Genomic DNA, 56280 nt, shown 5'->3' with positions numbered 1-56280 from the left:
CATGGGGTCGTCCTTGCCGGGCTCCAGGGCGTTGTGCCACGGCTTCCAGCCCGCTGGAGTCGAGGAGGAGGACGAGGAGGACGAGGAGACCGCCGGAGCGTCCTTCGCGTCGGGTTCGTCGCTCGCTCCGGCCGGCATGAGGGTCACCACCGCCGTGCCCACGACGCCGAGAAGCGCCGCGGCGGCGAGGGCGGTCCACAGCCTCCTGCGGCGCCCCTTCCGCGCGCTTTTCGCGGGCGCCAGCATCGCCGTGTCGATCGCGTCGGTCACCTGGAGCCGGGCCGGTACGTCACCGGGTTCGTCGTCGGGTCGTTCCTCCGGCACTCCGGCCAGCGCCTTCAGCACCTCGCCCGAAGTGGGCCGCCCCTCCGGGTCCTTCGTCAGGCACAGGGACACCAACGCGCGCAGCGGGCGCGGCAGTTCGCCCAGATCGGGATCGCTGTGCACGGTGTTGTAGGCGGCGAGATAGGCGTTGTCCGCCTCGAAGGGACTGCGCCCGGTGGCCGCGTAGACCAGCACCGCGCCCAGCGAGAAGACGTCCACGGCGGGTCCGACCTCGCGTGGCCGGCTGAACTGCTCCGGTGCCATGAACGGGGGTGAGCCCATGACGATGCCGGTCTGCGTACGGACGTCACTGGTGGCCGCGCGCGAGATGCCGAAGTCGATGACACGGACCGCCCCGTCGTCGCCCTCGCCCTCCAGCAGCAGCACGTTGCTGGGTTTGAGGTCGCGGTGCACGACCCCCGCGCGGTGGATCTCCCGCAGCGCCTCGGCGAGTTCTGTGCCCAGGCGGCGCAGCGAGGGCCAGTCCAGCGGGCCCGACTCGTCGACCCGTTCGGAGAGGGTGCGGCCCGGCACGAACGCGGTGGCCATCCACGGTCGTTCGGCGTCCGGGTCGGCGTCCACGACCGGGGCGGTGAACGCGCCGCTGACCCGTCGGGCGGCCACCACCTCCTGCCGGAACCTGGCCCGGAACTCGGGGTCGTCGGCGTACTTCGTGTGCACGACCTTGACGGCCACGGCGCGTCCCGACACCGAGCGGCCCAGGTACACCACGCCCATGCCGCCGGTCCCGATCCGCGCTTCGAGCCGGTATCCGCCGACCGACCGAGGATCGTCCTCGCGCAGGGTCACCGTGTCTCCTTCACCGGGTCCGGCCTGGACGGATGCGTGCGGACTGCTGCCGCTGTGGCATGAACAGCACACTCTACCGATCCGTCCGGGGGCCCGTTCCGGCGTGGAGCAGGCAGACCGGGTCAGTGCCGGGCGAACTGGACCCCGGTGGCCTGGACGACATCGGGCCGTACCGCGAGGGCACCGACGGTCAGCCGCTCGCCGTAGATGTCGGTGATCCGCAGGGCGCCGCCGCAGCCGCTGCCGTTCTCGGAGAGGAAGTAGTTGTAGTCGGTGCGGGCCAGCTCACGCCAGCTGCCACCGGCCCGAACCTCCAGACGGGCCACGGGATTTCGGTGGCCGATGGGCTGGACGGCGCACCAGTACTGGCTGGAGCCGGTCTTGTACCGGACGGAGAGCGTGTCGCTCGTGGCGGGGCTCAACAGGCTCCAGGTGATGGATATCCGGCCCTTGGAGAGGGCGGCGAGCTTGCCGAACGCCTGCCGGCTGAGGTCGATCTGGCCCGGCGCGCACTCGGGGCACTCGTTGTTGATCAGCACGGTCACGGACGCGCCCCCGGACCGGACCTGCACGTATGCCCCGCAGGCCTTGGCGGTCTCGTAGTCGCTGTGGTTCATCGCCGCGGTCATGGTGTCGCCGCTCGGGCCGTACGAGCAGGCGCCGTCGCCGTTGCCGATGTCGTAGTTGGTGGCGAGCCCCTGGTAGGTGACTCCGGGCCGGATTCGCCCCGCGGAGGGCGCCGCGGCTGCCTGCGCGGTACGGGTGGCCGACGGTTTCCGCGGCGCCTTGGTGGTCGCGGGCGGGGACGACACAGGAGAGGAACCGGCCGCTCTGCTCGGGGACGCGGCGGACGAGGACGGCGTCGGCTCGGCGGACGCCGTCGGCGAGGTCGTCGCCCGGGTGCTCGCGGCGGGCGCCGCCGCGACCTGCCCGGAATCCGGCGCCCCGTCGCTGCGGAAGGCCATGACCAGGGACACGACCAGCGCGATGGCCGCCACGGCGACGGCCGAGACGAGTACCGCGCGCCGACTGCCGCCGGGACGGCGGTGCGATGAAGGTGTCACGACTGCATCCTTACGTGGTGCGGGGGACCGGCGGGCCGGAACGGACCACCCGTGGCAGGAGATTCCGACCACAGGTCGCCGCCGGGGCGGGAAAGGTTGCCGCGAATTCAGAAGCCGTGCGCGCCCCGTCCGCCCCCTTACCTCAGAGGTAATCGATCGCACCGCCCGGCCATGCCACGATCGGCGGTGTACGCAGCCGGACCGACCTGGAGGACGACATGACCGCCTACGCCATAGCCCACCTGCAGGAGTCCGCCCCGCACCCGGAGATCGCCGAGTACATCGAACGCATCCCGGCCACCTTCGAGCCGTACGGCGGCCGCTTCCTCGTCCACGCGGCCAAGCGCGAGGTGGTGGAGGGCAGTTGGCCCGGCCACGTCGTCGTGATCGCCTTCCCAGGAATGACCGAGGCGCGGACCTGGTGGGACTCACCGGAGTACCAGGAGATCGCGCCCCTGCGGACACGGCACATCGAGAGCGACATCGTGCTGGTGCCGGGCGTGCCCGAGGGCTACGACCCGACGACGACCGCGAAGGCGATGCGGGAGGCACTGTCCGGCGAGTAGAGCCACCGGCTGCCTTCCTTCGCGATGCGCGCAGGCCGTCCCGCAGTTGAAGAAGGCAAGCCGTACTACCGTCGAACGCCAGGCTGCCTGCGCATAGCGGAACGAAAGCCCCCGATTCACAGGACACGCACAACTCCCGTGCCGTGCTTCAGAGTTCAAGCGCTACGCTCACGGTCATCGAGTGGCCAACGGCGGCCCCTCCGCCACGGGCACTCGTTTCCCCCCACCTCCAGGCGCAGGAGACTCGGTGTGCATCACGGCGACGTAGTAGTGATAGGCGGCGGCTATGCGGGCGTCCGGCTGGCGAGGCGGCTGGACGGCGCGGCGCGGGTCACGCTGGTGGACCGCAAGGAGATGTTCTTCCACCGCATCGCCTCCCTGCGGGCAGGCGTGCGCCCCGAGTGGACGGCGACTCCCTTCATCCCCTACGACCGGCTGCTGCGCAACGGCCGGCTGGCCGTCGGCAAGGTGGTCCGCGTGGACACCGCCGAACGGCAGGTGGTGCTCGGCACGGGGGAGCGGATCCCGTACGACGTGGTCGTGATCGCCACCGGCGCCGACTACCCGGAACCGGCCCGCTTCACCGGCTCCACCGCCGAGGAGGCGGGCAAGGCCTTCGCCGAGCACCAGCGCAGCATCTCCCTCGCCGACCACATCCTCGTCGTGGGCGGCGGACCCTCCGGTGTGGAACTCAGCGCCGAGATCCGACTGGCCCGGCCCGACGCCCGGGTCACGCTCGCCCACTCCGGTCCGGCGCTGCTGCACTCCACCATCGGCGCCCGGGCGGGCAACAAGGCCCGCGCCTGGCTGGAGGACCACGACGTGGAGGTGCGGCTCGACGCCTTCATGTCGCCAGGCACCGAATTCGGCAGCTACCGCGACGCGTACGGCAACGTCATGACCGCGGACCTCTCCTTCTGGGCCACGGGCACCACCCCCAACACGCTCTGGCTGCGGCTGGCCGGTCACGGCGACTGGCTGAATCCGGCCGGACACGTCCGGGTCGACCGGACGCTGCGGGTCGCGGGCCATCCGGACGTGTTCGCCGTCGGCGACGTGAACGACGCCACCGAGCTCAAGATCACCCCGGCCGCGCTCGCCCAGGCCGACCTCGCCGCCTGGAACATCCGCGGCTACCTGAACAACCCCGGCAAGCATCGCAAGGGCCTGCGCCTGTACCGGCCGATCCACCGCACCCCGTTCATCGTGCCGTTCGGCCCGGCCGACGGCGTGACCGTGCTGCCCGTGCCGGGCGGCGAGACCGCGATCCTGGGCGGCCGCACCACCACCCTCGCCAAGGCGAAGACCCTCATGACCCCTTATATGAGGCGCCAGTTGGGCTACGCCTGAGGTGAGGGGCGGGCGCTCCGGGGTCCTGGCGCCTCGTCCTCCCGGGTGAAGCAGCCGCGATGGCCGTGAACAGCGTTGATGCCGGGACGGCCGGTGCGCCAGGGTGGTGCCATGGACCGCGACTGGAGCACCTCCTTCCGTCCGACCCGCCGTCAACTCCTCGCCGCCGCGAGCGCCGTGCCCCTCGTGGGCGCGACCGCGACGGCGGCAAGACCCGCCACCGGCACCGCGTCCCTCTCCTTCACCTCGGCCACCAACGGTTCGGCGACCCTCGCGCCCTCCGGCGACCACTTGGTCGCCGAGGTCCAGGGCATCCTGTGGTCGCTGCCCCGCGCGGGCGGTACGGCCCACCCGCTGACCCCCGCCGACCTGGAACCCAACCGCCCCACCCATGCCCCGGACGGCGCGCTCATCGCCTTCTGCGCCTACCGGGGCGGCGGATTCCACCTCTGGACCGTCCGCCCCGACGGCTCCGGCCTGCGCCGGCGCACCGACGGCCCCTGGGACGACCGCGGCCCGGCCTGGTCGCCCGACGGCACCCGTCTCGCCTTCGCCTCCGAACGCGGCGGCGACCCCGTCGACGGCAGCCCGTACCGCATCCACGTCCTCGACCTGCGCACCGGCGCGATCACCCGGGTCACCGGCCTCTCCGGTCAGCAGGGCCCCCTCCAGGACGCCCCGTGGGAGGACTTCGACCCCACCTGGTCTCCGGACGGCACCCACATCCTGTTCGTCCGCGCCAAGGTCGTCACCACCGCGCTGGGCGCTGCCCTGGAAGCCCGTACGATCGCCACCGTCGCGGCCGACGGCAGCGGTCCGGTCGCCGTGCACCACACCGAGACCGCGGCCGCGCAGGTCATGACCCCCGCCCTCGCCCCCGGCGGCCGCCTCGCCCACCTGCGCACCACGGCCGCCCCGAACGCCTCCTGCACCCTCGTCGTCGACGGCAGTCCCGTCCCGGTCACCGGCGACATCGCGCCCGTACCCCCGCGCTGGACGCCGACCGGAGAGCTGCTCCTGACCGTCGACGGCACCTTCACCCTCGTACGCCCGGACAGCCCCGCACACCCCGAGACCGTCCCCTTCGACGGTGAACTCCCGCTGCGCCGGCCGAAGTACAGGACCAAGGCGTACGACCTGGGAGAGGCCCGCACGCGTCCCGTCCGGGCTCTTCATCTCCCCGCGCTGTCGCCCGACGGCCGCCGGATCGCCTTCGCGGCCCTCAACTCGCTGTGGCTGGGACGGAGTTCCGGCGGACTCCGACCGCGCCGACTGCACGCCGCGTCCTCGACCCGCTATCTGCTCGGGCCCACGTGGGCGCGCGACGGGAAGTCCCTCGTCTACGTCGACGACCGCGACGGACTCCTCGGTGTGTACCGGCACGATCTCGCCACCGGAGCGGAGAGCGCGCTCGCGACCGGCGGCCGGACGTTCCCGGCCCTGTCGCCCGACGGACAGCGGCTGGCCTGTCTCGACCTGACCGGACGGCTGATCGTCCGCGACCTCGCCTCCGGGGTGGAGCGCGTCCTGGTCACCGCGCTCGGCGGGGGCGGGCAACCCGGTCGGCCCAGTTGGTCGCCCGACGGGCGGTATCTCGCCCTCTGCGACCGCAACCGCCTCAACTCCCGCTTCCGGGAGGGCTACAACGTCATCCGGGTCGTCGACACCACGACCGGCATCGACCGCCTCCACACGGTCGCACCGCATACGTCGATCGCCGACCGGTACGACTCCGGGCCTGTGTGGTCCCCGGACGGCCGCTGGATGGCGGTGATCGTCGAGTCGGCCCTGTGCCTGCTGCCCGTCACCCCCGACGGCACCCCGGACGGCGAACTGCGCACCCTCACCACCGAACCGGCCGACCATCCCTCCTGGTCCGGCGACTCCGCCACCCTCCTCTATCTCTCCGGCGGCCGACTGCGGTTGCTCGCCGTCAGCGGCGGTCCCGTCCGCACGGTCCGCATTCCGCTCGACACCACCAGACCCACCCCCGCCGACGTCGTCGTGCACGCCGGACGGCTGTGGGACGGCACGGGTGAGGGAACCCGGGACGACGTCGACATCCTGGTGCGCGGCGGACGCATCACTGCGGTGGAGCCGCACAGGGCGGGACGGCCGGCCGCCCTGCGCCGGATCGACGCCTCGACCGGGACGGTGATCCCGGGTCTGTGGGACACCCACACCCACCCCTGGCAGAGCACCTACGGCGGACGCCAGACCGTCGGCCAGCTCACCTACGGCATCACCACGGCCGTCTCCCTCGGCGGTTTCGCGTACGAACAGGCCCGCATCCGTGAGGCGGTGCTCGGCGGACAGCTCGCGGGGCCGCGGCTGCTGGCCACCGGGGAACTCCTCGACGGGGCACGGGTCGCGTACAGCATGGGCCGTGCCCACCGCACCCGGGAGGGACTGCGCCGGTCCCTGGAGAGGGGTGAGGCGTTGGACTGGGACTTCGTCAAGACCTATGTGCGGGCGCCGGGTTGGGTGATGGAGGAGGCGGCGCGATTCGCCCATGAACGCCTCGGGGTGCGGGCCGGCAGTCACCTGCTCTCGCCCGGCGTCCAGCTCGGCCAGGACGTGACGACCCATCTGCAGGCCACCCAGCGCGCCGAGTTCGGGCACGCCGTCACCGCGACGGGCCGTGTCTATCAGGATGTCGTGGAGATCTACAGCGCGCGTGGCGTGGGGTTCTCGCTGATCGCGACCCCGTTCACGGCCGCGCCCCTCCTCGGTGAGGAGCCCGCGCTCGCCGACGACCCGCGCGTGACCGTGGTGATGCCGCCATGGGACTCGGCGGCCGTGACCCAGGCGGCCGGCATCCCGCCCACGGCGGCCCAACTCGCCACCCTGCGCACCGAGACCGACATCTACCGCCGGGTCCTGGCCGCAGGCGGCCTCGTCGCCCTCGGCACGGACCAGCCGCTCGTTCCGGTCGGCCTCGCCCTCCACCTGGGCCTGCGCGCCCTGCACCGCGGTGGCTTGTCCCCGGCCCAGACCCTGCGCACCGCGACCGTCCTGCCCGCCCGCCTCTTCGGCCTCGACCGCGACCTGGGCACGGTCGAGGAGGGCCGGCTCGCCGACCTGACCGTCGTCGACGGGGATCCGTTCGCGGACTTCGCCGACCTCGTGCGCACGGTCTCCGTCCTGCGCGGCGGAGTGCCGTACACCACCGAGGAGTTGGTCGCCGCCTTCGAGCCGTCGGCCCGGCGCACCGCGGCCGCCGACGACGACTGGCTCACGGTGGGCCGGCTGATGCGCAGGGACGGGTGCTGCGACGGCCACTGAGGCCGCTGCCTCAGCAGGTGATCGTGCCTCGGCGCAATGCGTGGCCGCCGGTGTTGCTGTCGTCGGACCAGTACACCGGCTTGGTGCCGCCAGAGCAGGCGTCGGCGCCGGACACGGCGAAGCCCTCGTTGTTCAGGTCGGCCATGCCCGCGGGTCGGTTGTAGATCGCCGTGGTGGCGAAGGCACCGGAGGAGTTGATCCTCAGCGTCCGGTGCTGACCGTCGCAGGTGTCGTCGCACACGGCCCACAACCGGGAAGCCTGCGGCTCCCACTGCAGCTCCATGACGCCCGCCATGCCGCTGCTGATGCTCGCGACGCGGGTGAAGGAGCCCGAGTCCTGGAGGACGTAGCCGTAGATCGTGCCGGTGCCCTCGACGCCGACGAAGAACACCCCCGAGGTGTGGGCCCCGTAGCGAGCGGGGTCGTAGGCCGAGCCGGTCGAGGAGTCCTTGAAGCCGGCGGCGGTCAGGGTGGTGTCGGGGATCCAGGTGATGCCCTCAAGGCCGAGGTTGGAGCCGACCGACGGCAGGTCGGAGGTCAGGTTCCACTCCTTCGTCGCCGTGAGCGTGGTGCTCGTGGAGCCGACGTCGTAGCGCAGGACGGACAGCCGGCTCGTGCCGGACGAGTCCCCGCTGCGCTCGCTCGCCACGTACGCGCCGCCCGCGGCGCCGGCGCCGGTCAGCGTGACGCCCTCGCTGTCCGGCGTACCCGAACCACCGGGGAACCGCAGGGACTTGCCGGAGGTCCAGCCGCCGGTGGTGTCCGCCTTCCAGGCGGTCGAGCCGTTCGGTACCAGGCGCCAGAGCTTGCCGCTGTTCTGCGCCGCCCACATCACGTTCCCCTCCTGGTGGAGGCCGCTCAGATCCGAGCCGAACGCGTTGGCGGCGTCGGCGGTCGCGATCGAGCTGCCGCCGGGCCAGGTCGTGGGTGAAATGCCGCCGCTGCCGCAGTCGTTGGGGCCACCGAGGGTCAGGTCGGCGGAGCCGAAGGCACCGGTGCCGTCGGGGCAGCGCGACCACGACGGGCCGGAGTGCTCGGACCAGCTGAAGCTGTCGACCAGTGTGCTGCCGTCCGGGAGGTAGAGGCGGGCCTGATCGTCGGAGCCGAGGCCGAACGCGTTATGGACGTCGAAGGCGCGGAAGGCGCCGGGCGCGAGTGAAGTCCCGGACGCTATCGCGTACTTCGAGCCGTTGTTGTCGTCCTTGAGGATCCAGCCCGAGAGGTCGAGCGTGGCGATTCCCTTGTTGTACAGCTCGATCGAGTCGTTGACGTCCCCGGTGGTCACCACCTCGTTGATGCGGATGTCGTCGGCCGCCGCCGCGTGGGCCGGGGGTGCCGTGAGGGCGCCGACGGCCAGCGTCGGGGCGACGATCCCGGCGATCCCGACGAGGAAGAAGCGGAAGGTGCGGTGCCGGCGGCGAACACGCGATTCGGTCACGAAGATCCGTCCTGAGATCGTTTGACAGGCCGCCAGGACCCTTCCTGCCTGGTTCGAACGGATGCCTTCGTGCGAGTGAGTGCCGTATGAACGATGGACGGCCAGTGCGCGGAGTCCTCAGGCCGGCGGGTCGTCACTCGATCCCACGGACGGGCTCGCAGCGCATCGGCGACGACCGCTTCAATGCCGTCACTTCCGTCGGGACCGATCGGACAGGTCTCCGCGCCCACTCCGTGCTCCGCGAATTCAGCCAGTCCGGGAGATACGCGGAGCCTCCGGAAGGCCCGCGCGGGCCACGGCGTCTGTGACCGCGGCCCGCCCCCGCCTTTCCTGGCCACGGCGGGTCAGGGCTTGATGCCCACGCCGGTCCACAGGCTGACCACCGCGTCGGTCAGCGGCTCCGCGTCGTCCTCCGTGGCCGACGCCGCGTCCGGGCGCCAGCGGTGACCGACCGAGATGCCGGGCTCCAGGAGGTCGAGGCCCTCGAAGAAACGGGCCACGGCGCTCCGCGAACGGAACTGCACGGGCGTACCGGCATTGGTGTAGATGTCCGTCACCTTCTGCCACGTGTCCGGGTCGAAGTCGGGCGTGCAGTGGCTGAGCGCGAGGGCACTGCCGGAGGGCAGGAAGTCCAGCAGCCGGCTCACGATCCCGTACGGGTCCTGGGCGTCGGTGACGAAGTGCATGAGCGCGTTGAGGGAGAGCGCGATCGGCTGGTCGAGGTCCAGGACCTCGGACAGCGCCGACGAGTCGAGCAGTGCGCCCGGGTCGTTGACGTCCGCCTCGATGTACGTGGTGCGGCCCTGGGGCGTGCTGCGCATCAGCCGCTCGGCGTACTTGAGCACCAACGGGTCGTTGTCGGCGTAGACCACCCGGGCGTCGGGCACGACGGACTGCGCGACCTGGTGCAGGTTCGGCTCGGTGGGGATGCCGGTGCCGATGTCCAGCCACTGGCGGATGCCGTGCTCCCGGGCGAGGACCCGGGTGGCCCGGTGCATGAAGGCACGGTTCTCACGGGCGCAGACGAAGATGCCGGGGTAGACCCCGGCGACCGACTCGGCCGCCTGCTTGTCGATCTCGAAGTGGTCCTTGCCGCCCAGGTAGTAGTCGTACATGCGGGCGGAGTGCGGCCTGCTGGTGTCGATGTCCCGGGCTGCGTGGGGGGTGGTCATGCTGTCCCTTTCAACTGGTGTGCGCTGACGTGCCGGCCGGCGCGACCGACCGTCAGGTGATCGGCGAGGCCCTTTTTGACCCCTTCGACGAACGCGCTGATCTCCTGCGGCGTGTAGATCAGGGCGGGTCCTGCCGGATCCGTCGACTGCCGCATCGCGACCCGGCCGTCGGCCAGGCGCTTTGTCTCCACGCACTGGCCCCCGTTGGGGCCGCTCCAGGGGCATTCCCAGCCCTGCTCGCCGAGGTCGGAGGCGGGCATCCCGTTGTAGACGCTGCTGGTGGTGGTCATGAGTACTCCTTGCGCATACGGGTCAGGAGCGCCCTGCTGTCCGCCGACGAGGTGAGCAGCGACATCCGGTTGTGCGCCTCCAGATGGGCGGAGACGTCGGAACGCTGGTCCAGGTACATGGAGGCGGACAGGATCTCGCTGTAGACGACGTCCGGCAGCTCGGGCTCCTCGAACCGGAAGTAGGTGAAGGGGGCGCACGCGCCGACATGGGCGCCCGCGGTGAACGGGACGATGTCGAGGCTCACGTGCTCCAGCTCCGAGACCTCCAGGAGCTTGTCGATCTGCTCCCGCATCACCTCGGGGCCGCTCACCACGCGGTGCAGCACGGCCTCTTCCATCACGACCCAGAGCGTGGGCGCGTCCGCTCGGGTCAGCAGACTCTGGCGCCGTAACCGCAGGTCGACCCGTCTGCGCAGGTCCTCTTCGCTCTCGTTGGGGAAGCCGCCGCGCAGTACGCCACGGGCGTACCCCCACGTCTGCAGCAGGCCCGTGACGTAGTGCGGCTCGTAGGTGCGCAGCGTCTTGGCGCCGCTCTCCAGACTCACGTAGGCGGAGAACCAGGTGGGCAGGACGTCACGGTAGGCGTGCCACCAGCCCGGCTCGTTGGCCTGCTCGGCGAGGGCGACGAACTCGTCGATCTCCTGCCGGTCCGCGCCGTAGGTCTCGAGCAGTTTCTCCACGTACAGCGGCTTGAGGGCGACCTCCGCCTTCTCCAGCCGGCGGATCGTCAGCGTCTTCACCCGCAGTGCCGTCGCCGCGTCCTCCAGCGAGGCGCCCGCGTTCTGCCGCCGCTCCTGCAGCCGTCTGCCGAGGATCATGCGGAGGACGGTGGGCGCACTGGCGCCACTGCCCGAGCGAGCCTCGTTCACGCCCTACCTCCTGAAGGACAGTCACCAGTAGCAGTCCGACCGCGACTTGATGATGCCACCATACGGATAACCTCCCGGTGAAATTATCAGGGAGTCGGTTGCAGCATGAAGCGAACTACGAGCATGATTGGTTGAGTGAGCGATCAACCCGAGCGCGCCCACGCGTCAGTCAACATGCCGCCTACTCCGTGGAGTTGGCGTGGCAAGGCGTTCGGACCGTCCGGCCGTGCCTCGAACACCCCGTCCTGGGGCGGCCGTTCCCTGTCGTACGTCGCCTCGCTCGCCCCGCTGCGCCCGTCCTCCCACGGAAGGCGAACACCGTGTCCCCCCACACGACTTCCCTCTCCTCCTTGTTAGACACCCCCGGCCCCGACCGGTCCCACTGGCTCGAGCTGCCCGCCAGACGGGAGAGCGTCAGAGCCGCCCGCCACGGCGTGAGCGCCTGTCTGCGCTCCTGGCGGGCGCCGGCCGAACTGTGCGCCGACGCCGTCCTGTTGGTGTCCGAACTGGTGACCAACGCCGTCGTCCACACGCTCAGTTCGCGGGTCCTGTGCGGTGTCGCGCTCATCGGCGAGCAGCGCGTGCGGGTCGAGGTCCACGACTACGACAACGCCGCGCTCAGTCCGACCCGGGGCCGGCCGACCCTCGACTGCGAGACCGGCCGCGGACTGCTGATCGTGCAGGAGGTCGCCGACGCCTGGGGGGCCGAGCGCTCGACCCGCACGAAGGGCAACGTTGTCTGGGCGACATTGCGCGGCGCCTGCGTCTGAGGAGGCGGTCGGCGGGGCGCGCTGCTACGAGGGCGTCAGCTCGGCGAGCAGCACCGTCCGGTCGTCCGCGCCCGGCGCGGCGGCGACATCGTCCAGCAACTCCCCGCACAGCGACCGCAGATCGTCGTCACCGGGCGACCTGGTGACCGCGGAGTCGAGGGCGTGGGCGAGGCGGTCGATGCCCTCCTCGATGTCGCACTGGCGGGACTCGACGAGCCCGTCGCTGTAGAGGACGAGCAGGGTCGGCTCCGTCACTTTCAGGACGGTGGTCTCGTAGCGGCCCGCGCCGAGGCCCAGCGGCAGGCCCGCGTTGGCCAGCACGACCGGGGTGGCAGGTCCCTCCGCGGGACGGAGCAGTGGGGGAGGGTGGCCGGCGCCCACCAGCGTGCAGGTGCGCTGCCGGGGATCCCACTCGGCGTACATGCAGGTGGCGAAGGAGGCGCCGGGGACGGCGGCGGCGAGCGCGTCGAGACGGTTCATCAGGTCGGCGGGGGAGAGGTCGAGCCCCGCGAGGGTGCGGACGGCCGTGCTCAACTGGATCATGGCGACGGCCGATTCGGGACCGTGCCCCATCGCGTCCCCGACGATCAGACCCACGCGGCCCCCGGGCCGGGGCAGCGCGTCGAACCAGTCGCCGCCGATGATGTTGCCGTCGCCCGCCGGGAGATAGCCGTGGGCGATCCGGCAGCCCGGGAAGTCGTGGTCCGTCGTGGGCAGCAGACTGTTGCGGATGGCCAGCGCGGTGCGCCGCTCCCGCTCGTAGCGCCGGGCGTTGTCCAGCGCGACGCAGGCCCGCGCGGCCAACCGCTCCACACTGACGGCGTCCCCGCGCTCGAACGGCGGCTTGTCCGGACCACGGGTGCAGGCGATGAAACCGACCGCGACATCCCGCAGATGCAACGGCACGACGAGGAACGAGGCGCTCTCCAGAAGACTGCGGATGCCCTCGTCGTCGGGTCCGGTCGCGCTCAGCCGCTCGCTGGTGTGCGGGTCCACGGCGTCCAGCAACTGCGACCGCTTGTCGGCCAGCGCACGGGCGTACGGCGTCTCCCGCGGAAAGACGATCACCTGGTCGACGGGCAGCAGCGGCTCCCAGTCCTCGGCCGCCTCCGCCCCCACCCGCAGCGCGAGCCGGCGCGCCTCGACCTGCGGCGGATCCGAGCCCGCGTAGGCGTTCTCCTCCAGCAGCCACCGCTCCAGCAGATACACCGACGCCGCGTCGCAGAACGCCGGCGTCAGCGCGTGCACGACGTGACTTCCCGTCAGGTGCAGATCCAGTTCGGAGCCGATGACGTCGGCCGCGGGGGAGAAGAACAGACGACGGCGCTGTGACATGGGGGAGAGCGCACCGTCCGGTAGGTGGGGGGCTTCGTTGCGCAGGGTCTTGCCTTTCCGGGTGGGGCCGGGGGCGGCCGCGTGCCAGGCGCAGGCGCCGGGCCGCAACGGGGAGAACTATATGATGGGACGTCAAGCAACCCGAGACGCATGGGAGTTGTGGTGCAGCAGGGTCTCCCGGAGAACACGACGCCGAACAAGGCGAGTGTTGCCCGTATGTACGACGCCATGCTGGGCGGCGAGCACAACTTCGCCATAGACCGGGAGGCGCTCGCGGCGTTCACCGCCATCGACCCCCAGGTCCGCACCCTGGCACGGGCCAACCGCGCCTTCCTCGGCCGCGCCGTCCGCTTCCTCATCGCCTCCGGGGTACGGCAGTTCATCGACCTCGGCTCCGGCATCCCCACCCAGGGCAACGTGCACGAGGTGGCGCAGGCCGCCGACCCGGACAGCCGGGTGGTCTACGTCGACAACGACCCCGTGGCCGTCGCGCACAGCGCCGCCCTGCTGGCCGACAACCCGGGCGCGGACATCCTCGACGCCGACATCCGCCGGCCCGCCGACATCCTCGCCGCCCCGCAGGTACGGAAGCTGATCGACCTCGACCAGCCCGTCGCCGTACTGATGATCACGATCATGCACTTCATCTCGCCGGAGGAGAACCCGGCCGGCATCGTCGCCGCCTTCCGGGACGCGCTGCCCGAGCAGGGCTGGCTGGCGCTCACCCACGCCACCAACGAGGACCGCCCCGACACGGCCGCCGCCGTCGGACAGCTGTACAAGGCGAAGGCCACCTCCCCGGTGACCGCCCGCTCCCGCGACGAGATCCAGCACCTCTTCGACGGCTTCGACCTCGTCGAGCCGGGCCTGGTCCACGTACCGCTGTGGCGACCGGATCCCCAGGACGAGATCCCGGAGAACCCTTCGGAGTACTGGGTGTACGCGGGCGTCGGCCGTAAGCGGAGCTAGCGCGCGGGCAGTTCGCGGTGTGAATGTGGGGGCCGTCACGGATGGTGACCGGCCCCCTGCGCGTGTGATCGTCGGAGAGACCTTGCACCTCCGACGAAGGGGAACTGCTCATCCATCACCGTGAGTCGAAGACACCCAGTGCCCGAGACATCCGGCCAAACCCCACCCGCGCCCTGCGGCCGGAGGTGACCCGTGGGACACGCTGACACTCTGCTCGCCATGGGCGGCGCCTTCCTGGCGGCCGCGTTGCTCGCGCGGCTCGGCGGCCGGATCGGGCTGCCGACGATCCCGCTGTTCATGCTCGCCGGGATCCTGCTCGGCCCGCACACCCCGGGCCTGGTCCTGGTGCAGGACGCGCACGACTTCGAGATGCTCTCCGCGCTCGGTCTGGTGCTGCTGCTGTTCTACCTGGGCCTGGAATTCCACCTCGACGACCTGCGCAGCGGGGGTCGCCGACTGCTGTCCGCCGGTGGCATCTATCTGCTGCTGAACGTGGGCGCGGGCCTCGGCTTCGGCTTCGCGCTCGGCTGGGGCGTGCGCGAGGCGCTCGTACTCGCCGGTGTCCTGGGGATCTCCTCCTCCGCGATCGTCACCAAGATTCTCATCGACCTCGGGCGCATCGGCCGCCCCGAGACCCGGCTGATCCTCGGTGTGATCGTGGTCGAGGACATCTTCCTCGCGCTGTATCTGGCCGCGCTCCAGCCGGTGATCGGCGGTGCGGAGGGCGTCGGCGAGATGGTGCTGCAGAGCGGGAAGGCCTTCGGGTTCCTGCTGGTGCTGGCCGCCGCCGCGCGCTACGGCACCCGCCTCGTCGGCCGCCTCATCGCCACCCGTGACAACGAACTGCTCGTCATCAGCTTCCTAGGCGCCGCGGTCCTGGTCGCCGGGGTCTCCGAGGTCCTCGGCGTCGCCGACGCGATCGGCGCGTTCATGGTCGGCCTGATCCTGGCCGGCACGCCCTCCGCACCCCGGATCCGCGAACTGGTGCACCCTCTCCGGGACGCCTTCGCGGCGATCTTCTTCTTCGCCTTCGGTCTGGCCATCGACCCGGGCGACCTGGTGTCCGTCGCCGGTCCTGTCGCCGCCGCGGCCGCCCTGACCGTCGCCGTGAACATCGCCGCCGGCCTGCTGGTCGCCCGCCTGTACGGCTACGGGCTCGACACCGCCGCGGACATCGCCACCACCCTGGTGGCGCGAGGGGAGTTCGCGCTGATCCTGGCGGCGATGGCGGCGAGCGCGGGTCTTGACGGGCGGCTCGCCCCGTTCATCGCCGGATACGTCCTCGTCCTGGCGGTGCTCGGCCCTGTGCTGGCGGGCCGGGCGGAGCTGTTCGCACGTGCGCTGCGGGCGGCGCGTGACGCCTTGCCGCGTGGGGATGACAGCCCCGGGACGGGAGGGGCGTCTGCGGAACCGGAGGAGACCGAGGACCAGGTCCCGGCCATCCGGGGAGTCGGGAGTCGAGCCTGATGGTGAGTGAGGTCGGCAGGAGGAAATGCTGAGGGAAGGCCCTCCTCCAGGGCCGCGCCGGTTCTGGGAAGGAGCAGCCGTGCATCGGAACGACGCCGAACGACTGGCCGATCTTGAAGCGCGACTCGAACAGGACGATCCCCGATTCACTCACGCCCTGCGTGCCGGGCGCCCGGCACGGCCACGGGAGTACCGGCGCACCGGCCTCTGGTACGGCCTGGCCCTCGGCGCGGTCGTGCTGATCGTCGGGATCGTGATCTCCGACGGACTCCTCATCGCCACGGGTCTGGTCCTCCTGGGCATCGCCGCCCAACTGCTGGACCCGAAGGAGGCGCCCCTGAGGCGCCGCGGGAGCCGGTCGGCGGGACGGTAGTCCGTCAGGGGGCCGGCGCCCGTCCTCGGCGGGAGTCCCGGTCACCCGGCCGACCCGAGCGGAGCGATCCCGTGGCGGTCGCCGCCCCGAACTGTGACCATGGCTGGCGTACGGCCCGTTGATCAGTCGACAGTTCGGGAGACGACATGCCGATCGGCCGCGTGGGACTCGTCGTGCACGGAGGTCGGCCCGAGGCGGTGACCGGGGCGCAGACCGTGCGGGAGTGGTGCGCCGGATACGGCATCGGCTGCGCCGACATCGATGTGTGGCAGGGGCAGGGGAGCCGGCGCAGCGGCCGTGAGGAGGTGCGGGCCGCGGGGATGCCCGACCTCATCGTGACCCTCGGCGGGGACGGGACGTTCCTGCGCGGGGCGCGGATCGCGGCCAAGAAGGACATCCAGGTGCTGGGCGTCGACCTCGGCAAGGTCGGCTTCCTCACCGAGACCGCGGTCGGCGACGTAGAAGAGGCGCTGGAGGCCGTGCACGCGGGCAGATCGACCTGCGAGGAACGCATGACGCTCACCATGCGGGCGTCCAAGCCGCTGGAGATGCCCGCCGACATGGAGGAGATCCTCTGCTACGGGCGCGGCCCCGCCCTTCCGCCGCCCCCGCCCGCGGTGGGCCCGGCGGCGGAGGACGGCTGGGGTGTCGCCCTGGACGTCACCGCGCTGAACGACATCGTGGTGGAGAAGCTGGCCCGGGACCGCCAGGTGAGCCTCGGGGTGTACATCTCCGGGCGGCTGCTGGCCTCGTACTCGGCGGACGGCGCGATCGTCGCGACCCCGACCGGCTCCACCGCCTACAGCTTCGCCGCCGGCGGTCCGGTGCTCTCACCCCGGATGCGGGCGGTGGTGTTCACCCCCGTCGCCCCGCACATGACCTTCGACCGCACGGTGATCGCGAACGCGGACGAGCCGATCGCGCTGCGCGTCCTGCCGCACTCGGGCCGGGCCGCCGTCAGCGTCGACGGACAGCCGCGCGGGGTCCTCGAACCGGGCGACTGGATCGGCGTGATCGCGGCGCCCCGGCCCCTGCGGCTTGTCCGGCTGGCCCCCGCCGACTTCTACGGGCGGCTGCGGGAGCGGATGCGCCTCACCGACGCCCCCGCGACCGCCGCCGACGGCGAGTCGGACCCGCTGTTCCGACCCGCCAACCCCGTGCCGGACGACCTCAGCCACCTCTACCTGCCGCCGCCCCAGACCACCTGATCCAGCGCGCTCAGCCCGCCTCCCGCCGTTCCACCGCGGACCGGTGCGTGAGCGGCTCGCGCAGGCCCAGGTGCGAGCGGAGCGTCGTCCCCGTGTACTCCGTGCGGTAGACCCCGCGTTCCTGGAGTTCGGGGACGAGCAGGTCGACGATGTCGTCGAGGCCGTCCGGGATCAGGTACGGCGTGACGTTGAAGCCGTCGACCGCGCCGTGCCGCACGAAGTGGGCGAACTTGTCGGCGAGGCCGGACGGGGTGCCGACGTGGCCGCGCTGCGGGCCCAGCGCGATGACTGTCTCCCGCAGCGACCAGCCGTTGGCCTCGGCCTTCGCATGCCACTCGGCGACCACGGCACGGGGGTCCGCGACGCGGCGGGCGCCGAAGGAGCCGTCGTTCTCGGCGACGACCGGGTCCTCCTTCGGCAGCGGCCCGTCGGCGTCGCGGCCGGCCAGGTCGATGCCCCACAGCAGCCCGGCGACCCCCAACGCCGTTGCGGGAGTGACCTGTTGGAGGCGCAGCCAGCGCTTCTTCTCCAGCGCCTCCTCCTCGGTGGCGCCGATGATGATCTCGGTGCCGGGCAGGATCCGCAGGTCGTCGTCGGGCCGTCCGACCGCCCGCAGCCGGCGCCGCAGATCCTTGGCGAAGGCGAGCGCGTCGTCGAAGTCGTTGCCGTGCGCGGAGAAGATGACGTCGGCGTTGCGGGCGGCGAAGTCGCGGCCCTCGCCGGAGTCACCTGCCTGGAAGATGACGGGGTGACCCTGGGCGCTGCGCGGCAGGGTCGGCGCGAGATCGACGTCGAACTGCGGTCCCTGGTGGCGCACTTGGTGTATCGCTCCGGGCGCCGACCAGGCCGGGGCGTCCGTGGAGCCGGCGACGGCGCCGTCCTCCCATCCGTCCCACAGGGCGCGGGCCACGGTGAGGAACTCCTCGGCGCGCCGGTAGCGGTCGGCGTGGTCGAGGTAGCCGCCGCGGCGGAAGTTGGCGCCGGTCCAGGCGTTGTCGGTGGTCACCACGTTCCAGCCGGCCCGGCCCTCGGAGAGCAGGTCGAGCCCGGACAGTCGGCGGGCGAGGTCGGCGGGTTCGTTGAACGTGGAGTTGGAGGTGGAGACCAGGCCGATCCGGCGGGTGACGGCGGCCAGCGCGGCGAGTTGGGTGATCGCGTCCGGCCGGCCGGCCACGTCGAGGTCGTGGATGCGGCCGTCGACCTCGCGCAGCCGCAGTCCCTCGCCGAGGAAGAACGCGTCGAACAGGCCTCGTTCGGCGGTCTGGGCCACCTTGCGGAAGGAGGCGGGGTCGATCTGGGAGCCGCTCTCGGGCGCGGACCACACGGTCCAGTGGTTGACGCCCTGGAAGAAGACCCCGAAGTGGAGCTGGGCGTCGGGCCGGGGGACGTCGAGGGGATCGGTGCGGGTCATCGGGCGTCCTCCTGAGCGACCGCGGCTGCGGCGGCGAAGCGGTTGGCGGGGCGCTCCAGACCCAGGGTCGAGCGCAGAGAGGTACCGGGCAGCGGGCGGGCGACGAGCCGCCGTGCGGAGAGGGCGGGCAGGACGAGACGGGAGAGGACGCCCAGATCCTCGTCCAGCACCAGCGGGTGCAGCCGGACGCCGTCCACGTGGCTGCTCAACTCGTCCAGCAGCGCCACCAGTTGCTCGGCCGAGCCGATGTGCCGCAGCCGTCCGCGGTCGGTCCAGCGCGCGTACCGCTCCAGGTCGGCGACCCGCTCGGCACCCGTCGCCTCCGGAGTGTCCAGCGCGACCTCCACTTCGGCGAGGACCCGCGGGGTGCCGGCGCCGGCGGCGGCCGTCCTGACCGCCGCGAGATCACGGCCGCCGACGAGAGCGACGTCGAGCCGGTCGGCGGGCACCCGGTCCGGGCTGCCCAGGACGACGAGCTGCCCCTGGGGCGGGCGCGGCACGATCGCCGGGCCCTTGACCGCGTACGTGTCGCCGGTGAAGTCGATGTAGTGGAGCCGGTCGCGGTCGAGGTAGCGGCTGGTGGCCACGGACCTGATGACCGCGTCGTCCTCCCACGAGTCCCACAGGTCACGGACCACGTCCACCCCGTCGCGCGACTCCCGGGCCCGCCCGTCGGCGTCCGCGACCACCGGCCGCCCCCAGGCACGGGCCGCCTCGGCACGCTCCTCCTCGGTCACCACCCAGCCGGCCCGGCCGGCCGAGATGTGGTCGAGCGACGCCAACTGGCTGGAGACATGGAAGGGTTCGGCGTACGTGAGAGGGACGACGGGCGCGATGCCGATCGTGCTCGTGGACGCGGCGACGAAGGCCGCCCGCTCCACCGCGCCGATCCGGCCCACCGGATCGGCCGCCGTCCCGGGCGGCAGCACACCGTCGTCCAGGGTGATCAGCGTGAACCCCGCGTTCTCGGCGACGGCGGCCACCTCGGCCGTGCGCCGCGGGGTGAGCAACCGGTCGGGGGCGTGGGCGGCGCGGCGCCAGGCCGCGGGATGGGCGCCGTCGCCGTCGAGCTCGACGGCGAGATGCAGGGCGGGGCCGTACATGGGTGATCCTTCCGAGAACACGGGAACACGCGGCGACAGGGCCACGAGGAGACGGCCGGCGGGACACGCCGGCAGGGTCAGACGTGTACGGAAGGACAGACCGCGGAGGCGGTGCGGCAGTAGTCGACATGCCGCCGGGTGGTCAGCCGCGTCTCGATGCCGGCACCGCGCGCGGTCGCGCCAGGTACGTGCATCGGAGCCTCCACCCGTCAGGAACTTGCGAGTTCAACGTACGTCGTCCGCCCGTGCGAGTGTCAAGGGCGTCCCGCCCGCCTCCCACTCACCGGGCCCGGTCGGCGGGCCCTGCGTAACCTGGTCGCCGTGTCCGTCTCTCACCTGCGCCGTGTCGCCGTGCTCGTACTGGAGGGCGCGAAGCCCCTGGACGTCGGGATTCCCGCGCAGGTGTTCTCGACCCGGGGGAGCATGCCGTACGAGGTACGGCTGTGCGGGGCCGCGCCGGGACTGGTGACCGGCGGTGACGGACTGTCGTACCACGTCGCCCACGGTCTGGAAGCGCTGGAGTGGGCCGGCATCGTCTTCATCCCCGGCTACCGTTTCCCGGACCGCGACGACCCGCCCCGGCCCGTCGTCGAGGCGCTGATCGCCGCCCACGACCGGGGCGCGCGGCTCGCCGCCATCTCGACCGGCGCCTTCGCGCTCGCCGCCACCGGGCTGCTCGATGGCAAGCGCGCCACGACCCACTGGCACTACACGCGGGCGCTCGCCGCGAAACACCCGGAGATCCGGGTCGACGAGAACGTCCTGTTCGTCGACGAGGGCACTGTCCTGACCTCGGCCGGCGCCGCCTCCGGCATCGACCTGTGCCTGCACATCCTGCGCGGCGACCTGGGCGTGGCCGCCTCCAACCACGCGGCCCGGCGCCTGGTCGCGGCCCCCTACCGCAGCGGCGGCCAGGCGCAGTACGTGCCGCGCAGCGTGCCCGAGCCGCTGGGCGAGCGGTTCGCCGCCACCCGGGAGTGGGCCCTGCACCGGCTCGACGACCCGCTCACGCTGGAGTCGCTGGCCGGGCACGCGGGCGTGTCCGAGCGCACGTTCTCCCGGCGCTTCGCCGAGGACACCGGCTACACGCCGATGCAGTGGGTCATGCGGGCCCGCATCGACCGGGCGCGTGAACTCCTGGAGCGCTCGCAGCGGAGCGTCGAGCAGATCGCCGCGGACGTCGGCCTCGGCACCGGCGCGAATCTGCGACTGCACTTCCAGCGCATCCTCGGGACCACGCCGAGCGAGTACCGGCGGACCTTCGCACGGGGCGAATAGCGGAGAGGCGGCCGGTGCGCGCCCGGCGTTCGCCGACCGTGGCGGGATCCTTTCGAACCATGGCGATCGCGCCGCTGTCGGCCCCGCACCGCGCGCGCGAACCTGGGGGTGAATTGAGCTGAAGGGACACTCCTCATGACACGTATCGCCATCAATGGATTCGGCCGCATCGGACGCAATGTGCTGCGCGCACTGCTCGAACGCGACAGCGAGCTCGAGATCGTCGCCGTGAACGACCTCACCGAGCCCGCGGCCCTCGCCAAGCTGCTCGCCTTCGACTCCACGTCCGGCCGCCTCGGCCGCCCGGTGACCGTCGACGGGGACACCCTCGTGGTCGACGGCCGCCGGATCAAGGTGCTCGCCGAGCGCGAGCCGGCGCAGCTGCCCTGGGCCGACCTCGGCGTGGACGTCGTACTGGAGTCGACCGGCCGCTTCACCTCCGCGAAGGCCGCCCGCGCCCACCTCGACGCGGGCGCGCGGAAGGTCCTCGTCAGCGCGCCCTCGGACGGTGCCGACGTCACCCTGGCGTTCGGCGTGAACAACGATGCCTACGACCCCGCCCTGCACACGATCGTCTCGAACGCCTCCTGCACGACCAACGCCCTCGCCCCGCTGGCCGCGGTGCTGGACGAGTTGGCGGGCATCGAGCACGGCTTCATGACGACCGTGCACGCTTACACGCAGGAGCAGAACCTCCAGGACGGCCCGCACCGCGACCCGCGCCGTGCCCGCGCCGCCGCTGTGAACATCGTGCCGACCACGACGGGCGCCGCCAAGGCGATCGGCCACGTGCTGCCGAACCTGGACGGCAAGCTGTCGGGCGACTCGATCCGCGTGCCGGTCCCGGTGGGCTCGATCGTCGAGCTCAACACGACCGTTTCCCGTGCCGTGACGCGCGAGGACGTGCTGGCCGCGTACCGCACCGCCGCGGAGGGCCCGCTGGCCGGGGTCCTGGAGTACTCGGAGGACGCGCTCGTGTCGTCCGACATCACGGGCAACCCGGCCTCGTCGATCTTCGACTCGGCCCTCACCCGCGTCGAGGGCCGCCACATCAAGGTGGTCGCCTGGTACGACAACGAGTGGGGCTTCTCCAACCGCGTGATCGACACCCTGGAACTGCTCGCCGCCGGCTGACAGTTGACGTATTCCGCGCGCGGCGACGAAGGCCGCGCACCCTCCGATGGACGGCCCGAGCGGCCGTCCGTCGGCCGTTGCGGCCCGTCCGGCCCGCTCCCCGGACCGGTCAGGATCGGAGAAGCGCCGCTCACCAGGGCGCGGTTAGCGTGGCTCACACGGACCTGACCCCGCGCGGCCGATCAGCGGTTACCGTGACGGCGACCGCGCCGGGCGGCGGCCGCCCAGGCAGCCCCCGCCCCGCAGGCCGCCCGACGGAGGAGACAGGATGAGCAAGGTCACGAGGACGGACACCACGTCACCTGAGTCGCACGCCGCCGACAGCCACGAGCTGATCCGTGTGCACGGCGCCCGCGAGAACAACCTCAAGGACGTCAGCATCGAGATCCCGAAGCGCCGCCTGACGGTGTTCACCGGCATCTCCGGCTCGGGCAAGAGCTCCCTGGTGTTCGACACGATCGCCGCCGAGTCCCAGCGGCTGATCAACGAGACCTACAGCGCCTTCGTGCAGGGCTTCATGCCGACCCTGGCCAGGCCCGAGGTCGACGTCCTCGAAGGCCTCACCACCGCGATCATCGTCGACCAGCAGCGCATGGGCTCCGACCCGCGCTCCACGGTCGGCACCGCCACCGACGCCAACGCGATGCTGCGCATCCTCTTCAGCCGGCTCGGCGAGCCCCACATCGGCCCGCCCAGCGCGTACTCCTTCAACACCGCCTCGGTCCGCGCCAGTGGCGGGATCACCGTCGAACGCGGCGCGGAGAAGACCAAGACGGTGAAGGCCACCTTCAACCGCACCGGCGGCATGTGCACGCGCTGCGAGGGCCGCGGCTCCGTCTCCGACATCGACCTCACCCAGCTCTACGACGACTCCAAGTCCCTCGCGGAGGGCGCGTTCACCATCCCCGGCTGGAAGTCGGACAGCCAGTGGACCGTGCAGGTCTACGCCCAGTCCGGCTTCGTCGACCCGGACAAGCCGATCCGCCAGTACACCAAGAAGGAGCTGCAGGCCTTCCTCTACGGCGAGCCGGTCAAGGTCAAGGTCAACGGCGTCAACCTCACCTACGAGGGCCTGATCCCCAAGATCCAGAAGTCGTTCCTGTCCAAGGACAAGGAGGCGATGCAGCCGCACATCCGCGCGTTCGTGGAGCGGGCGGTCACCTTCACCACCTGTCCCGAGTGCGACGGCACCCGCCTCAGCGAGGGAGCCCGCGGCTCGAAGTACGCGGGGATCAGCATCGCCGACGCCTGCGCGATGGAGATCCGCGACCTCGCCGAATGGGTTCGCGGCATCGACGAGCCGTCGGTGGCCCCGCTGCTCACCGCGCTCCAGCAGACCCTCGACTCGTTCGTCGAGATCGGCCTCGGCTACCTCGCGCTCGACCGGCCCTCCGGCACCCTCTCGGGCGGCGAGGCACAGCGCGTCAAGATGATCCGCCACCTCGGCTCCTCGCTCACCGACGTCACGTACGTCTTCGACGAACCCACCATCGGCCTGCACCCGCACGACATCCAGCGCATGAACGACCTGCTGCTGCGCCTGCGGGACAAGGGCAACACGGTCCTCGTCGTGGAGCACAAGCCGGAGACCATCGCGATCGCCGACCACGTCGTCGACCTGGGCCCCGGCGCCGGCGCGGCGGGCGGCACCGTCTGCTTCGAAGGCACCGTCGAGGGCCTGCGCACCGGCGGCACCATCACCGGCCGCCACTTCGACGACCGCTCCTCCCTCAAGGAGGAGACGCGCAAGCCCACCGGCGCGCTGGAGATCCGCGGCGCGAGCACTCACAACCTCCAGGACGTCGACGTCGACATCCCGCTCGGCGTGCTGACCGTCCTCACCGGCGTCGCCGGCTCCGGCAAGAGCTCGCTCGTGCACGGGTCGATCCCGGCCGGCGAGAACGTCGTGTCGGTCGACCAGACCCCGATCCGCGGCTCCCGGCGCAGCAACCCGGCGACGTACACCGGACTCCTTGAGCCGATCCGCAAGGCGTTCGCGAAGGCCAACGGCGTCAAGCCCGCACTGTTCAGCGCCAACTCGGAGGGCGCCTGCCCCACCTGCAACGGCGCCGGTGTCATCTACACCGACCTGGCGATGATGGCGGGCGTCGCCTCCACCTGCGAGGACTGCGGCGGCAAGCGGTTCGACGCCTCGGTCCTCGAGTACCGGTTCGGCGGCCGGGACATCAGCGAGGTCCTCGCGATGTCGGTGACCGAGGCCGAGGAGTTCTTCGGCACCGGCGAGGCGCGCACCCCGGCCGCGCACACCATCCTCGGCCGCCTCGCCGACGTCGGCCTCGGCTACCTCACCCTCGGCCAGCCGCTCACCACCCTCTCCGGCGGCGAGCGCCAGCGGCTGAAGCTGGCCACGCACATGGCCGACAAGGGCGGGATCTACGTCCTCGACGAGCCGACCACCGGCCTGCACCTGGCCGACGTCGAGCAACTCCTCGCCCTGCTGGACCGGTTGGTCGACTCCGGCAAGTCGGTCATCGTCGTCGAGCACCACCAGGCGGTCATGGCCCACGCCGACTGGATCATCGACCTCGGCCCCGGCGCCGGCCACGACGGCGGCCGGATCGTCTTCGAGGGCACCCCCGCCGACCTGGTCGCGGCCCGCTCCACCCTCACCGCCGAACACCTGGCGGCGTACGTCGGCGCCTGACCCCGCCGTCCCGCAGGCCCTGTCTTGATCGACTGATCCCCGCGTGATTGGCTCGCCCGATGAACCTTCTGCTGACATCGGGCGGGCTGCGCAACGAGACCCTGCGGGAGGCGCTGCGGGACCAGCTGGGCAAGCCGTTCGGATCGGCGAACGTCGTCTACCTCCCGACCGCGTCCGTCGCCGAATCCGGCGACCACGGCTGGCTGCTCGCGGACATGACGCGCGTACAGGCCCTGGGCTGGCGGGAGTTCGACATCCTGGAGCTGAACGGCCTGCCCCGCCGCATGGTCCTCGACCGGCTGCTGCACGCCGACGTCATCTACGCCGGCGGCGGCAACCACTACCACCTCGCCCGCAGCATCACCCTCAACGGCCTGACCGACGGCTTCCTGGAGGCGCTGGAGAGCCGGGTCTACGTCGGACTGAGCGCCGGATCGATGATCTTCAGCCGGAACCTCACCGAGCACTCCGCCGACGTCATCGGGGACACCGCCGACCTGCACGCGCTCGGCACGAAGACCGTGGAGCCGCCCTTCGGTCGCTTCGACTGGTACCTGAAGCCCCATCTGGACTCGCCGGACTTCCCGGAGCGGGACGACGCCTGGGCCGACCGGATCGTGGAACGGGCAGACTTCCCGATCTACTTCATCGACGACGACACGGCGCTTCGGGTCAGGGACGATGAGGTGGACGTCGTGTCCGAGGGCCGGTGGCGGTTCCATCCCTGACGTGCGGCGACCTGGCGGGGCGAGAACATCCATGAGAGGCGGACGATGGTGATCGAGGTCGCGGGGGTGCGAGCCCCATCCGGACGGGCGGCGGAGGCGGCGCTCGGGGTGTGCGCCGAGTACGCGGACCAGCAGCTCCACCACCACTCCCTCCGCTCGTACTTCTTCGGAGCCGCCTGGGCACAGGAGCGCGGCCTCGACTTCGACCGAGAGCTGCTGTTCGTCTCGGCGATGCTGCACGACCTGGCGCTCACCGCGCCCTTCGACAGCCACACGCTCCCCTTCGAGGACGCCGGCGGTCACCTGGCGCGGGTCTTCACGGCCGGTCTGGGCTGGCCGGTCGAGCGGCGGGACCGGGCGGCCGAGCTGATCGTGCTGCACATGCGGGACGACGTGGATCCCGAGGAGGACCTGGAGAGCCGTCTGCTCCAGGTGGGCACGAGCGCCGACGTCTCGGGGACGGGGCTGGAGGCGTTCGAGCCGCACTTCCGCGAGGCGCTCGTCACGGCGTACCCCCGACTCGGGTTCGCGGCGTCCTTCGTCCGTCTCTTCCGGGACCAGGCCGGGCGGAAGCCGGGGTGCGCGGTGGCGGAGCTGATCGCGGGGGACTGGGCGGAGCGGACCCTGGCCAACCCGCTGGAGGAGCCGGTCGCGGGGTCGCCCGCGGGGGAGTAGCGGCTGGTGGGCGTGGGCGGCGCTGCCGGTGTGACCGGGGGATGAAAGGATGGGCCGCATGAGTAACGTCTACTTCGACATCACCATCAACGGCGAGGCCGCGGGCCGCATCGTGTTCCGGCTCTTCGACGACGTAGTCCCGAAGACCGCCCAGAACTTCCGCGAGCTCGCCACCGGCCAGCACGGTTACGGCTACGCGGGCTCGCCCTTCCACCGGGTCATCCCCGACTTCATGCTGCAGGGCGGCGACTTCACCAACGGCAACGGCACCGGTGGCAAGAGCATCTGGGGCGGCGAGTTCGCCGACGAGAACTTCAAGCTCCGCCACGACCGTCCGTTCCTGCTCTCGATGGCGAACGCGGGCCCCGGCACCAACGGCTCGCAGTTCTTCGTCACCACCGTCGCCACGCCCTGGCTGGACGGCAAGCACGTCGTCTTCGGCGAGGTCGTCGAGGGCTCGGACCTGGTGAAGAAGATCGAGTCCCTGGGCTCCCGCTCGGGCTCGACGGCGGCCAAGATCGTGGTCGCCGCGTCCGGCACCGTCGACGCGTAACACCGGATCACCTTGTCGTCACCGGCCCGCGACGGCCGGTGACGACACCACCACTCGTCGACCGGTACTCATCGCGGCGAATTCGGCTTCAGCGCGCCGAGCTGCCGCAGCATCGCCAAGTCGTCGCGCACCGGCCAGCGTTCGGCGATCCGCCCGTCGACCAGCCCGTAGGCGAAGGCGACATCCCGCCGGAAGCTACCGCTCGGCACATCGAATCCGCGGAACTCACCCCGAGCCATTCGTGCTCTCGCACCCCGAACTGCACGACCAGATCGCCCTCCGCGAGTGCACAGCGCGTCCGGACGAGCGAGATCCCCGCCATCGTTGCCGAGCTCGTCGAATTCGCGAACGACCGCCTCATTGCGCTCCGTATCCACCCTGCCGAGGGTTCAGCGGCCGTCGGCCGTGGGTTTCCATGCGGCGGTCCTCGCCTGCGCGGTACCCCAACTACCCGATACGTCATGGGTCCTAGGGATTGAAGGTATCGAGGTCGCAGGCCACGATTCGGATAGCCGCAGAGCAAGGGGCTCTGGCCACAAGGCTATTGGAGGCGGTCTTGATTCACATCACGCTCGGTTCGATGCGCTACGTCAACCCGGAGCAGGACCAGCTGGGACGGGACCACGTGGGCTGGGACTCGAACATGGACGACGCGGCCCTGTTCCGTGCCAATCGCGGATGCTGGGTGCTCGGTGAGCGCGCCGACCGTGAGCAGTACGCACTGCTGTCGGCGCAGGGCATCGTGCGCCAGGCCATCGAGATCGACGGCCTGCTGTCGGTCGCCGGCGGCCGCCGTGTCATCGAAGGCCGCTTTCTGGAGGCGGGTCACCCCGTCCATGAGGCTTATGTGGGCAAGCCTCAGCCGGTGGCCGCGGCCCGCAATCCGGTGACCTACTTCGACTCCCCTCACGCGGCCCGGTCCTGCGGCTGCGGCTGCGGGGCGCCGGTCACGCTCGGCTGGTTCCTGACCGGACATGACCAGAAAGCCCTGCACGACCGGGTGGCCAAGATCGGCACAGTGCACCAGTTCATCGAGTGGTTCGACCGCACGTATGACGAGGAGGGGCGGACCATGGCGTCCCGTGTCCTTTCCATCGCTCCTCACACGAACGCCAAGAAGGCGTGCAGTGCACACGGTGCCGGGGCAAGCTGCGCGCAACTGGTTGCCGACGTCGTCCTGAGCGACGCGGGCAGCGAACACGTGGAGTGGGCCGTCTGTCGCCGCTGGCTCGATGAGAACTCCGACGCCCAGGCCTGGCTGCGGCAACACCCCGAGGAAGCGTCCAAGTTGGGCACCGCCTGAGTCCGGTCCCGCAGCTCGGACTCGTCCTGTACGCGCCGGCTCGCAGGAGTGTGCCCATCAGAGCGCGTCCCAGAACCCGCAGTGATGCCGGCCCCCCGTCGTGCCGGTGGGAACGATGTGGTCCGGTGCCAGGGACAGCACCGCGCGTCCGGGCCAGCGCGGAGACGTCGTTCCGTTCGGGTCGGCCGTGGCGGCGAAGTGGGCCCAGTAGTCGATCATCGTGTCCGCCAACCGGTGCTGCGCGGCCGTGAGTTCGCGAGGGCGGCCGCCCAGGTCGAAGAGGTAGGGCAGTTCGCTCGCGTGCGGTGCGCCGAGGGGGAACGGGGGTGTGCCCGAGGTGAGCGGTGGGGCGTGCTCGTCGGCGAACTCGTAGCGCCAGGTGGGTACTTGGGTGGCGAGCAGGGCGTCCGTTCGTGCCGTCGGGCAAGCGAAGTTCGCGTCGCCGATGACCGCGCCGAAGACCGGGCCCCCGTCGGTGCGGTGCACCGGGTACTCGCGGACGATCTCCTTCGCCTGCCCCGGGGAGGGGAAGAACGCGGACACGACGTCCGGCCAGGTGTCGGGGGTGACGGGGTTGCCGGCCCGGATGATGCCGGCGGCCCAGCCGTTGCCCTCGTCGTGGTTGCTGCCGACGAGTACGGGGACGTGATGGAAACGGCCGGCCGTGATCGCCGCCCCGGGATCCGTGGGCAGCAACGGGGTGGTGTACGCGGGCTGTTGGTCGGTGTCCTGGGCCGCGAGCAGGCGGTCGACGGGCACTCGTCGTAGGCAGGACGGGACGTCACGCGCCGAGCCGCAGCCGACCTTCGCCGCGAGATCCGCGCCCGTGGCGCGCGCCGTGGACAGGGGTACCGACGACGGCGCGAACGGGCGGTCGGGGCTCGCCGTGCACGGGCCGCTCTCGATGATCGCCCGGTCGAAGAGCCCCGCGGCGGACGGTGAGGCGAGCTGGGCGCAGACGCTGTAGCCGCCCGCCGATTCGCCGGCCAGGGTCACGTTGTGCGCGTCGCCGCCGAACGCCCCGATCTCGGCCCGCACCCAGCGCAGCGCGGCCTGTTGGTCGGCCAGGCCGAACGTGCCCGAGCCGGGCAGACCGGCGTGCGCGAGGAAACCGAGGGCGCCGAGGCGGTAGTTGACGGTGACGACCACGACGTCACCGCGAGTCGCCATGCGGTGGGCATCGTAGGAGCTGCCCGCTCCGGTGGTGAAGCCGCCGCCGTGCAGCCATACGATCACCGGCCGGGGTCGTGCCGGGTCCGCGCCGTCGGGTGTGGTGACGTTCAGGTGGAGGCAGTCCTCGTCGGTGCTGCCGCCGGGTACCTCGCCGGCCGGCTGCGGGCAGGCGCTCGCGGGCTCGGTCGCGTCCCGGACCCCGGACCAGGGGGTCACGCGGTGGGGCGGCGCCCAGCGCAACCTGCCGACCGGGGGCGTGGCATAGGGGATGCCCTCGAAGGTGCGGTAGCCGTCGTGGGCGGCACCCCGCACCACGCCGTCGTGGACGCGTACCGTCGTGGTGGCGGGCAAGGCCGGCCGGGGCGCCGGCGCCGCCGACGAGGCCGTCGCGAGCACGGCGGTCAGGGCGCAGCCCAGGGTGGTCAGGACGCGGTGCATGCTCATCGTCGTCTCCTCGTCGGGTCAGCTGCCGCCCATGCCGCCCTGCGCGGCGATCATGGTCGTCGGCAGAGTGCGTACGGTCTTCTCCAGGCCTGGCCCGAGCGCGGCGAGCCGCCCCGTGCAGGCGTCGATACGGGCCCGGAAGGTCTTCTGGTCCTGCCGCGACACGACGGAGCGGATGCGGCCCGCCGCGGCCAGCGCCAGCAGCGCCGCGTCGGCGGCGGGGATCTCCCGCACGGGACCGTCCCCATGCAGCGCCGTGGACACGCGGGCCCGGAGCGCGGCGGGAACGGCCTGGTCCGTCACGGTCGTCCGCCGGCTCCCGAAGGGTGTGCGAGGCGTCCGCACGGTGAGGAGTCCCGCCGCCGCGAGGCGGTCCTCCACCTGCGTCAGCGTCCGCTTGCGGTGGCGGCGCACGAGGTGCCGCCAGCCGTGCCCGCCGGCGGCGTCGCGCACCACGTCGTCCAGGACGGAGTCGCCGATCGGTTCCGTGCCGGACACGGTGACCGTGCCGCCCGCCTCCCGCAGCCGACCGCGTGAGGCGAGGTCGACCAGAGCGGCGGCACGCAGCAGGAGCTCCGTGCGGGAGCGGTCGTAGGGGCCTTCCGCCGCCCCGTCGTGGGCGAGCAGGTACATGAGGGAGGGCAGGTCGTCGATCACACTTCGACGCTATGGCCGTATGCCCCGGTCGCGGATCGGCCGGAGGAACGGCCCGGCACCGGGAGCACAGGAGGAGGGCGACCCGGCCTCCTCCTTCCGGAGGAGACGGCGCTGTCAGGGTCGGCGGGCCCGCACGAGGCCGTGGTCGTAGGCGGCGACCACCGCCTGGACGCGGTCGCGCAGGCCCAGCTTGCGCAGCACCGCGGTGACATGGTTCTTCACGGTGGCCTCCGACAGGCGCAGCCGCTCGGCGATCTCCGCGTTCGACAACGCCTGCCCGATCAGAGTGAGCACCTCTCTCTCGCGCCCGGAGAGGTCCCGCAGGGAGGGTGGCGGCGCCTGGTCGGGTGCGGTGCTCAGGAACCGGTCGAGGACGCGGCCCAGTACGGTCGGCGCCAGCAGCGCGTCACCGCGTGCGGTGACCCGGATGGCGTCGGCGAGTTCGGCGGGACGCATGTCCTTGAGCAGAAAGCCGCTCGCCCCGGCCCGCAGCGCCGCGACCACATGCGCGTCCACGTCCCAGGTGGTCAGCACGAGCACCTTGGCCCCGCTGCCCGACTCGGCGATCTGCCGGGTCGCCTCGATGCCGTCCAGTACGGGCATGCGTACGTCCATCAGCACCACGTCGGGCGCCAGTTCCCGCGTCAGCCGCACCGCCTCCCGGCCGTCGGAGGCCTCGCCGACCACCTCGAGGTCCTCCCGCGCGTCGATGATCATGCGGAATCCGGTACGCACCAGGACCTGGTCGTCGGCCACCACCACACGCAGCGTCACAGCACGCCCTCCACCGGCAGCCGCGCCGCCACCTCGAAGCCGCCCCCGGGCAGCGAACCGGCACGCAGACTGCCACCCACCAGCCGTGCGCGCTCCCTCATCCCCGCCAGGCCTCGTCCCGCTCCCACCGCATCCGAACTCCCCTGCGGCGTACGCCCGTTGTCCACCACCGTGACCTTCACGCACTCCCGCTCCGCCGTCACACGCACCTTCACCTCGTCCGCGTCGGCCGCGTGGCGCAGCGTGTTGGTGAGGGCCTCCTGGACGATCCGGTACGCCGCGAGGTCGACCGCGGCCGGCAGTCCTTCGGTGGTGCCCTCGCACCGTACGTGCACGGTCATCCCCGTCGCGCGGACCGTGTCGGCCAACTCGTCCAGCCGCGCCAGCGAGGGCCCCGGCTCCCGCCGCTCCGGTGCCACTTCATGCTCTCCGTCGGGCCCGAACGCGCTTAGGAGCAGGCGCAGTTCGCCGAGTGCGGAGCGGGCGCCCGTGTCGATGGCCCGCAGGGCCTGCCGGGCCTGATCGGGCCGCTGAGTGAACACGTCGTCGGCGGCGCCCGCCTGAATGACCATCACGGACAGGGTGTGCGCGACGACGTCGTGCACCTCACGCGCGATCCGCGCACGTTCCTCCGCCACCGCCCGCCGCATCTCCGCCTTGATCCTTGCCTGTTGGGCCCTGCGCCACTGTCCCGCGGTCCACGCCAGGGCCACCGCCAGCAGATAGACCGTCAGCCCCGCGCCGCCGCCTGCGCCGAACGCCAGGGGTGCCGGCAGACACATCGCCACGAGCGCCCGTACCGACACCTTCCGCGACCTGGTGGCCGACAGCACGCACAACGTGACCTGCGCCGCGAGCAGCGCCCCGGTCAAGGTCACCGCGGGCAGCAGCGCCCACACCGCGAGGCCCGTCAGCGCGTGCGCGGCCAGTACGGTGACCGGGGCGCGAGCCTGCCACCGCAGGGTGCAGACCTGGGCGAGGACCAGGGCCACCGCCACGGGCAGCCGTCGGCCGTGCTCCGCGCCGGCGACCACTACCGAGGCCCCCAGGACGGCGAGCACCAGACCGGACGACCCCCACCACAGTGCCCGGGCCGCCCGCGGCGACAGCTCGCCCCGTGCCTCTCCCGCGAACGCTTCGTCGGGCCGTTCACCGCTGCGATCCACGTCACGAGCCTAGCCGCGCCGGGCGGACGGTTCAGGAGACCGAGGTCCGGATGACGGCCCGGCGAGTCCGGAGGCAGTGCTCAGCGGCTCCCGGCCAGATGGTCGGCCAGGATCGAGGTGACCGACAGCGCGGTGTCGAAGTTCGGGACGAGGCGGGTCTTCGTCAGCGCGAAGGCGACGCCCCGCGCGGGGTCGGCGTAGGCGTAGCTGCCGCCTCCGCCAGGCCATCCGAAGGCCATCGAGTTCTCCTCGACGGGGGCGCCGATTCTGCCGATCGGGAACCCCAGCGCCATCCGCACCGGTGTGCCGAAGACCTGATCCGTGCCCTCGAAGGCGAGCGCGGACAGGTCCGCCAACCGGGCGGAGTCCACGAGCCCGCCCTGCAGCAGCGCGTTGAACAGCGCGGCAAGGCCGTGCGCGGTGGCGGTACCCACCGACGGGATGTCGGCGCCCAGGATCTCGTCCTTGTTGCCGAAATCGGCACTCGGCCGGCTTTCCCACGGCGCGAGGATCGCATCACCGGCGCCCGGGTCAGCAGGCCACTGATGCGCCTCCTGCTCCAGGCGCGCCAACCCCGGCAGTGCCTCCTTCGGAACCGCGAAGTAGATCTGCCCCTCGATACCGAGTGGCGCGGTGATCCACTCACGCAGCAGCTCGCGCATGGTCCGCCCGGTCGCGCGGCGGGCCAGCTCACCGACGAGAAAGCCGAAGGTGTACGAGTGATAGGCCATGGCCTCGCCCGGCCGCCGACGCGGTTCGGCGGCGGCCAGCGCCTCGCACACCCGGGACCGGTCGGGAAGCTCGGCCGGGGTGATCTCCCGTGGCATGGCCGGCAGACCGACCGTGTGGGTCAGCACGTGCCGAAGCGTCGCCGTGTCCTTGCCGTGCGCGCCGAACTCGGGCCAGAGGTCCGTGACCGGGCTGTCGTAGTCCAGATGTCCGCGCGCCACGAGCAGGTGCGCGAGTGTGGCCGCGACGTTCTTGACCGTGGAGAAGCTGAAGACCGGCGTGCCGGAGGTGAGCGGTCGCCCGGTGGCCGGGTCGGCCGTGCCGGCCACCGCGTCGACGAGCAACTCGCCGTCCTGGTAGACGGCGACCTGCACGCCGGCCTCCGCGTCGGCATCGACCAGCGCATCGATATGACGCTGGATCCGTTCCCGCAGCTCGCTCATCGCCGTCCTCGTCACTTCCCCGGTCGGGCGGAGGGACCGCACCGCGCCTGCGTCCGGTGCGGTGTCCCGCGGCCCACCATGCCAAATCGGCCGCCGTGGCGCCGTAGGGCCGTCATCCCGGTGGTCGGGCCGGGAACCGGACGGGTAGCGTGCTGATCATGGCGGACTGGAGCATGCGACCGGCGCGGGAGTCGGACGTCGAGACGGTGGCCGAGTTGCGTGCGGTCGTGATGCGGCCGGACCTGGAGCGACTGGGGCGGTACGACGAGCATCGCGTGCGGCAGCGGTTCCGGGACGCCTTCGACCCGGCCCACACCTGGACGATCGAGGTGGCCGGCGCCTTCGCCGGCTGCGTGGCCCTGCGCCCGGCCGAGGACGCCCACTGGCTGGAGCACTTCTACCTGGCCCCGCGGCTCCAGGGCAGCGGCATCGGTTCGGGAGTGCTGGGCGAGCTGCTGGAGCGATGCGACCGCGACGGTGTCCTCGTCCGACTGAACGTCCTGCAAGGCAGTCCCGCACGCCGGCTGTACGAGCGTCACGGGTTCACCGTCGAGACCGAGGACCCGGTGGACGTGTTCATGGTGCGCCCGGTGCCGGGGCGTCGAGTCGCCACCGTGCGGCCATGACCGGTCGAGAACCCGGGCCCGGCTCCGTCCCCGCAGTGAACGCGACCACAATAGGGGCGTACCAGTACCGAGGAGAGCGACGATGGCCAAGTACCTGCTGCTGAAGCACTACCGAGGCGCCCCGGCACCGGTCAACGACGTGCCCATGGACCAGTGGACGCCGGAGGAGATCTCGGCGCACGTGCAGTACATGAGCGACTTCGCGGCCCGGCTGGAGAAGAGCGGCGAGCTCGTGGACAGCCAGGCGCTCTCGCCCGAGGGGACGTTCGTCCAGTACGGCGGTGAAGGGCGGCCGCCGGTCACCGACGGGCCGTTCGCGGAGACCAAGGACCTGATCGCCGGCTGGATGATCATCGACGTGGACAGCTACGAGCGTGCCGTCGAGCTGGCGGGGGAGCTGTCGGCCGCCCCCGGGGCCGGTGGCAGGCCGATCCACGAGTGGCTGGAACTGCGGCCGTTCTACAGCGCGCAGCCCACGACCGTCGAATGCCCTTGGAAGTGAACGAGGCACTGCTGCGGAATCTCACGCCGAGCGTGCTCGGTGTCCTCGTCCGCCGTGGGGCCGACTTCGCGGCGGCCGAGGACGCGGTGCAGGACGCGCTCATCGAGGCGGTCCGCGTGTGGCCCGCCGACGCGCCGCGCGATCCGAAGGGCTGGCTGGTCACCGTCGCCTGGCGCAAGTTCCTCGACGCGACCCGGTCGGACACCGCCCGCCGCCGGCGCGAGGACCTCGTGGAGGAGGAACCGGCGCCCGGACCCGCACCGGCCACCGACGACACGCTCCAGCTCTACTTCCTGTGCGCCCACCCCTCGCTGACCCCGTCGTCGGCGGTCGCGCTCACGTTGCGCGCCGTCGGCGGGCTCACCACCCGGCAGATCGCCCAGGCCTACCTGGTGCCGGAGGCGACGATGGCCCAGCGCATCAGCCGGGCCAAGCGCACCGTCTCCGGCGTGCGCTTCGACCAGCCCGGCGATGTCGCCACCGTGCTGCGCGTCCTCTACCTGGTCTTCAACGAGGGCTACTCCGGCGACGTCGACCTTGCCGCCGAGGCCATCCGTCTCACCCGGCAACTCGCCGCCGTGATCGACCATCCCGAGGTGGCGGGGCTGCTCGCCCTCATGCTGCTCCACCACGCCAGGCGCGCCGCCCGGACCGCACCCGACGGCAGCCTCGTGCCGCTCGCCGAACAGGACCGCGGCCAGTGGGACACGATAGTGATCGCCGAGGGGGTCGACATCCTCCAACGGGCCCTCGCCCGCGACCGGTTGGGGGAGTTCCAGGCCCAGGCGGCCATCGCCGCCCTGCACGCCGACGCGCCCACCGCCGAGGAGACCGACTGGGTGCAGATCGTCGAGTGGTACGACGAACTCGCGGGCCTGACCGACAATCCGGTCGTCCTGCTCAACCGCGCGGTCGCCGTCGGCGAGGCCGACGGACCGCGCGCCGGCCTCGCCGCCCTCGCGGCACTGGACGACTCACTGCCCCGCCACACCGCGGTGGCCGCGCACCTCCACGAGCGCGACGGCGACCTGGAGTTGGCGGCACGGCTGTACACCGAGGCGGCCCACAAGGCGCCCAACCTCGCCGAACGCGCCCACCTCACGCGCCAGGCCGCCCGGCTCAACACCCGACGCGGCCGCTGAGAGCCCGCCCCGGCCTCGCCGCCGCCCGCGCAAGTGGGCCTTCACCCTGATCCGCGCGGATGCCGCTACGCTGCCACGGAGGGGGTGGTCAAGTGGCCGACATCGCAGGGGAGTTGGGCGAGGAGCCGGCGCAGTCCACGACCGTCGTGGTGATCGGCGCGGGGCCGGCCGGGCTGACCGTCGGCAACCTGTTGCGACGCAGTGGGATCGACTGTGTCGTCCTGGAACGCCAGACCCGCGATCATGTGGCGCAGCGCCAACGCGCGGGCATCGTCGAGACGCGCGCGGTGCGGATGTTCGACGCCTGGGGGCTGGCCGACCGGGTCCTCGGCGGTGTTCCGTCCGAAGGCATCCTGGAGTTCCGGGTGGACGGCGAGAGCCACCTGGTGTCCGACAGCGACGGGTCCGAAGGTCTCGGCGCCCGCATCTGCCCCCAGCAGGTCCTGGTCCAGAAGCTCACCGACACCTACCTCGCCGACGGCGGCGACCTGCGCTTCGAGGCCGCCGACATCTCCCTGCACGGTCTGACCGGCGAGCGCCCGACGGTCCGGTACCGCACGGCGGACGGCGGCCGTCGGACCATCACCTGCGACTTCGTCGCCGGTTGCGACGGGGACCACGGCATCAGCCGTACCGCCGTTCCCGACGGCGTCCTCACCGCGCACGCCCTCGACCACGGCATCGGCTGGCTCACGGTTCTCGCCGACGCGCCGCCACCGAGGTATCCGCTGCTGGCCGTCAGCGCGCAGGGCTTCGCCGCGCACTTCCCCCGCGGCCCGTTCACCAGCCGCTACTACCTCCAGTGCCCGCCCGACGACGACCCCGCGGCCTGGTCCGACGAGCGGGTCTGGGACGCCCTGCGCACTCGGCTCGGCGACCCCGGCCTCGGCTCCGGACCGATCACCGACCGCGAGATCTTCCGGCTCCGCAGCCTGGTCCACGACCCCATGCAGTACGGCCGCCTCTTCCTCGTCGGCGACGCGGCGCACATCGTCTCCCCGATGGGCGGCAAGGGGATGAACCTCGCGCTCTACGACGCCGACGTCTTCGCGCGAGCGGTGGCGGACTTCGTCCGTGACGGCGACGAGAGCGCCCTGCGTACGTACTCGGAGCGCTGTCTGCGGCGGGTCTGGAACGACCAGGAGTTCTCCCACTGGCTGACCCGGACCGTCCACGATGCCGGCGACGACACGCACTCCGGGCCCTTCGAGCGGAACCTCGCCCGGGCCCGGCTGGACCGGCTGTTCACCTCTTCCGTCGCCGCCCGCTCCTTCGCGGAACTCATGACGGGGATGGACTGAGCGCCTGACGGCGAACGGCGCCCGTATGTTCCGTAGTCGAATGCCTGTTTCGTAATAGATGCCGATCCGGCGGAGATTTCGTGAAAGCCGGAGGCCGGCCCCACCGCGGACGGAGCATTCCGACTACACATGTCATGACCCTGCTTAACCCCATCTCCACCCTGCTTGACCACATCTCATGGGGGACTCACGGATGAAGCGGTTGCGCAGAACACAGCTGCTCGGTCTCGGTGTCATGGCGTTGATGCTCGGCCTGGTCGCCGCTCCCACCGCACAGGCGGCACCGGGACAGGTGGCCGCCGCTCCCGCGGCCGACGAGTGCAGCGGCAGCTGGGACGGCAAGACGTACTGGGCCAAGAGCCCCTCGGGAAGCAACGGTGGCGGCTACGCCCGCACGTACTGGAACGCCTCGACCAAGCACAACTGCGCCAAGTTCTGGTCCAGCCCCTATGACGGCCTGGCCTCGAACATCACGCTCTACCTCTTCGGCGACGGCGGCGACTACGCCGCCGACCCGCCCCCCGAGCACCCGGCGAACTACCACTACTACGCCGGCCCGGTCTACACATGGTTCGACGCCACCAACGAGTGCATCCGCCTGAGCGGTTCGCTGACCCGGGGCGGAGTGAAGTACACCCTCAACACCCCGAAGATCCGCTGCTGACCCGCCGGTCCGGCGTTCTCACACGCCTTTGCGGATGTCGTCGTGGCGTGTGGCGAACCGCGTAGGCGAACAGGCGGGTGATGCCCGGGCTAACCCATGTCCTCTCACGCCGCCTACCCCCAACGCATTCGGCCAGCGATCCCTCCCCTGGGGACCGCTGGCCGAACCGTAGCGCCAGGCGACGCCAACTGGTGCTGCGTGAAGCTGAGTTGAGGCAAACGGTAACCCCGTGGCCATCGCTTGGTGACACTTCGGCGGAAGTGTCAGCTGTGGGAGACGGTCAGCCCGTAGAAGGCGACGCGCGCGCCCTTGGTGGTGCTGTCGGAGGACGACTGGTTGTAGGACCCGGCCTTGAAGTACTGCTTGTAGGGGAAGAAGGACGAGGGGATCGAGTAGTGCGTGGTGGAGCCGTTGACCGTGAGGTCGATGGTGTTCCCGCCGGAGACGGCGATGGTGTACGTCCAGGTCTTGCCGATGCCGACATTGGTGATGGAGTGCAGGGTCTGGCCGCCGGCGGGGGAGTTCTCCGTGCCGATGAGGATGTCGCCGTTGGAGCGGTAGTAGAGCTCCATGAGCGGCTTGGTGGAGGTGCCGCCGGTGCCGAGGTGGATCTGGCCGACGCACACGTTGGACGTCACCGACACCACGCGCAGGGTCGCGCTCAGCTTGTGGCTTCCGCTCAGCGACCAGTTGGCGGCGCTGCCGCTGCGGTTCATCTCCCGCAACTCGGAGCGCGCGTAGTTGGAGTTGGGGGTCGTGACGCCCTTCTCGGGCGCCCAGAAGGTCATCGCTCCGTCACGCGTGTCGGTGTAGAAGTACGAGTCCTGGAACCCGTTCGCGCCCTGGAGCCGGGCCGAGGAGATGGTGGTCGGCGAGCCCGGCGAGCCGACGGGCTCCTGGAGCTGCCATATCCCGAGGTCGAAGTTGCCGCCGGGCGCTTTGGTGGGGTCGGCGGCACCGGCGCTGCCGGTACTCAGCACCACGAGGGTGCCGATGACGGCCGAGAGGGTCATGCCTGCCCGGACTTTGGAACGGATCATGGGCGTGCCTTTCGACGACGTGGGGGAAGAAGGCGAGCCGAGCGATGCCGTGTTTCATGTATATGAACAAGAAGTTCATTCGTGAACCACGTGCATGCAGGAGAAGTTAAAGGTCTGAACCATACGCGTCAAGAGGTGAAACGGAGTTGGCGTCTCAACTCCGGTACGCGGCGCGGTCGGCCGCACGGCCGAGGGCGGAGCGGGGTCTCGGCGGCCGTTGACCGCGACGCGCCACGACCCCACCGTCGTCAGGTGATCGGCTTCGCCGCGTCGGCGGCCTTCCTGCCCGTGTTCATGCTCGTCCTCGGCCTGACGTTCGCGTCCCTGGGTGCCTTCCTGCTGTCCGCGCGTGGCTCGGCGTGGGCGCGCGGACGGGCCGCGGAGGAGCGTCGTCGCCGGCCGGGGGCGCGCCGGGGTTCAGAGGCGTGGACGCGCGAACGCGAGGAGCAGGTCCTCAGGCTCCTCGCGTTCACGTGGGTGGTGGGCGGCGCCGGCTTCGCCGCCGTGGGCGTGGTCGTGCTCGCCGTCGGTTGAGCCCGGCTCAGGCGACGACCTGCGCCACGCCGGCGTAGATCCCGCTGCCTTCCGGCTCGGACGTGGACCCCGACGGATCCCACTCCGTCGCCGTCACCAGCCCCGGGGGAACGAGGTCGAGGCCGTCGAAGAAGCGCGCGACCTCAGGGCGAGTGCGGAAGCCGAGCTTGATGCCGCCCTTGGCGTACTCGGCGGTGACCTGGGCGGCGAGTTCCGGATACAGGTCGGACGCGGCGTGCGACAGCACCAGGTAACTGCCCACGGGCAGCGTGGCGACCAGGTTGCGGACCAGGCCGTGGGCGTCCTGCTCGTCGGGAACGAAGTGCATCAGCGCGATCAGCGACAGGGCGATGGGGCGCTCGAAGTCCAGCACGTGGCGGGCGTGTTCGACGATGAGCTCCGGCCGGCGCACATCGGCCTCGATGTAGTCGGTGGCGCCCTCGACACGGCTGACCAGCAGGGCCTCGGCGTGCCGCAGGACGATCGGGTCGTTGTCGGCGTAGACGACCTTCGCCGTCGGCACGATCTCCTGGACGACCTGATGGAGATTGGGCTCGGTGGGGATGCCCGTACCGATGTCCAGGAACTGGTCGATGCCCTGGCCGGCCAGCCAGGCCGCCGCGCGGTGCATGAACTGCCGGTTCTGCCGCGCCGCGTCCTTCGCCTCGGGCGGCAGCTTCTCGCCCACGGCCTCGTCCACCGGGTAGTTGTCCTTGCCGCCCAGCAACCAGTCGTAGACCCGCGCGGGATGCGCCTTGCTGGTGTCGATCGACAGGGGCGGCTGGGGGTCGGTCGTCATGGGGGCTCCATCGCGCCGGGGGGCGGGGCAGGTTCGATGACGATCACTCTACTGCGCGACTCGGTAGGGCAGTTCCTGGGGAGACTCCGTCTGCGCGCAGGGGAGGGCGAGGCGGTGAACGAGGCGATGTCGAACTCCGACGAGATGCTCGTCCTGGCGGTCGTCTTCCTGGTCATCGGCCTGCTCGTCCTCTGCGTCGTGGGGCTGGTGCTCTTAGGTGTCTACCGCGGTGCGTGCGCTCTGCTCCGTGCGATCACCGGTCGGCCGCGCCCGGCGGCGGCAGCCGAATCCGCCGAGCCCGAGGACGCCGCTGCGCCGGGTTCCGACGCCGATGGAGGCAACTGAGCGTCCCGGCAAGGACCTTGGACCCGTCGACAGACGCCGCACAGCCATCAGGTCAAGCGTCCCGGACTCTTGACTCGGAGGGCGCCCGCCCCGATCCTCAAGCCATATCTTGCGCAGGTCATGACAACCCCATGGGTTGGTCAACCGCGCCATCCCGCCGACCCAGGGACGTGGCCGTGCCGCTGATCGCTCGTTCGTACCGCAGACGCAAGCACGTCACCGTGCTGTCGCTGCTGCTTCTCCTCCTGGCCATGGCCCTTGGTCCCACACCGAGTTCGGCGGCCGGCAACGACTGGTGGATCCCCACCTCACGGCCCACCCCGGACGCCCAGATCAACGTCACCGGCGAACCCTTCACCGGCACCAACTCCGCGGGTGAGGTACAGGGGTTCGTCGACGCGCACAACCACCTGTTCGGCAACGAGGCCTTCGGCGGGCGACTGATCTGCGGCAAGGTGTTCTCCGAGGCCGGAGTCGCCGACGCGCTCAAGGACTGTCCCGAGCACTACCCCGACGGCACACTCGCGATCTTCGACTACATCACCCACGGCGGCGACGGCAAGCACGACCCGGTCGGCTGGCCCACGTTCAAGGACTGGCCCGCGTACGACTCGATGACCCATCAGGCCAACTACTACGCCTGGGTCGAGCGGGCCTGGCGCGGCGGGCAGCGGGTGCTGGTCAACGACCTCGTCACCAACGGCATGATCTGCTCGATCTACCCTTTCAAGGACCGCAGTTGTGACGAGATGACCTCGATCCGGCTGCAGGCGAAGCTGACGTACCAGCTCCAGGCCTACATCGACGCGCAGTACGGCGGCACCGGCAAGGGCTGGTTCCGCATCGTCACCGACAGCGCGCAGGCCCGACAGGTCATCGAGCAGGGCAAGTTGGCGGTGATCCTGGGCGTCGAGACCTCCGAGCCGTTCGGCTGCAAGCAGATCCTCGACATCGGGCAGTGCAGCAAGGCCGACATCGACAAGGGCCTCGACGAGCTGTACGCGCTCGGTGTGCGCTCGATGTTCCTGTGCCACAAGTTCGACAACGCCCTGTGCGGCGTCCGCTTCGACGAGGGCGGCCTCGGAACGGCCATCAACGTGGGGCAGTTCCTGTCGACCGGCACCTTCTGGCAGACCGAGACGTGCAAGGGCCCGCAGCACGACAACCCCATCGGCACCGCCGCCTCCGCGGCCGAGGAGGACCTGCCGGCGGGCGTGGCCGTCCCCTCGTACGCCGAGAACGCCCAGTGCAACACCCGGGGGCTCACCGAACTCGGCGAGTACGCGGTGAGCGGCATGATGAAACGCAAGATGATGCTGGAGATCGACCACATGAGCGTCAAGGCCGTCGGCCAGGCGCTGGACATCTTCGAGGCCGCCTCCTACCCCGGTGTCATCTCCTCGCACAGCTGGATGGACCTCAACTGGACCGAGCGCGTCTACTCGCTCGGCGGTTTCGTGGCCCAGTACATGCACGGCTCCGAGGGGTTCGCCGCGGAGGCCGAGCGGACCGACGCGCTGCGCGACAAGTACGACGTGGGCTACGGCTTCGGCACCGACTTCAACGGCATCGGCGACCACCCCGCCCCGCGCGGCGCCGACGCCACGAACAAGGTCACGTACCCCTTCAAGAGCGTCGACGGTGGCTCCGTCATCGACAAGCAGACCACCGGTTCACGCACCTTCGACCTCAACACCGACGGCGCCGCCCATGTCGGACTGGTCCCCGACTGGGTCGAGGACATCCGGCTCGTCGGCGGCCAGGACGTGGTGAACGACCTGTTCCGCGGCGCCGAGACCTACCTCGGCACCTGGGGCGCGACCGAGCGGCACCAGGCCTCGGTCAATCTCGCCAAGGGGGCGTCCGCGACGGCCAGTTCGTCCGAGTCCAACCCCTTCACCAGCTACCAGCCCGGCCGTGCCGTCGACGGGGACGGTAACTCGCGCTGGGCCAGTGACTGGAGCGACGACCAGTGGTGGCAGGTCGACCTGGGCTCCACCCACCTGGTCAGCCGGGTCACTCTCGACTGGGAGCGCGCGTACGGGAAGTCGTACGCCGTCGAACTCTCCACGGACGGCACCACCTGGCGGACCGCCTGGTCCACCACCTCGGGAGACGGCGGCCTGGACACCGCCCGCTTCACCGGTACCCCGGCCCGCTACGTGCGGGTGCACGGCCTCGACCGCGGCACCGACTGGGGATACTCGCTCTACGAAGTGGGCGTCCACAGCGCCTGAGTCACCTCACCCCACCCGAGGACACACATGGCACGCATGCCGTCGGCCGAGCGCCGCGGACAGCTGACGGCAGCGGCGATCAGGGCGATGGCCCGGGACGGCGTCGCGAAGACGACGACCCGGTCCATCGCCGCCGAGGCCGGCGTGTCCCTGAGCGTCTTCCACTACTGCTTCGACTCCAAGCAGGCCCTGGTCGAGTCCGTCATCACCACCCTCACCGACGACTCGGTGCGGGTGGTGAAGCAGGCGCTGAGCCCCAGGGCCACGCTCGTGGAAACCGTCCGGGCAGGCTTCCAGGCGTACTGGGACCACGTCCGCGCCCACCCCGACGCCCACATGCTCACCTACGAACTCACCCAGTACGCCCTGCGCGAGCCGGGGTTCGAGCATCTGGCCCGCAGGCAGTACGAGCTGTACGGCGCCGCCTACGCCGAGCTCATCGACCAGTTGCGCGGCGAGATGGACCTCCGACTGGCCGTACCCGTCTCGGTGTTGGCCCGCTATCTGGCCGCCATGACCGACGGCCTGACCCTCAACTACCTTGTGCTCGGCGACGAGTCGGCCTGGGCCGACATCCTCGACACCGTCACCGCGCACATTGCGGGCCTGGTGCAGGACGGGGCCCGCCGCCCCTGACCCGCGGGGTCGTCAGGCGCCCGCCGTGCGCAGCCAGGCACCGACGGCGTTCAGAGCGCCCGCACCGGAGTCGGACACCACGTCGTTCGCCAGGTCGGCGATGGAGATCGCCCTGAGCGCCTCGCGGCGAGCGGTTTCGGCGGTGGCCATGGCACGGGAGATCGGGCAGGGCTTGGTGCAGGCCTCGGCCGGGGTGGCCATCGGACCGCGCCGGCGGATCTCCGTGCAGACGAAGGCGGGGCTCGGGCCGTCCACGGCGTCGACCACGTCGAGGACCGTGATCAGTTCCGGGGACCGGGTGAGTGCGTAGCCCCCCGACTTGCCCTGCGTCGAGTGGACGAGTCCGGCCCGGGAGAGGGCCTGGAGCTGCTTGGCGAGATAGGTGGGGGAGACGTCGTGCAGCTCGGCCAGGCGCGCGGCCGGCACCGGCTCGTGCACCGATGTCAGCACGACACAGCAGTGCAGCGCCCATTCGACCCCACCCGACATTTTCACGCTGATCACCTTACCCACCTGCTTGACTCGGACACTTATTGTCCGAGTATAGTTCCGGATAGAAAATGTCCGAGTATGGAGAAGGGAGCGGTCATGAAGATCGCGGTTGTCGGTGGTACGGGCCTGATCGGCTCGCAGGTGGTCAGCCGGCTGAACGAGCAGGGCCACGAGGCGACGCCGCACGCCCTGTCGACGGGTGTGGACGTCATCACGGGCGCGGGCGTCGACGAAGCGCTCGCCGGTGCGGACGTCGTCGTCAACCTGACGAACTCGCCGACCTTCGACGAGGCCTCGCCGGCGTTCTTCCAGACGTCGATGGACAACCTGCTGGAGGCCGCCCGCAAGGCCGGCGTCGGACACGCGGTGATCCTGTCCATCGTGGGCGTCGACCAGGTGCCCGAGCTGGACTACTACCGCGCCAAGGTCCTCCAGGAGGACCTGCTCAGGGCCGGCCGCGTGCCGTACTCCATCGTCCGCGCCACCCAGTTCATGGAGTTCATGGGCGCGGTCATGTCCTGGACCTCGGACGACGACACCGTCCGGCTGCCCAGCACGCCCATCCAGCCCATCGCCGCCGCGGACGTCGCCGCCACGGTCGCCGAGGTCGCCGCGGGAGCACCCGTGGGCGACATCGTGAACGTCGGAGGCCCCGATGTCTTCACCCTCGACGAGGTCGGCCGCATCACCCTCGCGGCCAAGGGGGACCCGCGCGAGGTCGTCGTCGACGAGAGCGCCGGCATGTTCGGCGTCATCAAGGGTGACGTCCTGACCGCGCCGAGCGACGCCCGCATCGCCCCGACCCACTACCGGGACTGGCTGGCGTCCTGAGCGGACGACCGCAGGGGGCGACGCGAGCCGATCACCTCAGCCGTCGTCGCCCGCCACCCCTCCCGTCGGGACGGCGGACGCGGCCTGGGCGCGCGGGAACTCGAACCAGACGATCTTGCCGGTGTTCAAACGGGTCGCGCCCCAGCGCCTGGCGAGCCGGTTCACCAGATACAGGCCGCGTCCGTTCTCGTCGGTGGTTCCCGCCTGCCGCAGCCGTGGCAGCTGCGGCACGTCGTCGCCGACCTCGCAGCGCAGTACATCGGTGCGCAGCAGCCGCAGGGTGATGGGGCGAGTGGTGTACCGGACGGCGTTCGTGACGACCTCGCTGACCAGCAGTTCGACGGAGTCGCTGAGTTCCTCCATGCCCCAGCGGGCGAGGGTGCGGCGGGTGAGCCGGCGGGCGCGGGCGGGGGCCGTGTTCTCGGGTTCGAGGAGCCAGTAGGCCACGTCGCTCGCGGCGATGCCGTCGAAGCGGGCGGCGAGCATCGCGATGTCGTCGTCCCGGTCCCCGGCGCCGGGCATGGTGAGGGCCTCGTCGCACAGGGCTTCGAGGGACGGCGGATCGTCCGGGCCGGTCGCCCGCGCCGCCGCGCTCAGCTTCTCGCGCAGCTGCTCGATCCCGGTGACCACGTCCCGCAGCCGGGACTCGACAAGGCCGTCGGTGTAGAAGAGCAGGGTCGCTCCGGCGGGCGCCTCCAGCTCCACGGTCTCGAAGTCGACGCCGCCGACGCCGATCGGGGCGCCTGGCGGGACCTGCAACACCTCGGTGTGGCCGTCGGGGTGGAGCAACAGGGGCGGCGGATGGCCCGCGTTGGCGATCGTGAGGCGGTGCGAGATGGGGTCGTAGACCGCGTAGAGGCAGGTGGCCATGCGGTCGGTGCCCATCCGCTGGGTCTGCTCGTTCAGGTGGTGCAGGATCTCCTGCGGGGGCAGATCGAGGCCCGCGAGAGTCTGCACGGTGGTGCGCAGCTGGCCCATCACCGCCGCCGAGGTCATCGAATGCCCCATGACGTCACCGATCACGAGCGCGATGCGGCTGCCGGGCAGCGGGATCGCGTCGTACCAGTCGCCGCCGACCCGTGCCGTCTCGGCCGCGGGGAGGTAGCGGAAGGCGAGGCGTACACCGGCGCTGGTCGGCAGGGTCTGCGGCAGCATCGTGCGCTGCAGCTCGTCGGCGATGAACGCCTCGCGGCCGTAGAGCACGGCCTTGTCGATGGCGAGGGCGGTGTGAGTGGCGAGCTGGGCCGCGACCAGGAGGTCGTCGTGCTCGTAGGAGGGCTGCTCGGCGCCGCGTACGAAGAGCGCGGCGCCCGTCACCCGGCGTCGGCCGCGCAGCGGCGCGAGGATCGCGCGCTGTCCTTCGGGTACGGGGAACTCGTCGCCGTCGCCGAGGAGTTCGGGCAGTGCGGCATGGGCCGCGGGCGTGTCGGTGAAGACGGGACGTACCGCGCGCAGCACCTCGGCGAGCGGACCGCCGGGCGCCACCGGACCGCGATGGGTACCGCGCAGCAGGGGAGAGGCGGGGGCCGACACGGAGACGGACATCGCCGCCTCCGCCGCGATCTTCTCCTGGGTGGCGCTCTCGGCGCGGTGCAGCCGCAGCACCAGGTTGTCGGGCGGGCGTTCGTCGCCGACGGGCATGGGGTCGCGCAGATAGACCAGGACCGAGTCGCAGAAGGCCGGCACGGTGGCCCGCACCAGCCCCGTCACGATCTCCTCCAGATCGAGGCCACGCGCGATCCGCCGGGTCGCCGAGCCCACGAAGCGCAGCCGCTCGTCCGTACGACGGGGAGCCGCGGAGGCGGACTGGCGGGGCAGGGGCTGCTGGAGGGCGGCCATGGGCGAGTCGACGTCGGTGAGCGGAGCGAGTACATCCGCGACCGCGCCCTCGGGGGTACGGGCGATCTGGGTCATGTTCGTCTCGTCCGGGGTCAGCGGCTCGGCCCGAGCGGCGGATGCCTCCATCGGCGTACGCGGATCCGGGTCGTGAGCGGACGAGAACGTCACGGGGTTGCGCTCCGGGTCGGGAACCGGCGTGTACGTCCCGGGTTCCTCGCCGCGTGCCGTGCCGTGGACGGCGCGCACCTCGGCGGGCGTGTCAGCCACGATTCCCTCCCTCCTCGTCCTCCACGACTCCGAGCTCGCATAACTCGCCGCGCGGCGGCTCCATCCTGTGTCCGGCCCGCGCCGGACGAGTCTGCACGCTCGACGGCGTCATGCCCATCTCCCGTCGGCGTGAGACGTCCTTGATCCGGATCGTGATCGTCCCGTCTCGTACCGGCGCCACCCCATCGTGTCGGCCCAGGCCGAACGGTACCCCGGGTCCCTGGGGGCGCGGCGGCTCGGGGCCCGCGGCCGGGGACGCGGGGGATCGAAGACGTCGACACTCACTCCGGCCCGCCCCTTCCCGCCCGCTCGGGCGCACTGTCCTGGTGAGCCCGCGCCTCCTCTGCCACCGGCACGCTACCCCCGCGCCGCCCCATTTCGGCCAGCACAGCCGACATTGTCTTGCGCGGGGCATGCTCGCGCAGACATACGGGGAAAGCCAGGACCACCTCTCACCGAACAGGTCATGATCGGCGACGAGTTCGGCCGCACCCCGAAGGCCCCGTCCGACCGGCGGCACTCACTGCCCCAACCGGTCCCGACCGTTCTCAACCGGTCTTATCCGGCCAGCAGCTTCAGCCTTCGGCGATGCCACACCACGGGATTGCGCTCGTCGTCGGTCATCATCGCCAGGACGCGCAGCACGATGATGTCGTGATCGCCCGCCGGATAGGTGTGCTCGATCGCGCACTCCAGCAGGATCGGAGCGCCCTCCAGGAAGATCGCGCCGGAGGCGGCCTCCGTCGTGCCGAGGCCGACGAAGCGGCTCTCCTTGCTGCGGGAGGCGAGTTGGCGGGCCTTGTCGCTGTGTTCCTCACCGAGGACGGAGACACCGATCGCCGCCGCGCCCGACAGCTCCGGCCAGGTCGTCGAGCTGTGCTGGACGGCGAACGAGACCATGGGCGGCCGGTGGGAGACGCCGACGGCGAAGGAGGAGACGATCATGACGGTCGGTTCGTCGTGGACGCGGGCCGCGAGGGCGGCGACCCCGGCCGGGAAACCGGAGAACGCCCTGGTGACGTCGTCGGGATCGGAGGTGAAACCCTCCAGTGCCGTCATCGGGGCGACCTGGCCCGCGCGAGGTCGAGCACGGTCCTGCCCCACCGCTCCAGCCAGCGGGCGAGCGAGTCGTCCGTCGTGTACGTGGAGTCGAGCTGATAGAGACCCTGCGCGGGACAGACCGCACCGAGTTCGACGAGCACCGGTTTGAGGGTGAGCTCGGGGGCCAGCGCGTGTGCGGGGCCCGCGCCGAGCATGAGCGGCAGCCCCACCTGTCCGGCGAGTCCCGTCGCCGTGGGGAACTGGTCGAGGAAGACCTTGAGCAACCCGCTGTAGGTCCCCTTGAACGTGGGCGAGGCCGCGATCACGACGTCCGCGGCCCGCACCCGCTCGACGGCCGCGGCGACACCCGGGTCGCCCCAGCCGAGCAGACCGGCGCCGAGCGAACCGACTTCGAGGACCTCACAGTCCAGTCCGAGTGCCTCGGCGAGGCGTTCGGCGGCATCGCGGGTGCGCGAGGCGGCCTTCGGATTTCCGACGACGGCGACAGCCTTCATCAGGCGACTCCTGTGGGTAGCCGGGGCCCCGCGGCGGCTGCCGCACGGGAGGTGGCCCCGGGGTGGTCGACTCGGAGGAGCAGGGCGGCGAGGAGACAGACAAGACCGACGGCGGCCAGTCCGCCTAGGGCGGCCGTATAACCGAAACCGCTCAGCAGCACGGCACAGACCGCACTGCCCAGGACCGCGCCGAGTTGCTTCACCGCATTGAAGGTGCCCGACGCCGCCCCGACCAGATCCGGTGCGACCGAGGTCACCGCCGCGATCGACAGGGGCGACCAGACGAACGAGTTGGCCACCCCGTACACGGCGAAGACAGCGGTCAGCGCGGCGATCGGCGCATTCGTCGCGACGAGCACCGCCGACGCCCCGATGGACAGCACGAGCGCGGACGACCCGACGAGGGCGACGGCACGCGCACCGACTCCGTTGTTCAGCCGGGCCGAGACCGGGGCCCCGAGCACACACACCACGCCCATCGGTACGAGGGTGAGCGCGGCGGCGCCGGGAGCGAGAGCGCGGTCCCGCTGGAGGTAGAGCATCAGCGGGATCATCGCCGAGCCCGAGCAGAAGGCCGCGGCGGCACCTCCCCAGGCCGCGGTGACGAACCCCCGGCTGCGCAGCAGGCCGATCGGTACGAGTGCCCGTGTCCCGTGTCCTCGCTGCAACCGGACGACGGCCGCGACGAGCAGTGCGCCGGTGACGGCGAGCAGCCACCGGGGGACACCCCACACGTCGGCGCTCGTGGCGTCTGTGCCCTGGACGCCGAGGACGAGCGCGCCGAGGCCGGCCGCGTTCGCGCAGATCGCCCAGATCGGGATGGCCGCCCGCTGACGGGGGAGGACCGGGACGAAGACGGCCACGGCGATCAGTACGGCGACACCGACCGGGACGTTGACCCAGAACACCGCGGGCCAGCCGCCCATGCCGACGAGCAGCCCGCCGAGCAGAGGTCCCGCGGCCACCGCCGCGCCGCCGGCCGCGCCCCACACGCCCAGCGCGACAGCGAGCCGCGGGGGCCGGAACAGGGCCTTGATGATGGTCAGGCACTGCGGTGTCATCAGGGCGGCGCCGAGCCCCTGCGCCAGACGCCAGCCGATGAGGGCCTCGACGGTGGTGGCCAGCGCGCACAGCAGCGACCCCAGCGTGAAGATCGCGAGCCCGATCAGATGGACGCGCCGGTGACCGTATCGGTCCCCCAGCCGGCCCGCGATGAGCAGGGGAACGGCGTAGGCGATGAGATAGCCGCTGTTGACCCACAGCGCGAGGGTCTCGCTGGTGTGCAGGCCGGTGACGAGGGCGGGCAGCGCGACCGAGGTGACCGTGCTGTCCAGCAGCAGCATGAAGAACCCCGCGCACAGGCTGGTGAGGGCGAGCCAGTGGCGGCGCTCGCTTCCCGCGGTCATCTCACCTCACCAGGTTCTCGCGCAGCGTGGCACCCGGACAGCGGGGCGCGAGCGCGCCGCGCCGGCGCAGCTCGGGCAGCAGCAGCTCGCCGACCTCGGCGAAGCCGGAGGGCATGGCCGACGGACAGGAGAACATGTAGCCGCCGAGCGATCCGGTCGCGGCGAAGTTCTCCTCCAACGCGTCGGCCACGGAGGCCGCGTCACCGACCAGACTGTGATCGAGACCCGTGGCGCGACTGCGGCCGTGCGCGAAGAACTCGTCGCGGCTCATCGTGTACTCCTCCCCGAACTCCGCGACGAGCGAACCGAGAAGACCCGCGGGACTCGCGTTGGCCGCGACCAACTCGTCCCGCAACTCCGCCAGTCGGAACGAACTCGGCAGCGTCGACAGGTCATAGCCCATGTTGTGCGACAGATAGGTGGCGACGGCCTCCTCGTGCCAGAACTCGTGCACCGCGTCGCGCCGCTCCCGCGCCTCGGCCGCCGTACGGCCCACGACGACCTGGGTCGCCCACAGGATGCCCACCCGGGCCGGATCGCGTCCCTCCGCCAGCAGCGCCTCGTCGAGCAGCTTGCGGTGGCGCTGCTGGGAGCCGAGGTTGCCTCCGAAGCCGAAGATGAGATCCGCGAACCGGGCCGAAGCGGCAATGCCGCGCGGCGAGTTGCCCGCTTGGACGATGAGCGGGTGGTGCTGCGGGCTGGGCACCGACGCGAGCGGACCGCGCACGGTGAAGAAGCGCCCGTGGTGGTCGATGGGGTGCACCTTCGCGGGGTCGGCGAAGCGTCCCGTGGCACGGTCGCGCACGATGGCGTCGGGTGCCACGGAGTCCCACAGCGCACGGCACACGTCGATGAACTCCTCCATCCGCTCGTAGCGCAGATCGTGGTCCATCAGCTCACCGAAACCGTAGTTCGCCGCGTCCGCGCCACGCGTGGAGGCGACCACGTTGAACGCGATGCGCCCGCCCGACACATGGTCGAGCGAGTTCAACAGCCGGGCGACGTAGAACGGATGCATGAACGTCGAGGAGTACGTCAGCCCGAAGCCGATCCGCTCGGTCACGGTGGACATCGCGGCGATGACGGGCGCCATGTCGTGCCGCGGCCACTGGATACCCCATTCCACGGCCGGTTCGATACTGCCCCGCCAGGTACTGGGTATGCCACTGCCGTCACCGAAGAACAGCAGGTCCACACCGGCGCGTTCGGCGGTGCGCGCCAGCTCCATGTACATGCGTACGTCCGGGAAATCCAGCCCGACCCAGGAGCCCGGCCGGGCCCACGCGCCCTCGGTGTGGGTGAAGGAGAGGTCGTAGCCGATGTGCATGCCGGTCATCGCGCGGCCTTCTTCCACAGCTCGACGACCTCGTCCGCGTCGCTGAGCACGGCCACGTTGAGTCCCAGCTGGAACAGCGCGGCGGCGTTGACGTGGTGGTCGTAGGCGGCCGTCGTGTCCTGCGGTACGACCACGGGCCAGTCCAGTTGGACGGCGTCCTGCGCGGTCGCGTACACACAGCACTCGCTCGTCAGGCCCACGACGGTGAGCCAGTCGCAGCCGGCCGCGCGCAGCCGTGCGTCGAGATCGGTGCCGAGGAAGCCGCTGTAGGCGCGCTTGACGACGCGCAACTCACCCTTGGCGGGATGCATTTGATACCACTCGGCGCCGGGCGTTCCGATGCGGCACGGCTCGTCCGGGCTCATGGGCGCGTCGAAGTCGCCCTCTCGCAGCCAGTTGCTGGACCGCCACGGTCGTGCCGGGTCGCTGCCCAACTCGACCCACACCACCGGCACTTGCGCGCTCCGTGCGGCATCGACGAGATCGCCGATGCGGGCGACCGTCCGGTCGAGTGTCGCCAGGGTGGCCTCGGTCAGGCCGTACGCTCCCAGTCGGTCGGGGTCGGCGAAGTCCCGCTGCACGTCGACCACGACGAGCGCCGGCCTGCTCTCGGGCCGCGCGAGCCGGGCGAGTTGTCTGTCCCGCAGTTCGGACATCAGGCCGCCACCTCGTCGCGGGCCCGCAGCGCGGGCAGCACGGTCTCGCCGAACAGCAGCATGTCCTCGTCGTACTCCGGGAAGATCAGCATGAGTCCGTCGAGGTCGGCCTCCCGCACGATGTACTCGATGTGCTCGGTGACCGTACGGGCCGAACCCGCGACATACGGCGTCTGGAAGGCCGCCTCCCCGTCGGCGCCGTCCGCCCACGCCCGGGCCTGGTCCTCGGGTACGCCCCAGGTGTGCCGCATATGGGCGAGCGCCTCGCGGTCGACACCCACACCCCACTCCTTCACCTTCTTCACGGCCAGTTCGTCGGTGTCGTCCTGGACGACGGTGAGCATCGAGTACGTCCTGCACACACGGCCGTTGGCCTTCGCCCGGGCATGGACGTCCGCGGACAGCGACCGCATGTCGTCGAGGCTGTCGGCGGCGAGGAAGGCACCGTCGGCGTACCGGGCCTGGAAGCGGCGCGCGTCCTCGGACCGGCCCGCGCTGATGACGGTCGGCCGGGTCGCCGGATGCGGACGGGACTCGCAGTTCACGAGGTCGAAGTACGGGGTGCGCATCGTGACCGAGTCCTCGCTCCACAACCGGGTGACCGCCTCCGTCCACAGCTCCGTCATCCGGTACCGGTCCTCGTGGCTCAACTCCGGGTCCCACTCGCCGAATTGCTCGAACTCCCCGGCGTACGAGCCGTTCACGATGTTCATGCCCGCCCGGCCACCGGAGATGTCCTGGAGGGTGGTCAGCATCTTCGCCGCGAGGGCGGGATTGTGGATGTTGGCGTGCAGGGTCGCCCAGATCTTGACCCGGCTGGTCGCCTCGGCGAGCGCCGCCATCATCGTCATCGACTCCAGTGAGCGGCCCCAGTGGTCCGTACTGCCGCCGAAACCACGCCACTTGGCCATCGACATGACGAAGTCGAGCCCGATGCTCTCCGCGTGCAGGGCGGCACGCCTGTTGTACGCGTAGGTCGCCTCGGGATGCGGCGCGGTGGTGGACAGCATCCACCCGCCGTTCCCGATGGGAAGGAAGATTCCGTACTCTTTCGCGGGCACGTCACAGGCCTCTCTGCGGTTCTACGGTGCGGGCCAGACGAGCTTGTCGTCGGCGTAGATGTCCTTGACGAAGGAGCCGTCGAACCACCCCTGCGCCTTGGCGCCGGTCACGCTGCCCGGCACGATCTTGAACTGGTGCAGCATGTCGACGAGTTTCCCGACGTTGGCGGGGTCGATGCCGCCCAGCGGCTGTCCGGGCGTCGGGTTCTCCTTCACGACCTGCGTCTCGGTCTTCCAGATGGTCGCGTTGAGCTTCTTGTCGTAGGTCGGTCCCGACAACTTGGCCGCGTAGCCCACGCATTCGGTGATGTGCGCCTCGTCGGCGGAGCAGTACTCGTAGGCGTGCAGGGCGGCCCGCAGTACGTCCTCGACGGCGTGCGGGTGCGCCTTGGCGAACGCCGGGTTCACCGCCATGGCACCGATCGAGCTCGGGATGCCGTAGTCCACCGGCTTCCACACGGTGACGTCCTTGCCGGCCGCCTTGAGCTGGTTGGGCTCGTTGGACACGAACCCGGTGAGCGCTTCGAGGCCGCCCTGCTTGCGGGGCAGTACGGAGGGGTCGTAGCCCTCCTTGACCAGCTTCAGCGAGTCCCACTTGACCCCGGCCTTGACCATCATCGCCTCGACGGTGGCGGGGACGTAGCCCTTGTGACCGACGACCTTGCCGTCGAGCTGGGTCAGATCGGTGATGTCCTTGTTGGTCATCAGGATGTCGAGACCGGCGTTCGAGTACGACGAGATGCCCTTGATGTCGATCCCGTTGGCCTGCGCCTGGATCAGATCCTGCTCGGAGATCGCGGACACCGTCGCCTGCCCGCCGGCCAGCAATTTGGTGTTCTGTGCGGTGTCCCCGGTACCGGGCTTGAGGTCGACGGTGAGGCAGAGGTCCTTGAAATAGCCCAACTTGGCGGCGGCGATGTATTCGAGGATCGAGACGGAGGACTGGAACTGGTACCCGGAGAGATACGTGATCTTCCCGGCGGCCTTGTTCTCGGCGCAGCGCTTCGCGGATATCGCGGACCCGGCCGCGCCGGCGGACGCGCTGTCGTCCGACCCGGAACCGCATCCTGCGACTCCGAGCACCAACACGGCGGTGACGAGGGATGATCTGGTGAGGTGATTGATGGGCATGGGTGACTCCAAAGTGGCGTTGATGCCGGGAAGTTGCTGAGGACAGGTCCGGACGAGCTTCCCGTCGGGCTCAGTTCGCGCTGTCGTGCCAGTGCAGAACACGTCGCTCGACGACGGTCACGACGAGCAGCAGCAGCACGCCCATCAGCGCGAGAACGAGGATCGACGCGTACACGACCGGTAGTTGGTTCATCGACGAGGCCACACTGATCGCCGTACCGAGACCACTCGTCGAACCCGACGCGGACATCTCCGCCACCACCGCCCCGATGATCGACAGCGGGAAGACGATGCGCAGCGCGGCGAACAGGAACGGCAACGCATGAGGAACACGTACGTGCCACAGCAACTCGACCCGGCTCGCGTCCATCGTCCGGTACACCTGCAACACCTGCTGCGGCACCGACCGCAACCCTGTGGCCGTGTTGATGAGAATCGGAAAGAAACAGATCAACCCGGTGATGATCAGCTTGGGCATGGGCCCGAACCCGAAGGCGACAACCAGCGCCGGCGCGATCGCCACCACCGGGGTCACATTGAGGACGACCGCGATCGGCATCACCGCCCGCCGAACCAGGGGAAGTTCACTCGTCAGCACCGCGAGAACGAACGCGGCGACGAACCCCATCCCCAGACCGGCCGTCGCCTCACCAAGCGTGACAAGGGCATTGTGAACGTAGTAGCTGAAATTGCCGGAGAGCGAACTGCCGACGTCGGACAACGGCGGCAGCAGATAGGGAAGTTGTTCGGCGCCCCAGTGCCAGAGCCCGCCGAGGAGCACCAGCATCACGACCAGGGGCAGCCAGACAGCCGGCCGGATCCACGCGATCCGGGACCGGGGGTGCCTGAGGCTGAAGCGGGACGGTTCAGCGGGTGGCTGCTCGATCTCGGCCGCCGCGGTGGCAGCGCGTTCGTCGGCTACGGTCATCTCCCTCACGCCCCCACTCACGCAGCTTCGCTGTGCCAGGCGCGCCGCAGCCGCTCTCGCACGAGGTCCTCGTACTCGTGGAACCGCCGTTCTCCGAAGAGCCGTTCACCGCGCGGCCGGGGCAGGTCGACGTCGATGCTCTCGACGATGCGACCGGGGCTCGGGGCCATCACGACGACCGTGTCGGAGAGCCGTACGGCCTCGGAGACGGAGTGGGTGACGAAGAGGACCGTCGTCCGCAATTCCTCCCACAGGTCGAGGAGTTGGTCCTGGAGGCTCTCGCGGGTGAACTCGTCGAGCGCCGAGAAGGGCTCGTCCATGACGAGGACGTCGGGCTGCAGACCGAACGCCCGCACGATCGCGGCGCGTTGGCGCATGCCGCCGGACAGCTGGGCCGGGAGCTTGTGCAGGGCGTCGCCGAGGCCGGCCTTGACGAGGAGTTCCCTCATGTCGGGGACGGCCGCAGTCTGTCGCTCGGCGAAGTCGGCTATGCGTTCCCGCCGCTTCCCCGCACCCCGGTTGATCTTCTGCGGCAGCGTGACGTTGCGCAGGACGGACAGCCACGGCAGAAGCGCGGGGCTCTGCGGCACCAGTCCGATCATCTTGGCCGCGCACGCCTGTGCCGGGGTCACGCCGTGCACCGACACCTCGCCGCGGTCCGGTTGTTCGAGTCCCGCGACGAGACGCAGCAACGTCGACTTTCCGCAGCCGCTGGGGCCGATGAGGCTGACGAAACGGCCCGACGGCACCGTGAGGTGAACGTCGTCGAGGGCCGTGGTCGCGGTGGACCCGAACCCGTAGACCCTTCGCACCGACCGCAGTTCGAGTGCTGGCGTACCAGTCACCTTCACGCTCCCATCCATGTCGCGGGCACGAGTGCCCGATCCTGGAAGTCGGAGAGCGTGCGTAGCGAGTGCGACTGACTGCCACGCGGAAATCCGCTTAGGTGCCCCCGACCGTAGGAAGATTGTGTTTCGGGACACCGCAGTTGTCTGTTACGCGCGTTTTACGTCTGGCCGCGACGGGGCTCGCAGTGGGGCGACGGCGCTGCCGTCGAACACGTAGATCTCGATCCCGAGGTCTGCCGCGGCCCGGGCCACCCACCCGCCGAGCGCCTGCACGATCAGCTCGGTGACCACCAGTACCGTGCGCTCGGCCGTCGGCACGGAGTCCCGCAGCCACAGCAGCTTGAACATGTCCGCCATGACCTTGTTGCGGTAGGCGGGCTTGTAGGCACCCTGGTTGCAGACCAGTTGGACGAGCACACGGCCCGTGGCGTCGATACCCTCCACCTCGACGCGGCTGCCGTCGGGGAGCATCAGCGGTGTCGGACGCAGCACGACACCGAGCCCGTCACCGAGGGCGAGCAGCATGCGGCGCTCTATGGACCCCTCGGCGAACCGGCTCCACTCGGTGGGGGAGTCG

At 71.0% G+C, this 56280-nt stretch carries 55 protein-coding genes (2 of these 55 running past the window's edge); 25 read left to right on the top strand and 30 right to left on the bottom strand.

Annotated features, from left to right (window positions below; all coding sequences use genetic code 11):
* Together ACIQI8_RS01655 and ACIQI8_RS01650 are read right to left on the bottom strand one after the other, a co-directional pair.
* Window positions 1–1134 carry the 5' portion of a PQQ-binding-like beta-propeller repeat protein gene (locus ACIQI8_RS01655; RefSeq protein ID WP_402343387.1) on the bottom strand. 1023 nt of this gene lie to the left of the window's left edge, so 1134 of the gene's 2157 nt are visible here — the first part of the coding sequence; the start codon lies at window positions 1132–1134; its stop codon lies beyond the left edge, outside the window.
* A 122-nt stretch (window positions 1135–1256) separates the two neighbouring features.
* Window positions 1257–2198: an expansin EXLX1 family cellulose-binding protein gene (locus tag ACIQI8_RS01650; RefSeq protein ID WP_402343384.1), complete on the bottom strand. Its 942-nt coding sequence runs from the start codon at window positions 2196–2198 to the stop codon at window positions 1257–1259.
* Window positions 2199–2416: 218 nt separating this feature from the next.
* Between ACIQI8_RS01650 and ACIQI8_RS01645 the strand changes: the two genes are divergently transcribed.
* The 3 genes from ACIQI8_RS01645 (at window position 2417) to ACIQI8_RS01635 (ending at window position 7399) form a co-directional block, all read left to right on the top strand.
* Window positions 2417–2764 carry a DUF1330 domain-containing protein gene (locus ACIQI8_RS01645; protein WP_402343381.1) on the top strand — a complete coding sequence of 116 codons (348 nt, stop codon included), beginning with the start codon at window positions 2417–2419 and terminating at the stop codon, window positions 2762–2764.
* 249 nt (window positions 2765–3013) lie between these two features.
* Window positions 3014–4114, top strand: coding sequence for an NAD(P)/FAD-dependent oxidoreductase (locus ACIQI8_RS01640; RefSeq protein WP_402343378.1), 1101 nt, complete (start codon window positions 3014–3016; stop codon window positions 4112–4114).
* Window positions 4115–4225: 111 nt separating this feature from the next.
* Complete coding sequence (locus ACIQI8_RS01635; RefSeq protein ID WP_402343375.1) at window positions 4226–7399, top strand: amidohydrolase family protein; 3174 nt, start codon at window positions 4226–4228, stop codon at window positions 7397–7399.
* A gap of 10 nt (window positions 7400–7409) precedes the next feature.
* Here the strand turns inward: ACIQI8_RS01635 and ACIQI8_RS01630 are convergent, their stop codons facing one another.
* The 4 genes from ACIQI8_RS01630 to ACIQI8_RS01615 form a co-directional block, all read right to left on the bottom strand.
* Complete coding sequence (locus tag ACIQI8_RS01630; RefSeq protein WP_402343372.1) at window positions 7410–8837, bottom strand: lamin tail domain-containing protein; 1428 nt, start codon at window positions 8835–8837, stop codon at window positions 7410–7412.
* Between the two features lie 344 nt (window positions 8838–9181).
* Complete coding sequence (locus tag ACIQI8_RS01625) at window positions 9182–10009, bottom strand: SAM-dependent methyltransferase (RefSeq protein ID WP_402343369.1); 828 nt, start codon at window positions 10007–10009, stop codon at window positions 9182–9184.
* Window positions 10006–10299 (bottom strand): DUF397 domain-containing protein, encoded by a 294-nt coding sequence (locus ACIQI8_RS01620; RefSeq protein WP_401715257.1) that lies wholly within the window; start codon window positions 10297–10299, stop codon window positions 10006–10008. The genes ACIQI8_RS01625 and ACIQI8_RS01620 overlap by 4 nt, the downstream gene beginning before the upstream one ends.
* Window positions 10296–11168: a helix-turn-helix domain-containing protein gene (locus tag ACIQI8_RS01615; protein WP_402343366.1), complete on the bottom strand. Its 873-nt coding sequence runs from the start codon at window positions 11166–11168 to the stop codon at window positions 10296–10298. Before ACIQI8_RS01615 ends, ACIQI8_RS01620 begins: the two co-directional genes overlap by 4 nt.
* A 350-nt stretch (window positions 11169–11518) precedes the next feature.
* On the opposite strand from ACIQI8_RS01615, the gene ACIQI8_RS01610 reads away from it, so the two are divergent.
* Window positions 11519–11938, top strand: coding sequence for an ATP-binding protein (locus tag ACIQI8_RS01610; protein WP_402343363.1), 420 nt, complete (start codon window positions 11519–11521; stop codon window positions 11936–11938).
* A 24-nt stretch (window positions 11939–11962) separates the two neighbouring features.
* On the opposite strand, the gene ACIQI8_RS01605 is transcribed toward ACIQI8_RS01610, so the two are convergent.
* The gene (locus ACIQI8_RS01605) at window positions 11963–13273 is read right to left on the bottom strand and encodes a PP2C family protein-serine/threonine phosphatase (protein WP_402343360.1); all 1311 of its coding nucleotides are present in this window, start codon (window positions 13271–13273) and stop codon (window positions 11963–11965) included.
* A 162-nt stretch (window positions 13274–13435) separates the two neighbouring features.
* Here ACIQI8_RS01605 and ACIQI8_RS01600 point away from each other — a divergent pair, with 162 nt between their 5' ends.
* From ACIQI8_RS01600 to ACIQI8_RS01585, 4 genes are all read left to right on the top strand, one after another.
* On the top strand, window positions 13436–14242 hold the full coding sequence (locus ACIQI8_RS01600; RefSeq protein ID WP_402343357.1) for an SAM-dependent methyltransferase: 807 nt from the start codon (window positions 13436–13438) through the stop codon (window positions 14240–14242).
* 192 nt (window positions 14243–14434) lie between these two features.
* A complete protein-coding gene (locus ACIQI8_RS01595) occupies window positions 14435–15709 on the top strand; it encodes a cation:proton antiporter (protein ID WP_402343354.1) in 1275 nt (424 codons plus the stop codon).
* Between the two features lie 79 nt (window positions 15710–15788).
* Window positions 15789–16082, top strand: a complete 294-nt coding sequence (locus tag ACIQI8_RS01590; protein ID WP_402343351.1) for a DUF3040 domain-containing protein — start codon at window positions 15789–15791, stop codon at window positions 16080–16082.
* A 146-nt stretch (window positions 16083–16228) separates the two neighbouring features.
* The gene (locus ACIQI8_RS01585) at window positions 16229–17290 is read left to right on the top strand and encodes an NAD(+)/NADH kinase (protein ID WP_402343348.1); all 1062 of its coding nucleotides are present in this window, start codon (window positions 16229–16231) and stop codon (window positions 17288–17290) included.
* A gap of 10 nt (window positions 17291–17300) precedes the next feature.
* Here ACIQI8_RS01585 and ACIQI8_RS01580 read toward each other — a convergent pair whose 3' ends face one another.
* From ACIQI8_RS01580 to ACIQI8_RS01570, 3 genes are all read right to left on the bottom strand, one after another.
* On the bottom strand, window positions 17301–18701 hold the full coding sequence (locus tag ACIQI8_RS01580; protein ID WP_402343345.1) for an NtaA/DmoA family FMN-dependent monooxygenase: 1401 nt from the start codon (window positions 18699–18701) through the stop codon (window positions 17301–17303).
* The gene (locus ACIQI8_RS01575) at window positions 18698–19804 is read right to left on the bottom strand and encodes an LLM class flavin-dependent oxidoreductase (protein WP_402343342.1); all 1107 of its coding nucleotides are present in this window, start codon (window positions 19802–19804) and stop codon (window positions 18698–18700) included. Before ACIQI8_RS01575 ends, ACIQI8_RS01580 begins: the two co-directional genes overlap by 4 nt.
* A 77-nt stretch (window positions 19805–19881) precedes the next feature.
* Window positions 19882–19998: a putative leader peptide gene (locus tag ACIQI8_RS01570; protein ID WP_402343339.1), complete on the bottom strand. Its 117-nt coding sequence runs from the start codon at window positions 19996–19998 to the stop codon at window positions 19882–19884.
* Window positions 19999–20125: 127 nt separating this feature from the next.
* Here ACIQI8_RS01570 and ACIQI8_RS01565 point away from each other — a divergent pair, with 127 nt between their 5' ends.
* From ACIQI8_RS01565 to ACIQI8_RS01540, 6 genes are all read left to right on the top strand, one after another.
* Complete coding sequence (locus ACIQI8_RS01565; protein WP_402343336.1) at window positions 20126–21082, top strand: GlxA family transcriptional regulator; 957 nt, start codon at window positions 20126–20128, stop codon at window positions 21080–21082.
* A 135-nt stretch (window positions 21083–21217) separates the two neighbouring features.
* On the top strand, window positions 21218–22216 hold the full coding sequence (gene gap / locus ACIQI8_RS01560) for a type I glyceraldehyde-3-phosphate dehydrogenase (protein WP_402343333.1): 999 nt from the start codon (window positions 21218–21220) through the stop codon (window positions 22214–22216).
* A 268-nt stretch (window positions 22217–22484) separates the two neighbouring features.
* Window positions 22485–24881 (top strand): ATP-binding cassette domain-containing protein, encoded by a 2397-nt coding sequence (locus tag ACIQI8_RS01555; protein ID WP_402343330.1) that lies wholly within the window; start codon window positions 22485–22487, stop codon window positions 24879–24881.
* Between the two features lie 59 nt (window positions 24882–24940).
* Window positions 24941–25609 carry a Type 1 glutamine amidotransferase-like domain-containing protein gene (locus tag ACIQI8_RS01550; protein ID WP_402343326.1) on the top strand — a complete coding sequence of 223 codons (669 nt, stop codon included), beginning with the start codon at window positions 24941–24943 and terminating at the stop codon, window positions 25607–25609.
* Between the two features lie 45 nt (window positions 25610–25654).
* The gene (locus ACIQI8_RS01545; RefSeq protein WP_402343323.1) at window positions 25655–26284 is read left to right on the top strand and encodes an HD domain-containing protein; all 630 of its coding nucleotides are present in this window, start codon (window positions 25655–25657) and stop codon (window positions 26282–26284) included.
* A gap of 49 nt (window positions 26285–26333) precedes the next feature.
* Window positions 26334–26837: a peptidylprolyl isomerase gene (locus tag ACIQI8_RS01540; RefSeq protein WP_402343320.1), complete on the top strand. Its 504-nt coding sequence runs from the start codon at window positions 26334–26336 to the stop codon at window positions 26835–26837.
* A gap of 68 nt (window positions 26838–26905) precedes the next feature.
* Here the strand turns inward: ACIQI8_RS01540 and ACIQI8_RS01535 are convergent, their stop codons facing one another.
* The gene (locus ACIQI8_RS01535; RefSeq protein ID WP_402343317.1) at window positions 26906–27046 is read right to left on the bottom strand and encodes a hypothetical protein; all 141 of its coding nucleotides are present in this window, start codon (window positions 27044–27046) and stop codon (window positions 26906–26908) included.
* A gap of 347 nt (window positions 27047–27393) precedes the next feature.
* On the opposite strand from ACIQI8_RS01535, the gene ACIQI8_RS01530 reads away from it, so the two are divergent.
* Window positions 27394–28140 carry a hypothetical protein gene (locus ACIQI8_RS01530; protein ID WP_402343314.1) on the top strand — a complete coding sequence of 249 codons (747 nt, stop codon included), beginning with the start codon at window positions 27394–27396 and terminating at the stop codon, window positions 28138–28140.
* 57 nt (window positions 28141–28197) lie between these two features.
* Here ACIQI8_RS01530 and ACIQI8_RS01525 read toward each other — a convergent pair whose 3' ends face one another.
* The 5 genes from ACIQI8_RS01525 to ACIQI8_RS01505 all read right to left on the bottom strand — a co-directional run bounded on the left by ACIQI8_RS01525 (window position 28198) and on the right by ACIQI8_RS01505 (window position 33526).
* A complete protein-coding gene (locus ACIQI8_RS01525) occupies window positions 28198–29757 on the bottom strand; it encodes a carboxylesterase/lipase family protein (protein WP_402343311.1) in 1560 nt (519 codons plus the stop codon).
* 18 nt (window positions 29758–29775) lie between these two features.
* Entirely contained in the window at window positions 29776–30414 is a 639-nt protein-coding gene (locus ACIQI8_RS01520; protein WP_402343308.1) for a GPP34 family phosphoprotein, read from the bottom strand.
* Window positions 30415–30528: 114 nt separating this feature from the next.
* Entirely contained in the window at window positions 30529–31188 is a 660-nt protein-coding gene (locus ACIQI8_RS01515) for a response regulator (RefSeq protein WP_402343305.1), read from the bottom strand.
* Window positions 31185–32354, bottom strand: coding sequence for a sensor histidine kinase (locus ACIQI8_RS01510; protein WP_402343302.1), 1170 nt, complete (start codon window positions 32352–32354; stop codon window positions 31185–31187). Before ACIQI8_RS01510 ends, ACIQI8_RS01515 begins: the two co-directional genes overlap by 4 nt.
* A gap of 80 nt (window positions 32355–32434) precedes the next feature.
* On the bottom strand, window positions 32435–33526 hold the full coding sequence (locus ACIQI8_RS01505; RefSeq protein WP_402343299.1) for a serine hydrolase domain-containing protein: 1092 nt from the start codon (window positions 33524–33526) through the stop codon (window positions 32435–32437).
* A 158-nt stretch (window positions 33527–33684) separates the two neighbouring features.
* On the opposite strand from ACIQI8_RS01505, the gene ACIQI8_RS01500 reads away from it, so the two are divergent.
* The 5 genes from ACIQI8_RS01500 to ACIQI8_RS01480 all read left to right on the top strand — a co-directional run bounded on the left by ACIQI8_RS01500 (window position 33685) and on the right by ACIQI8_RS01480 (window position 37761).
* Complete coding sequence (locus tag ACIQI8_RS01500; RefSeq protein WP_402343296.1) at window positions 33685–34152, top strand: GNAT family N-acetyltransferase; 468 nt, start codon at window positions 33685–33687, stop codon at window positions 34150–34152.
* Window positions 34153–34234: 82 nt separating this feature from the next.
* Window positions 34235–34654: a YciI family protein gene (locus ACIQI8_RS01495; protein WP_402343293.1), complete on the top strand. Its 420-nt coding sequence runs from the start codon at window positions 34235–34237 to the stop codon at window positions 34652–34654.
* Window positions 34651–35796: an RNA polymerase sigma factor gene (locus ACIQI8_RS01490; RefSeq protein ID WP_402346624.1), complete on the top strand. Its 1146-nt coding sequence runs from the start codon at window positions 34651–34653 to the stop codon at window positions 35794–35796. The genes ACIQI8_RS01495 and ACIQI8_RS01490 overlap by 4 nt, the downstream gene beginning before the upstream one ends.
* Window positions 35797–35888: 92 nt before the next feature.
* Window positions 35889–37097 (top strand): 4-hydroxybenzoate 3-monooxygenase, encoded by a 1209-nt coding sequence (locus tag ACIQI8_RS01485; RefSeq protein ID WP_402343290.1) that lies wholly within the window; start codon window positions 35889–35891, stop codon window positions 37095–37097.
* Window positions 37098–37290: 193 nt separating this feature from the next.
* A complete protein-coding gene (locus ACIQI8_RS01480; protein ID WP_402346622.1) occupies window positions 37291–37761 on the top strand; it encodes a hypothetical protein in 471 nt (156 codons plus the stop codon).
* A 263-nt stretch (window positions 37762–38024) separates the two neighbouring features.
* Here the strand turns inward: ACIQI8_RS01480 and ACIQI8_RS01475 are convergent, their stop codons facing one another.
* Window positions 38025–38801, bottom strand: a complete 777-nt coding sequence (locus ACIQI8_RS01475) for a polysaccharide lyase family 7 protein (protein WP_402343287.1) — start codon at window positions 38799–38801, stop codon at window positions 38025–38027.
* A gap of 252 nt (window positions 38802–39053) precedes the next feature.
* Here ACIQI8_RS01475 and ACIQI8_RS01470 point away from each other — a divergent pair, with 252 nt between their 5' ends.
* Window positions 39054–39335, top strand: coding sequence for a hypothetical protein (locus tag ACIQI8_RS01470; protein WP_402343284.1), 282 nt, complete (start codon window positions 39054–39056; stop codon window positions 39333–39335).
* A 7-nt stretch (window positions 39336–39342) separates the two neighbouring features.
* Here the strand turns inward: ACIQI8_RS01470 and ACIQI8_RS01465 are convergent, their stop codons facing one another.
* Window positions 39343–40134 (bottom strand): SAM-dependent methyltransferase, encoded by a 792-nt coding sequence (locus ACIQI8_RS01465; RefSeq protein ID WP_402343281.1) that lies wholly within the window; start codon window positions 40132–40134, stop codon window positions 39343–39345.
* A gap of 36 nt (window positions 40135–40170) precedes the next feature.
* On the opposite strand from ACIQI8_RS01465, the gene ACIQI8_RS01460 reads away from it, so the two are divergent.
* The 3 genes from ACIQI8_RS01460 (at window position 40171) to ACIQI8_RS01450 (ending at window position 43352) form a co-directional block, all read left to right on the top strand.
* Window positions 40171–40479 carry a hypothetical protein gene (locus ACIQI8_RS01460; RefSeq protein WP_402343278.1) on the top strand — a complete coding sequence of 103 codons (309 nt, stop codon included), beginning with the start codon at window positions 40171–40173 and terminating at the stop codon, window positions 40477–40479.
* Window positions 40480–40730: 251 nt separating this feature from the next.
* Window positions 40731–42716, top strand: a complete 1986-nt coding sequence (locus ACIQI8_RS01455) for a discoidin domain-containing protein (RefSeq protein WP_402346620.1) — start codon at window positions 40731–40733, stop codon at window positions 42714–42716.
* 27 nt (window positions 42717–42743) lie between these two features.
* The gene (locus ACIQI8_RS01450; protein ID WP_402343276.1) at window positions 42744–43352 is read left to right on the top strand and encodes a TetR/AcrR family transcriptional regulator; all 609 of its coding nucleotides are present in this window, start codon (window positions 42744–42746) and stop codon (window positions 43350–43352) included.
* Window positions 43353–43364: 12 nt separating this feature from the next.
* Here the strand turns inward: ACIQI8_RS01450 and ACIQI8_RS01445 are convergent, their stop codons facing one another.
* On the bottom strand, window positions 43365–43841 hold the full coding sequence (locus ACIQI8_RS01445) for an RrF2 family transcriptional regulator (protein WP_402346618.1): 477 nt from the start codon (window positions 43839–43841) through the stop codon (window positions 43365–43367).
* A 99-nt stretch (window positions 43842–43940) separates the two neighbouring features.
* On the opposite strand from ACIQI8_RS01445, the gene ACIQI8_RS01440 reads away from it, so the two are divergent.
* Window positions 43941–44675: an SDR family oxidoreductase gene (locus tag ACIQI8_RS01440; protein WP_402343273.1), complete on the top strand. Its 735-nt coding sequence runs from the start codon at window positions 43941–43943 to the stop codon at window positions 44673–44675.
* 36 nt (window positions 44676–44711) lie between these two features.
* On the opposite strand, the gene ACIQI8_RS01435 is transcribed toward ACIQI8_RS01440, so the two are convergent.
* The 11 genes from ACIQI8_RS01435 to ACIQI8_RS01385 form a co-directional block, all read right to left on the bottom strand.
* Entirely contained in the window at window positions 44712–46781 is a 2070-nt protein-coding gene (locus ACIQI8_RS01435; RefSeq protein ID WP_402343270.1) for a SpoIIE family protein phosphatase, read from the bottom strand.
* A 558-nt stretch (window positions 46782–47339) separates the two neighbouring features.
* Window positions 47340–47840, bottom strand: a complete 501-nt coding sequence (locus tag ACIQI8_RS01430; RefSeq protein ID WP_402343268.1) for a flavin reductase family protein — start codon at window positions 47838–47840, stop codon at window positions 47340–47342.
* The gene (locus ACIQI8_RS01425; RefSeq protein ID WP_402343265.1) at window positions 47837–48337 is read right to left on the bottom strand and encodes an NAD(P)H-dependent oxidoreductase; all 501 of its coding nucleotides are present in this window, start codon (window positions 48335–48337) and stop codon (window positions 47837–47839) included. Before ACIQI8_RS01425 ends, ACIQI8_RS01430 begins: the two co-directional genes overlap by 4 nt.
* The gene (locus tag ACIQI8_RS01420) at window positions 48337–49743 is read right to left on the bottom strand and encodes an MFS transporter (RefSeq protein ID WP_402343261.1); all 1407 of its coding nucleotides are present in this window, start codon (window positions 49741–49743) and stop codon (window positions 48337–48339) included. The genes ACIQI8_RS01425 and ACIQI8_RS01420 overlap by 1 nt, the downstream gene beginning before the upstream one ends.
* A gap of 1 nt (window position 49744) precedes the next feature.
* The gene (locus ACIQI8_RS01415; protein WP_402343258.1) at window positions 49745–51079 is read right to left on the bottom strand and encodes an NtaA/DmoA family FMN-dependent monooxygenase; all 1335 of its coding nucleotides are present in this window, start codon (window positions 51077–51079) and stop codon (window positions 49745–49747) included.
* Window positions 51076–51735, bottom strand: a complete 660-nt coding sequence (locus ACIQI8_RS01410) for a cysteine hydrolase family protein (RefSeq protein WP_402343255.1) — start codon at window positions 51733–51735, stop codon at window positions 51076–51078. Before ACIQI8_RS01410 ends, ACIQI8_RS01415 begins: the two co-directional genes overlap by 4 nt.
* The gene (locus ACIQI8_RS01405; RefSeq protein ID WP_402343253.1) at window positions 51735–52796 is read right to left on the bottom strand and encodes an LLM class flavin-dependent oxidoreductase; all 1062 of its coding nucleotides are present in this window, start codon (window positions 52794–52796) and stop codon (window positions 51735–51737) included. Before ACIQI8_RS01405 ends, ACIQI8_RS01410 begins: the two co-directional genes overlap by 1 nt.
* 21 nt (window positions 52797–52817) lie before the next feature.
* A complete protein-coding gene (locus tag ACIQI8_RS01400) occupies window positions 52818–53927 on the bottom strand; it encodes an ABC transporter substrate-binding protein (RefSeq protein ID WP_402343250.1) in 1110 nt (369 codons plus the stop codon).
* A gap of 70 nt (window positions 53928–53997) precedes the next feature.
* Window positions 53998–54855, bottom strand: a complete 858-nt coding sequence (locus ACIQI8_RS01395; protein ID WP_402343247.1) for an ABC transporter permease — start codon at window positions 54853–54855, stop codon at window positions 53998–54000.
* A gap of 17 nt (window positions 54856–54872) precedes the next feature.
* Window positions 54873–55700, bottom strand: a complete 828-nt coding sequence (locus ACIQI8_RS01390) for an ABC transporter ATP-binding protein (RefSeq protein ID WP_402343244.1) — start codon at window positions 55698–55700, stop codon at window positions 54873–54875.
* Window positions 55701–55850: 150 nt separating this feature from the next.
* Window positions 55851–56280, bottom strand: partial view of a hypothetical protein gene (locus ACIQI8_RS01385; RefSeq protein ID WP_402343241.1) — the 3' portion only. It continues 17 nt past the right edge of the window; the window shows 430 of its 447 coding nt (coding positions 18–447); its start codon lies off the right edge, out of view; its stop codon occupies window positions 55851–55853.

Source organism: Streptomyces sp. NPDC092369, from assembly GCF_044755245.1.
Classification (GTDB): Bacteria; Actinomycetota; Actinomycetes; order Streptomycetales; family Streptomycetaceae; genus Streptomyces.
This window is presented reverse-complemented; position numbering and strand designations above follow the sequence as displayed.

What these genes read in the sequence shown, in the direction of transcription:
- ACIQI8_RS01645 (WP_402343381.1), top strand. Translation starts at nt 2,417, where the DNA reads ATGACCGCCTACGCCATAGCCCACCTGCAGGAGTCCGCCCCGCACCCG.
- ACIQI8_RS01635 (WP_402343375.1), top strand. Translation starts at nt 4,226, where the DNA reads ATGGACCGCGACTGGAGCACCTCCTTCCGTCCGACCCGCCGTCAACTC.
- ACIQI8_RS01625 (WP_402343369.1), bottom strand. Translation starts at nt 10,009, where the DNA reads ATGACCACCCCCCACGCAGCCCGGGACATCGACACCAGCAGGCCGCAC.
- ACIQI8_RS01620 (WP_401715257.1), bottom strand. Translation starts at nt 10,299, where the DNA reads ATGACCACCACCAGCAGCGTCTACAACGGGATGCCCGCCTCCGACCTC.
- ACIQI8_RS01605 (WP_402343360.1), bottom strand. Translation starts at nt 13,273, where the DNA reads ATGTCACAGCGCCGTCGTCTGTTCTTCTCCCCCGCGGCCGACGTCATC.
- ACIQI8_RS01585 (WP_402343348.1), top strand. Translation starts at nt 16,229, where the DNA reads ATGCCGATCGGCCGCGTGGGACTCGTCGTGCACGGAGGTCGGCCCGAG.
- ACIQI8_RS01580 (WP_402343345.1), bottom strand. Translation starts at nt 18,701, where the DNA reads ATGACCCGCACCGATCCCCTCGACGTCCCCCGGCCCGACGCCCAGCTC.
- ACIQI8_RS01575 (WP_402343342.1), bottom strand. Translation starts at nt 19,804, where the DNA reads ATGTACGGCCCCGCCCTGCATCTCGCCGTCGAGCTCGACGGCGACGGC.
- ACIQI8_RS01570 (WP_402343339.1), bottom strand. Translation starts at nt 19,998, where the DNA reads ATGCACGTACCTGGCGCGACCGCGCGCGGTGCCGGCATCGAGACGCGG.
- gap (WP_402343333.1), top strand. Translation starts at nt 21,218, where the DNA reads ATGACACGTATCGCCATCAATGGATTCGGCCGCATCGGACGCAATGTG.
- ACIQI8_RS01555 (WP_402343330.1), top strand. Translation starts at nt 22,485, where the DNA reads ATGAGCAAGGTCACGAGGACGGACACCACGTCACCTGAGTCGCACGCC.
- ACIQI8_RS01550 (WP_402343326.1), top strand. Translation starts at nt 24,941, where the DNA reads ATGAACCTTCTGCTGACATCGGGCGGGCTGCGCAACGAGACCCTGCGG.
- ACIQI8_RS01545 (WP_402343323.1), top strand. Translation starts at nt 25,655, where the DNA reads ATGGTGATCGAGGTCGCGGGGGTGCGAGCCCCATCCGGACGGGCGGCG.
- ACIQI8_RS01540 (WP_402343320.1), top strand. Translation starts at nt 26,334, where the DNA reads ATGGGCCGCATGAGTAACGTCTACTTCGACATCACCATCAACGGCGAG.
- ACIQI8_RS01525 (WP_402343311.1), bottom strand. Translation starts at nt 29,757, where the DNA reads ATGAGCATGCACCGCGTCCTGACCACCCTGGGCTGCGCCCTGACCGCC.
- ACIQI8_RS01505 (WP_402343299.1), bottom strand. Translation starts at nt 33,526, where the DNA reads ATGAGCGAGCTGCGGGAACGGATCCAGCGTCATATCGATGCGCTGGTC.
- ACIQI8_RS01500 (WP_402343296.1), top strand. Translation starts at nt 33,685, where the DNA reads ATGGCGGACTGGAGCATGCGACCGGCGCGGGAGTCGGACGTCGAGACG.
- ACIQI8_RS01495 (WP_402343293.1), top strand. Translation starts at nt 34,235, where the DNA reads ATGGCCAAGTACCTGCTGCTGAAGCACTACCGAGGCGCCCCGGCACCG.
- ACIQI8_RS01480 (WP_402346622.1), top strand. Translation starts at nt 37,291, where the DNA reads ATGAAGCGGTTGCGCAGAACACAGCTGCTCGGTCTCGGTGTCATGGCG.
- ACIQI8_RS01475 (WP_402343287.1), bottom strand. Translation starts at nt 38,801, where the DNA reads ATGATCCGTTCCAAAGTCCGGGCAGGCATGACCCTCTCGGCCGTCATC.
- ACIQI8_RS01465 (WP_402343281.1), bottom strand. Translation starts at nt 40,134, where the DNA reads ATGACGACCGACCCCCAGCCGCCCCTGTCGATCGACACCAGCAAGGCG.
- ACIQI8_RS01460 (WP_402343278.1), top strand. Translation starts at nt 40,171, where the DNA reads ATGACGATCACTCTACTGCGCGACTCGGTAGGGCAGTTCCTGGGGAGA.
- ACIQI8_RS01455 (WP_402346620.1), top strand. Translation starts at nt 40,731, where the DNA reads ATGGCCCTTGGTCCCACACCGAGTTCGGCGGCCGGCAACGACTGGTGG.
- ACIQI8_RS01450 (WP_402343276.1), top strand. Translation starts at nt 42,744, where the DNA reads ATGGCACGCATGCCGTCGGCCGAGCGCCGCGGACAGCTGACGGCAGCG.
- ACIQI8_RS01445 (WP_402346618.1), bottom strand. Translation starts at nt 43,841, where the DNA reads ATGTCGGGTGGGGTCGAATGGGCGCTGCACTGCTGTGTCGTGCTGACA.
- ACIQI8_RS01440 (WP_402343273.1), top strand. Translation starts at nt 43,941, where the DNA reads ATGAAGATCGCGGTTGTCGGTGGTACGGGCCTGATCGGCTCGCAGGTG.
- ACIQI8_RS01430 (WP_402343268.1), bottom strand. Translation starts at nt 47,840, where the DNA reads ATGACGGCACTGGAGGGTTTCACCTCCGATCCCGACGACGTCACCAGG.
- ACIQI8_RS01425 (WP_402343265.1), bottom strand. Translation starts at nt 48,337, where the DNA reads ATGAAGGCTGTCGCCGTCGTCGGAAATCCGAAGGCCGCCTCGCGCACC.
- ACIQI8_RS01420 (WP_402343261.1), bottom strand. Translation starts at nt 49,743, where the DNA reads ATGACCGCGGGAAGCGAGCGCCGCCACTGGCTCGCCCTCACCAGCCTG.
- ACIQI8_RS01415 (WP_402343258.1), bottom strand. Translation starts at nt 51,079, where the DNA reads ATGACCGGCATGCACATCGGCTACGACCTCTCCTTCACCCACACCGAG.
- ACIQI8_RS01410 (WP_402343255.1), bottom strand. Translation starts at nt 51,735, where the DNA reads ATGTCCGAACTGCGGGACAGACAACTCGCCCGGCTCGCGCGGCCCGAG.
- ACIQI8_RS01400 (WP_402343250.1), bottom strand. Translation starts at nt 53,927, where the DNA reads ATGCCCATCAATCACCTCACCAGATCATCCCTCGTCACCGCCGTGTTG.
- ACIQI8_RS01395 (WP_402343247.1), bottom strand. Translation starts at nt 54,855, where the DNA reads ATGACCGTAGCCGACGAACGCGCTGCCACCGCGGCGGCCGAGATCGAG.